General features: G+C 36.8%; 52 protein-coding genes (2 of these 52 cut by a window edge). 23 read left to right on the forward strand and 29 right to left on the reverse strand.

Annotated elements, in window-relative coordinates:
• The 6 genes from ABMA76_RS12925 to ABMA76_RS12950 all read right to left on the reverse strand — a co-directional run.
• On the reverse strand, window positions 1-664 hold the 5' portion of the coding sequence (locus ABMA76_RS12925) for an isopenicillin N synthase family dioxygenase (RefSeq protein ID WP_392911683.1). 293 nt of this gene lie to the left of the window's left edge; the window shows 664 of its 957 coding nt (coding positions 1-664); it begins with the start codon at window positions 662-664; its stop codon lies beyond the left edge, outside the window.
• 166 nt (window positions 665-830) lie between these two features.
• Complete coding sequence (locus ABMA76_RS12930) at window positions 831-1463, reverse strand: YggS family pyridoxal phosphate-dependent enzyme (protein ID WP_392911686.1); 633 nt, start codon at window positions 1461-1463, stop codon at window positions 831-833.
• Window positions 1460-1783: a hypothetical protein gene (locus tag ABMA76_RS12935; protein ID WP_392911688.1), complete on the reverse strand. Its 324-nt coding sequence runs from the start codon at window positions 1781-1783 to the stop codon at window positions 1460-1462. The genes ABMA76_RS12930 and ABMA76_RS12935 overlap by 4 nt, the downstream gene beginning before the upstream one ends.
• Window positions 1784-1790: 7 nt before the next feature.
• Complete coding sequence (locus ABMA76_RS12940) at window positions 1791-2222, reverse strand: type II toxin-antitoxin system RatA family toxin (RefSeq protein ID WP_392911690.1); 432 nt, start codon at window positions 2220-2222, stop codon at window positions 1791-1793.
• A gap of 29 nt (window positions 2223-2251) precedes the next feature.
• Window positions 2252-3205, reverse strand: a complete 954-nt coding sequence (gene glpX / locus ABMA76_RS12945) for a class II fructose-bisphosphatase (RefSeq protein WP_392911692.1) — start codon at window positions 3203-3205, stop codon at window positions 2252-2254.
• A 115-nt stretch (window positions 3206-3320) separates the two neighbouring features.
• Window positions 3321-4040, reverse strand: coding sequence for a PilZ domain-containing protein (locus tag ABMA76_RS12950; RefSeq protein ID WP_392911694.1), 720 nt, complete (start codon window positions 4038-4040; stop codon window positions 3321-3323).
• Between the two features lie 111 nt (window positions 4041-4151).
• Here ABMA76_RS12950 and pgsA point away from each other — a divergent pair, with 111 nt between their 5' ends.
• The 4 genes from pgsA to ABMA76_RS12970 all read left to right on the forward strand — a co-directional run bounded on the left by pgsA (window position 4152) and on the right by ABMA76_RS12970 (window position 7028).
• Window positions 4152-4805: a CDP-diacylglycerol--glycerol-3-phosphate 3-phosphatidyltransferase gene (gene pgsA / locus ABMA76_RS12955; protein ID WP_392911696.1), complete on the forward strand. Its 654-nt coding sequence runs from the start codon at window positions 4152-4154 to the stop codon at window positions 4803-4805.
• A gap of 13 nt (window positions 4806-4818) precedes the next feature.
• Window positions 4819-6012, forward strand: a complete 1194-nt coding sequence (gene serB / locus ABMA76_RS12960; RefSeq protein ID WP_392911698.1) for a phosphoserine phosphatase SerB — start codon at window positions 4819-4821, stop codon at window positions 6010-6012.
• An 81-nt stretch (window positions 6013-6093) separates the two neighbouring features.
• A complete protein-coding gene (gene panD, locus ABMA76_RS12965) occupies window positions 6094-6438 on the forward strand; it encodes an aspartate 1-decarboxylase (RefSeq protein WP_021267374.1) in 345 nt (114 codons plus the stop codon).
• Between the two features lie 29 nt (window positions 6439-6467).
• On the forward strand, window positions 6468-7028 hold the full coding sequence (locus ABMA76_RS12970; RefSeq protein WP_392911700.1) for a leucine-rich repeat domain-containing protein: 561 nt from the start codon (window positions 6468-6470) through the stop codon (window positions 7026-7028).
• Here the strand turns inward: ABMA76_RS12970 and ABMA76_RS12975 are convergent.
• Genes ABMA76_RS12975 through ABMA76_RS13000 form a run of 6 tightly spaced genes read right to left on the reverse strand, consistent with a single transcriptional unit; the run spans window position 7025 to window position 11175 of the window.
• On the reverse strand, window positions 7025-7384 hold the full coding sequence (locus ABMA76_RS12975) for a Crp/Fnr family transcriptional regulator (RefSeq protein WP_392911702.1): 360 nt from the start codon (window positions 7382-7384) through the stop codon (window positions 7025-7027). The genes ABMA76_RS12970 and ABMA76_RS12975 overlap by 4 nt on opposite strands.
• Before the next feature lie 16 nt (window positions 7385-7400).
• A complete protein-coding gene (locus ABMA76_RS12980; RefSeq protein ID WP_392911704.1) occupies window positions 7401-7748 on the reverse strand; it encodes a Crp/Fnr family transcriptional regulator in 348 nt (115 codons plus the stop codon).
• A gap of 15 nt (window positions 7749-7763) precedes the next feature.
• Window positions 7764-8720 (reverse strand): lipoate--protein ligase, encoded by a 957-nt coding sequence (locus ABMA76_RS12985; RefSeq protein ID WP_392911706.1) that lies wholly within the window; start codon window positions 8718-8720, stop codon window positions 7764-7766.
• Window positions 8721-8732: 12 nt separating this feature from the next.
• Entirely contained in the window at window positions 8733-9149 is a 417-nt protein-coding gene (locus ABMA76_RS12990; protein ID WP_392911708.1) for a hypothetical protein, read from the reverse strand.
• Between the two features lie 33 nt (window positions 9150-9182).
• Window positions 9183-10136 (reverse strand): HAD-IIIA family hydrolase, encoded by a 954-nt coding sequence (locus tag ABMA76_RS12995; RefSeq protein ID WP_392911710.1) that lies wholly within the window; start codon window positions 10134-10136, stop codon window positions 9183-9185.
• 1 nt (window position 10137) lies between these two features.
• Window positions 10138-11175 carry a hypothetical protein gene (locus ABMA76_RS13000; RefSeq protein WP_393061803.1) on the reverse strand — a complete coding sequence of 346 codons (1038 nt, stop codon included), beginning with the start codon at window positions 11173-11175 and terminating at the stop codon, window positions 10138-10140.
• Window positions 11176-11288: 113 nt separating this feature from the next.
• On the opposite strand from ABMA76_RS13000, the gene ABMA76_RS13005 reads away from it, so the two are divergent.
• From ABMA76_RS13005 to pyrF, 3 genes are read left to right on the forward strand one after another with little or no spacing between them, the layout of a single operon-like run.
• Entirely contained in the window at window positions 11289-12278 is a 990-nt protein-coding gene (locus ABMA76_RS13005; protein WP_392911715.1) for an aspartate carbamoyltransferase catalytic subunit, read from the forward strand.
• Window positions 12256-16704: a carbamoyl-phosphate synthase large subunit gene (gene carB / locus ABMA76_RS13010; RefSeq protein ID WP_392911717.1), complete on the forward strand. Its 4449-nt coding sequence runs from the start codon at window positions 12256-12258 to the stop codon at window positions 16702-16704. The genes ABMA76_RS13005 and carB overlap by 23 nt, the downstream gene beginning before the upstream one ends.
• Window positions 16697-17368: an orotidine-5'-phosphate decarboxylase gene (gene pyrF / locus ABMA76_RS13015; protein WP_392911719.1), complete on the forward strand. Its 672-nt coding sequence runs from the start codon at window positions 16697-16699 to the stop codon at window positions 17366-17368. Before carB ends, pyrF begins: the two co-directional genes overlap by 8 nt.
• 11 nt (window positions 17369-17379) lie before the next feature.
• Here pyrF and ABMA76_RS13020 read toward each other — a convergent pair whose 3' ends face one another.
• A complete protein-coding gene (locus ABMA76_RS13020) occupies window positions 17380-18678 on the reverse strand; it encodes an inosine/guanosine kinase (RefSeq protein ID WP_392911721.1) in 1299 nt (432 codons plus the stop codon).
• Between the two features lie 53 nt (window positions 18679-18731).
• Between ABMA76_RS13020 and ABMA76_RS13025 the strand changes: the two genes are divergently transcribed.
• Entirely contained in the window at window positions 18732-19577 is an 846-nt protein-coding gene (locus ABMA76_RS13025; protein ID WP_393061805.1) for a hypothetical protein, read from the forward strand.
• Between the two features lie 9 nt (window positions 19578-19586).
• On the opposite strand, the gene ABMA76_RS13030 is transcribed toward ABMA76_RS13025, so the two are convergent.
• Complete coding sequence (locus ABMA76_RS13030; protein WP_392911725.1) at window positions 19587-20048, reverse strand: hypothetical protein; 462 nt, start codon at window positions 20046-20048, stop codon at window positions 19587-19589.
• Window positions 20049-20166: 118 nt separating this feature from the next.
• Between ABMA76_RS13030 and ABMA76_RS13035 the strand changes: the two genes are divergently transcribed.
• Entirely contained in the window at window positions 20167-20973 is an 807-nt protein-coding gene (locus ABMA76_RS13035; protein ID WP_392911727.1) for a TIGR02147 family protein, read from the forward strand.
• On the opposite strand, the gene ABMA76_RS13040 is transcribed toward ABMA76_RS13035, so the two are convergent.
• From ABMA76_RS13040 to ABMA76_RS13050, 3 genes are all read right to left on the reverse strand, one after another.
• Window positions 20963-23803 carry a S8 family serine peptidase gene (locus ABMA76_RS13040; protein ID WP_393061807.1) on the reverse strand — a complete coding sequence of 947 codons (2841 nt, stop codon included), beginning with the start codon at window positions 23801-23803 and terminating at the stop codon, window positions 20963-20965. The genes ABMA76_RS13035 and ABMA76_RS13040 overlap by 11 nt on opposite strands.
• Complete coding sequence (locus tag ABMA76_RS13045; RefSeq protein WP_393061809.1) at window positions 23800-26895, reverse strand: hypothetical protein; 3096 nt, start codon at window positions 26893-26895, stop codon at window positions 23800-23802. Before ABMA76_RS13045 ends, ABMA76_RS13040 begins: the two co-directional genes overlap by 4 nt.
• A gap of 178 nt (window positions 26896-27073) precedes the next feature.
• A complete protein-coding gene (locus ABMA76_RS13050; protein ID WP_393061811.1) occupies window positions 27074-27919 on the reverse strand; it encodes a hypothetical protein in 846 nt (281 codons plus the stop codon).
• Between the two features lie 335 nt (window positions 27920-28254).
• Between ABMA76_RS13050 and ABMA76_RS13055 the strand changes: the two genes are divergently transcribed.
• Genes ABMA76_RS13055 through ABMA76_RS13090 form a run of 8 tightly spaced genes read left to right on the forward strand, consistent with a single transcriptional unit; the run spans window position 28255 to window position 36400 of the window.
• Window positions 28255-28914 carry a GbsR/MarR family transcriptional regulator gene (locus ABMA76_RS13055; protein WP_392911735.1) on the forward strand — a complete coding sequence of 220 codons (660 nt, stop codon included), beginning with the start codon at window positions 28255-28257 and terminating at the stop codon, window positions 28912-28914.
• The gene (locus ABMA76_RS13060) at window positions 28911-30155 is read left to right on the forward strand and encodes a beta-ketoacyl-[acyl-carrier-protein] synthase family protein (RefSeq protein ID WP_392911737.1); all 1245 of its coding nucleotides are present in this window, start codon (window positions 28911-28913) and stop codon (window positions 30153-30155) included. Before ABMA76_RS13055 ends, ABMA76_RS13060 begins: the two co-directional genes overlap by 4 nt.
• A 30-nt stretch (window positions 30156-30185) precedes the next feature.
• Window positions 30186-30431 carry an acyl carrier protein gene (locus tag ABMA76_RS13065; RefSeq protein ID WP_103217109.1) on the forward strand — a complete coding sequence of 82 codons (246 nt, stop codon included), beginning with the start codon at window positions 30186-30188 and terminating at the stop codon, window positions 30429-30431.
• 45 nt (window positions 30432-30476) lie between these two features.
• The gene (locus ABMA76_RS13070; RefSeq protein ID WP_392911739.1) at window positions 30477-31865 is read left to right on the forward strand and encodes a phytoene desaturase family protein; all 1389 of its coding nucleotides are present in this window, start codon (window positions 30477-30479) and stop codon (window positions 31863-31865) included.
• A 16-nt stretch (window positions 31866-31881) separates the two neighbouring features.
• Window positions 31882-32910 carry a 3-oxoacyl-ACP synthase III gene (locus ABMA76_RS13075; protein WP_392911741.1) on the forward strand — a complete coding sequence of 343 codons (1029 nt, stop codon included), beginning with the start codon at window positions 31882-31884 and terminating at the stop codon, window positions 32908-32910.
• Complete coding sequence (locus tag ABMA76_RS13080) at window positions 32910-33803, forward strand: alpha/beta fold hydrolase (RefSeq protein WP_392911743.1); 894 nt, start codon at window positions 32910-32912, stop codon at window positions 33801-33803. Before ABMA76_RS13075 ends, ABMA76_RS13080 begins: the two co-directional genes overlap by 1 nt.
• Window positions 33787-35418: a fatty acid CoA ligase family protein gene (locus ABMA76_RS13085; protein WP_392911745.1), complete on the forward strand. Its 1632-nt coding sequence runs from the start codon at window positions 33787-33789 to the stop codon at window positions 35416-35418. The genes ABMA76_RS13080 and ABMA76_RS13085 overlap by 17 nt, the downstream gene beginning before the upstream one ends.
• Window positions 35419-35422: 4 nt before the next feature.
• Entirely contained in the window at window positions 35423-36400 is a 978-nt protein-coding gene (locus tag ABMA76_RS13090) for an NAD-dependent epimerase/dehydratase family protein (RefSeq protein WP_392911747.1), read from the forward strand.
• On the opposite strand, the gene ABMA76_RS13095 is transcribed toward ABMA76_RS13090, so the two are convergent.
• Together ABMA76_RS13095 and ABMA76_RS13100 are read right to left on the reverse strand one after the other, a co-directional pair.
• Window positions 36377-37174, reverse strand: coding sequence for an undecaprenyl-diphosphate phosphatase (locus ABMA76_RS13095; RefSeq protein ID WP_392911749.1), 798 nt, complete (start codon window positions 37172-37174; stop codon window positions 36377-36379). The genes ABMA76_RS13090 and ABMA76_RS13095 overlap by 24 nt on opposite strands.
• Before the next feature lie 22 nt (window positions 37175-37196).
• Window positions 37197-38855, reverse strand: a complete 1659-nt coding sequence (locus ABMA76_RS13100; protein WP_393061813.1) for a hypothetical protein — start codon at window positions 38853-38855, stop codon at window positions 37197-37199.
• A 236-nt stretch (window positions 38856-39091) separates the two neighbouring features.
• Between ABMA76_RS13100 and ABMA76_RS13105 the strand changes: the two genes are divergently transcribed.
• The 3 genes from ABMA76_RS13105 to ABMA76_RS13115 are packed head-to-tail and all read left to right on the forward strand — an operon-like array spanning window position 39092 to window position 45200.
• On the forward strand, window positions 39092-42274 hold the full coding sequence (locus ABMA76_RS13105; protein ID WP_392989079.1) for a hypothetical protein: 3183 nt from the start codon (window positions 39092-39094) through the stop codon (window positions 42272-42274).
• 45 nt (window positions 42275-42319) lie between these two features.
• Window positions 42320-44668, forward strand: coding sequence for a hypothetical protein (locus tag ABMA76_RS13110; protein WP_393061815.1), 2349 nt, complete (start codon window positions 42320-42322; stop codon window positions 44666-44668).
• A 22-nt stretch (window positions 44669-44690) separates the two neighbouring features.
• Window positions 44691-45200 carry a hypothetical protein gene (locus ABMA76_RS13115; protein WP_392911758.1) on the forward strand — a complete coding sequence of 170 codons (510 nt, stop codon included), beginning with the start codon at window positions 44691-44693 and terminating at the stop codon, window positions 45198-45200.
• Here the strand turns inward: ABMA76_RS13115 and ABMA76_RS13120 are convergent.
• From ABMA76_RS13120 to ABMA76_RS13130, 3 genes are all read right to left on the reverse strand, one after another.
• Entirely contained in the window at window positions 45190-45657 is a 468-nt protein-coding gene (locus ABMA76_RS13120) for a hypothetical protein (RefSeq protein ID WP_392911760.1), read from the reverse strand. The two genes, ABMA76_RS13115 and ABMA76_RS13120, sit on opposite strands and share 11 nt — an antisense overlap.
• 49 nt (window positions 45658-45706) lie before the next feature.
• Window positions 45707-46009, reverse strand: coding sequence for a c-type cytochrome (locus ABMA76_RS13125; RefSeq protein WP_392911762.1), 303 nt, complete (start codon window positions 46007-46009; stop codon window positions 45707-45709).
• 78 nt (window positions 46010-46087) lie between these two features.
• Window positions 46088-46705, reverse strand: coding sequence for a hypothetical protein (locus tag ABMA76_RS13130; RefSeq protein ID WP_392911765.1), 618 nt, complete (start codon window positions 46703-46705; stop codon window positions 46088-46090).
• A gap of 77 nt (window positions 46706-46782) precedes the next feature.
• Between ABMA76_RS13130 and ABMA76_RS13135 the strand changes: the two genes are divergently transcribed.
• The 3 genes from ABMA76_RS13135 to ABMA76_RS13145 all read left to right on the forward strand — a co-directional run bounded on the left by ABMA76_RS13135 (window position 46783) and on the right by ABMA76_RS13145 (window position 50747).
• Window positions 46783-47487 (forward strand): heparan-alpha-glucosaminide N-acetyltransferase, encoded by a 705-nt coding sequence (locus ABMA76_RS13135; protein WP_392911767.1) that lies wholly within the window; start codon window positions 46783-46785, stop codon window positions 47485-47487.
• 84 nt (window positions 47488-47571) lie between these two features.
• Window positions 47572-49239: a cytochrome c biogenesis protein ResB gene (locus tag ABMA76_RS13140; RefSeq protein WP_392911770.1), complete on the forward strand. Its 1668-nt coding sequence runs from the start codon at window positions 47572-47574 to the stop codon at window positions 49237-49239.
• Window positions 49236-50747, forward strand: a complete 1512-nt coding sequence (locus tag ABMA76_RS13145; protein ID WP_392911772.1) for a cytochrome c biogenesis protein — start codon at window positions 49236-49238, stop codon at window positions 50745-50747. The genes ABMA76_RS13140 and ABMA76_RS13145 overlap by 4 nt, the downstream gene beginning before the upstream one ends.
• 30 nt (window positions 50748-50777) lie before the next feature.
• Here ABMA76_RS13145 and ABMA76_RS13150 read toward each other — a convergent pair whose 3' ends face one another.
• From ABMA76_RS13150 to ABMA76_RS13180, 7 genes are all read right to left on the reverse strand, one after another.
• Entirely contained in the window at window positions 50778-51998 is a 1221-nt protein-coding gene (locus ABMA76_RS13150) for a hypothetical protein (protein ID WP_392911774.1), read from the reverse strand.
• A gap of 111 nt (window positions 51999-52109) precedes the next feature.
• Entirely contained in the window at window positions 52110-53975 is a 1866-nt protein-coding gene (locus tag ABMA76_RS13155; RefSeq protein WP_392911775.1) for a hypothetical protein, read from the reverse strand.
• A 102-nt stretch (window positions 53976-54077) separates the two neighbouring features.
• Complete coding sequence (locus tag ABMA76_RS13160) at window positions 54078-54497, reverse strand: hypothetical protein (RefSeq protein ID WP_392911777.1); 420 nt, start codon at window positions 54495-54497, stop codon at window positions 54078-54080.
• A 65-nt stretch (window positions 54498-54562) separates the two neighbouring features.
• Window positions 54563-55657: a hypothetical protein gene (locus tag ABMA76_RS13165; RefSeq protein ID WP_393061817.1), complete on the reverse strand. Its 1095-nt coding sequence runs from the start codon at window positions 55655-55657 to the stop codon at window positions 54563-54565.
• A gap of 8 nt (window positions 55658-55665) precedes the next feature.
• Complete coding sequence (locus ABMA76_RS13170) at window positions 55666-56565, reverse strand: LysR family transcriptional regulator (RefSeq protein ID WP_392860459.1); 900 nt, start codon at window positions 56563-56565, stop codon at window positions 55666-55668.
• 85 nt (window positions 56566-56650) lie between these two features.
• Window positions 56651-57166, reverse strand: a complete 516-nt coding sequence (locus ABMA76_RS13175) for a hypothetical protein (protein WP_392911780.1) — start codon at window positions 57164-57166, stop codon at window positions 56651-56653.
• Window positions 57167-57297: 131 nt separating this feature from the next.
• Window positions 57298-57671, reverse strand: partial view of a hypothetical protein gene (locus tag ABMA76_RS13180; protein ID WP_393061819.1) — the 3' portion only. 37 nt of this gene lie beyond the right edge of the window; only the last 374 of its 411 coding nucleotides appear in the window; its start codon lies off the right edge, out of view; the stop codon is at window positions 57298-57300.

A 57671-nucleotide genomic window follows, 5' to 3' on the forward strand; every position in this document is an offset into this window, starting at 1 on the left:
CAAGAAGTTGAAGACCTGATGAAGTCGCACCGACTAGCATTGTAATAAGGTTAATATCTTCATGAGCACCAGCTCTGATTGAATTTGTTGTATCGTGACCAGTTGTTGGTGGATAATGAATTGTTCTTAGGATTGAATTACCATCATTTACCATCTCAGAAAAGAAGCCTTCTGGAACATCTAGACCTTTACCGATTGCCTCAAGAAGAATATTAGCTGTAGCATCCATTGATTCATATAGAGAAAGGAATTTCTCTTTGAAACCTGGAACTTCTGCCGGCCAAATATTTTCAGGGTAAACACCCTTGTATTGTGAAGTTGCAGCAAGTTCACGCCCTACGTGCCAGAATTCTTTTAAGTCTGGGTGCTTACTATCTTTTGCGTGCTCCATTCCAAACGGAGTGTAACCACGTTGGCCACCATTTTGGCCTTGGTAATTAAGCTTTGTTTCTACAGGTAGAGAAAAGAACTTTTTAACCATCTCATAGGCCTCATCAACTTTATTCTGATCAACCGTGTGGTTATCAAGAATAATAAAACCGTACTCTTTAAGGCCATACATTAATTCGTCCACAAATTTAATCTGCTCAGCAGTTGAGCCTTGTGTGTAAGAAGTTAGGCTTAGTTCTGGAACCTTTCTTTCATTATTATTTGCTGTACTCATAATGACTCTCCATTGTTCAAGTCGGTTTAAATAAGTTGATAAAAAATAATTACAGCTCGCATAAATTAAAGTCAATAATGCTAGTTATAAGCCTAAGCTAATATAGGATGTAATTACAAATAGATAGAGTATAGATTTTAGAAATTAGATAGTAAGGATACAATAATTATCCCTTAAAAATTGCACTTCCAACGCGAATGCAATCACTACCAAGCTCAAGGGCATCGTCCATATCGCCGCTCATGCCCATAGATAATTTTAAGTTCTTATCAATAGCATCACGTATATCAACTAATTTTTGAAAACTTTCACGAGGGGCAGGCCCTTGTGCCGCGGCCATGGTCATAAGGCCCACGACTCGAATATGACTTAGCTCTTTGGCCTCGCTAATGAAGTCTCTAACAGACTCAAGCTCCCAAAGCCCTCCCTTTTGCTCTTCACCACTTGTATTGACTTGAATATAGAAGTCACAGGCGCAACTAAGCTTTTCATTAAAAAGACGCATATGCTTTAAATTATCAAGGGACTGAACACTTTTAAGATTTGGAACTTTGCAAATCTTTGCAATCTTATTTGATTGAATATGCCCAATAAAGTGCCATCTAATATCATCGAGACCTAGCTCTAGGGCCTTTTGGGCCTTGGGCATAAGAGACTCAACTCGATTCTCACCAAAGTCGCGATGGCCCAAGTCATAGACTGTTTTTATATCTTCGAATTCACTATATTTTGTCACGGCCAAGAGCTTATTCTTGTCGCCTACTTGAGAGACTATTTTTTGATAATTTTCAGAGATCATTTTTCAGATTTATCTTCTTTCTTTTTGAAGCTTACAGTTATCTCATAATCTTCAAGGATTGATTCAACGATAGTCTTTGGATCAACATTCTTTAAGTAATTACGAAGTTCTTCACGGACAGAAACAACAAAGTCTTCCTTAGTTTTCTTAGCATTAGTCACGAGCCCAGAAACAATATCTTTAGGTAGTGGTAGATCATCTAAAACTTTCTTAACTGATTCCTCAGTCATAAAAGCTGCCCCAATACCAATTGAGACAACTTTCTTTATCGTATCACCTAAAATTCCATCTGATTTATCTGTTTTCTTAGACTCGCTCATGATTGACTCACAGACCCTTTGCACGCTCGTAGAAACTCTTCATCATTGATGGTAGAGAAGTTTCAGTTAACTTATTAACAATCATTTTCGATCCAGGAATAAATCCCTTCACTTCAATTTCTAAACTATAAGTTACCTCAGTTTTACCATCACCAAGATCCTTTAGATCCCAGCCACCATCATTTATTTTGAAAAGATCACCTTTTTTAAATGTCCAAGCAACCTTACTAGGTCTGCTCATTTTCATATCAAGGTGGTAATTTAATTTTTTAATCATATCAATTGAATATTCAACAACACCACTTTCATCAGTCATATCATGAACCTTGATATCATTAACACCTAAAACGAATTCTGGGTATGATTCAAAGTCAACAATAACGTCATATAGTTTATTAATATCAATATCAAAAACTTCAGTGCGGCTTGCCTTGGCCATAATCAACTTCCTTGTATTTAATCAAATATTTAGTAGCGCGGTTTTGTATCAAAACGATGTTCAGCAGTAATTCTTCTAATTGTTCCCGACTGACTTCTCATAACGATTGATTCCGTCACAGCTCCCCATGACTTGAATTTTACACCATTAAGAAAACTTCCATCAGTAACACCAGTTGCACAGAACATAACATTACCAGAAGCTAACTCGTCGATTGTATAGATCTTATTAATATCATCAATTCCCATTGTTTTAGCACGTGCGATTTCCTCGTCATTTCTTGGCTTAAGTCTTCCTTGAAAGTCTCCACCAATACAACGAAGAGCAGCTGCAGCGATAACACCTTCAGGAGCACCACCTATACCAAAAAGAATATCAATTCCACTATCTGGTTCAGAACAAGCAATTGCAGCTGAAACATCACCATCACCGATAAGTTGGATACGTGCACCCGCATCTCTTACCTGTCTAATTAATTCTTCGTGGCGTGGCCTATCTAAAATGACGGCCGTTAGATCTTGGATACGACACTTCTTAGCTTCAGCAAGTCTCTTTAAATTCTCTGCTGGAGTATCGTCAATATTGATTAGACCTTTTCCTTCAGGACCAACCGCAATTTTTTCCATATAAGTATCAGGAGCGTTTAGAAAGTTTCCTTTTTCAGCAATGGCCATAACAGCAATTGAGTTCCAACCACCGTTTGCACAAACTGTCGTTCCCTCAAGTGGATCAAGGGCAATATCAAGTTCAGGCCCATGACCAGAACCAACTTTTTCACCAATGTAGAGCATTGGAGCTTCATCGCGCTCACCTTCACCGATAACAACAGTAGCGTCGCAATCAACAGAATCAAGCATCGTTCTCATCGCATCGACTGCGGCCTGATCTGCGGCCTTTTCGTCACCACGTCCCATTAGCCTAGCTGAGCTAATAGCGGCCATTTCAGTTACTCTTACAAATTCCAAAGCGAGGTTTCTATTCATTATCAATCCTTTTAATTCAAAACATTTCGCTTTATTTTAAGGAGTTAAACTTCAATTGAAAAGCTTCGTTTTGAAATAAATAATTTAATCTAGCTAATATGTTATTCAGTAGAAATTAACCAATAACTTTTCGCGTTAGAAACTCAAGATCACTTTCAGAAATGAGATTCTTTGGAACGTTCGCTACTAATTCACGAGCAAAGTCTAAACGGTCTTGATCAACTGGAGTATCAATTAAGAACTCGAATTCTTCTTCATGAGTTAATGGCTTATCAGAGCTTCTTACATTGAGAACCTTCCCAGTTTGAATCCCTTCACCGTCAGTCCATTCAAGAATAGAATCCATCATAAGAATTTGGATTTTAGAAATTTCGCCATCTCTATGATGCCAAATAAAGATTTCAAATGGCCCATCACAACGAAGCCATGTCTTTAGGCCTCCTGGTAGCTCAAGTTGCTCATCGTATTCGTGAATTGGCCTAAGATTTTTCGACACATTTGCTATAGAAAGAAAATTTAATAAGGTTTTATCGAAGATATCATCTTTAATGAACTCAATACCAAGGTTGTCTTTTTCAACTCTTTTTACTTGGCATTTCACTTTTACTTTTTGGTCATACCAGTGGATCTCACCAGAGAAATTTTCATCCATCTGTGCTCCCATATCACCATCAGTTAGTGTCAGGCTCATTCCACCATATGAAATATCTCGAACTTGATAATTTTTTGAATTATCTTCTCTTTTAAAAACTAAGTAACTGAACGGAAAACGTGGAAATACGCGTTTTTCAATAGATTGGTGACCTGTCTTAATAAGATTGAGATGCTTTTTCATAACTCGAGTTATCCTTTTATTCGATTTAAGTAATTTATGTTAATTATTATAGACGTTTATGGGCCGAAGGTTTAAAGTTTAATAAATAGGAAAAATCTTCATTGAGTAAATATGTCAGAAAAAAATACGCAAAATACAGTCTCACAAAAAGAAATCCTCAGCGAATGGGAAATCGATAATCTACCAAACCGCCTCACTATTTTTCGTGTCGCACTTATTCCAGTTATATGTCTGACTCTTTACCTCTGTTTATTCGAAGAAAATATTTTTAAGGCCACAGTAAGAACACTTGGCTATATTGCAGCTTGGACTTTTGTGCTGGCCTCTGTAACAGATTTCTTTGATGGTTATATTGCCCGAAAAAGAAATATTGTTACTGTCTTTGGTTCATTCCTTGATCCAATCGCAGATAAATTCCTCGTTGTTTCATCCCTTATTCTTTTACAGGCCCTTGATCGCGTCAACGTGATTGTTGTCATTGTTCTTGTTTTACGTGAAATGTATATGACGGCACTACGTTTATTAGCGATGGAAAAAGGCCTAAAAGTGAGTGTTAACCAACTTGGTAAATGGAAGACAACATTTCAAATGATGGCCATTCCAATGCTAATGGCCTGGGATAAACCATTTGGCTTTTCTTTTCCTCTAGTGGGAACAATACTCATTTACCTTTCATTCGTCTTTTCTGTCTTCTCGGCCCTAGTTTATACCTTTGGCCTTTTTAAGAAAATTTCAGAGGTCCGAAAAGAGCGAAAAAAAAAGTAAAGGATTAATCATCATGGAAGATAGCTTAAAAGAAATCATAATTACTGTTTCAGGACAAGACCGCCCTGGTATTACTGCAAGTCTGATGAAGGTTATCAGTGACAATAAAACAGACATAACAGATATTAATCAGGCCATCACACATAATTTACTTTCACTTTCTTTTGTCATCAAAGTGGGAAAAGAGAAAAATGAAAATCAAAATGTTTTAAAAGAACTACTCTTTACTGCACACGAGATGGGGCTCAAGCTTGAGTATTCAATTATCGGTAAAGAGACAACCTACAAAACACCATATAATAGCTTTATTCTAAATTGCGTCGCACCTAAGAAGATCTCAGCAGACTTCATCTCAGATGTTGCCCAATGCTTGGCCATCAACGGAATAAATATTTATCGTATTGATAATGTATCCAAAGAAGGCTTTAACTCTCTTGAAGTTCTAACAGATGTTCCAGAGAAGGTCGCTTTAAATAAAATAAAATCTGATCTACTAAATATAAGTAATGATCATCATACAGATATTGCCTTTATTCGTGATGACGTTTTTAGAAGATCAAAGAGGCTGATTGTCTTTGATATGGACTCAACTCTTATTCAGGCCGAAGTTATTGACGAGCTTGCCAAGGTTCACGGCATAGGGGCCATGGTTTCAGAGATCACCGAAAGGGCCATGAATGGAGAAATCGACTTTAATCAATCTCTAATTGAAAGAGTCTCTCACCTTAAAGGTTTAAGTGAGAAAACTCTCCAAGATATTTCCTTGAAGCTTCCACTTACAGATGGAGTTGAAGACTTTATACGCACAGTAAAAAAATATGGTTATAAGGTTGCCGTCATCTCAGGTGGCTTCACATACTTTGCTAATCATCTAAAAGAAAAATTAGATCTAGACTACGCCTTTGCTAACGAATTAGAAATTGAAGGTGGAGAACTTACTGGTCGCGTAAAGGGTACCATTATCAACGCAGACCAGAAGGCGGTTCTCGTTAACTTAATTGCACAGCAAGAAAATATCTCTCTTGAACAAGTTGTTGCCATTGGAGACGGTGCAAATGATCTGCCAATGCTAGCACAGGCCGGACTAGGTATCGCTTTCCACGCTAAAGACATCGTGCGCAAAAATGCCCAAAATCACATGAGTCATGGGCCAATGACATCAATCTTGTACTTTTTAGGCATACCAGGACCTGAATCAAAACAATAAGTATTGTCAAAAGTAGTGAACGAGTTAACAAAAGCTTAATTTTTCATTGGCGGGCCAAGACTAATTTGATAAAAAGCTCTTATGCGTGAAATGTTACAATCAAAAATTCACAAGGCCGTGGTTACACAGGCCGACCTAAACTATATCGGCTCGATCACGATTGATGAAGAGCTATTAGAACTAGTGGACTTATGGCCAGGACAAAAGGTTCTCATCGTCTCTAATACAAATGGAGCACGACTTGAAACTTATGTTATCAAAGGTGAGCGTGGTTCAGGAGAGATCTGCCTAAATGGAGCAGCGGCCCACCTTATCAACGTAGGTCACGAAGTTATTATTATCGGCTTTCAAATGACTGATCAAAAAGATATCAGGCCAAAACAAATCTTAGTCGATAAGAATAATAAGTTTATTCAATACCTCTAAATTTTTAAAGCTTATGCTACAATAGTGGCATGTTGATCAAGCTAAGTAAAAAGCAGGATATTTTCGATGCCAGCAAGGATATTGCTAAATATTCTAAACTAGAAACACTTGAAATCTCTGCTAAGCACACATGTCATATAAAAGTCGACTGCAGTGAGCTCACTGCTTTAAAGAAGCTCTATATTTATGCTGATGGGATACATGGACAGTGCCTCCTAACTCTTAAAAATGCTCAAGATCTTGTCGTTTTAAAGCTTAAAGGTCTAAGTGATCTTCACGAAATGGCAGCAAGTGATCTTCAAAAATTAAAGATTCTCCAACTAGCAAATTGTAACCTTAACACAGTTCCAAGTTGGTGTTGTGAACAAAGCAGTCTCGAATCTCTTGAGTTACAAAATAACCAATTAGAAACTCTCCCAAATGAGTTTGAGTGGCTTACATCCCTTAAGCGTCTAAATATCGATAATAATCAATTCCAAGAAGTTCCTCGAGTCTTAGCAAATCTAGAGAGTCTTCACCATCTATCGTGTGATCATAATATGATTTCAGATGAGAATCTCTATAATTTTAGAAAATTAAAAAATAGCTAAACTTCTGGTCTAATTCGACTAGAGGCCTTACGAATGCGATCGATTAAAGTTTCTAGTAGATTTCGAAACCATTTAGGCTGCTTACATAGATACGTTTCGAATTTCACCGAAGGAATAACAATAAGTTTAGAATTTGTCAGGGCCTTAATCGTAGCACAGCGAGGGCCACCATCAAAGAAGCTCATCTCTCCAACTAACTCTCCAGGAAAGATCGTTCCTATCTTAACTTCCTGATCGTTTCTTACTTTAAAGACACCAAGAGTTCCCTCTTCCAGGATATAAACTTCAGTACTATCATCCCCTTCGCGAATAAGATACTGATCAGCATTAATGAATAAATTTGTTGGACCGCTCATCTTTAAAACCTCTTCATTATACTTTTATTTTTTCATTAGTCGATCGAAGCCTATCGGCCAGAGTCTTCATCATACTCTGCAACCACTTGGGCCTTGATTCAATGAACTCATTAAACTTCTGAGCATCAAAAATTTCAAGTTCACAATCCGTAATGGCCTTCACGGTAGCACAACGCTCTCTCTTATCAAGAAAGCTTACTTCACCTACAAACTCACCACTATAGATCGTTCCAATTTGCTTATCTTTACCATCTATTTTCTTAAACACAGCAAGGGTCCCCTCTTTCAAGAGATACATACAATTGCTGTCTTCGCCTTCGTTGATAATGGCCTCTCCGGGAATAATATGAATTGTTTCTCTCATTTGAGCTCCGAGTGTTTAAACAAAGAGAATACGATGACATTGCTCGACAAATTCACTCTGCTGTTCAGTCAACTTAAGATCGTGTCTATTTAAATAATAATCCTTGTCGACAATTAGATCAATCAAAGAAGGATTTTCTGGCCCACAGGCGATGATTTTAGCATACTTGGCAGTAACCAAGTGTTGCCCGCATTTGAAAGAGAATTTAGGTGTTGCCCCATATATCCACTCCCAACTCATATTAGCTTGAATCTTCTCCATTAAAGATTCAGTAGAGCAAATCTCCTGTTCCGTTAACTCAAAGGATTCACTCTTAGAATTATAACTTACTTCAAAGGAGTGCTTAATAGAGTCGACAATTAAAGTTTCCGTAACTTCAGCACTAACTTCTTTTAAGTTTATCACTTTTGAAGGAACAGACTTTACACCCATTGCAGCTTCAGCAGTGAGCTTTGAACGAAGCAGCTCATTTAATTGGTTTAGATTAGCATCAATAAGGAGCGTGCCATGATGAAGGGCACTGTGCTTCGTTTCTTTAAAAGCACAACCAGAGATCTTATAATCAACATCATGATGGAGGAGTCTAAGGTCATGTCGCTGATTCTCAAAAGCATTAATCCCTAAAGACTTAAGTCCATCAACTATAATGGATGCATTCTTGGATTTATCATAAGAAGACTTTGGACTAATAAATGAGTAATTCATATTCCCAAGATCGTGATAAACACATCCGCCACCACTTTGCCTTCTAACCAGATTAATCCCTAGCTCTCTGATCTTCTTTACCTGACACTCTAGCCATGGGTTTTGAAACTTTCCCATAACAATACTTGGAGCGCTCTTCCAGAGAATGAGAATTTGCTCCTGACTATTTTCTAATTGATGCTTACGAAAGAGATAATCTTCAAAAGCCAAATTAACATAAGGGTTTGTTGAGTGAATATAGTAGAATTTAATTGAATGAGAGTTCATGAGTTGAATTTATCATTCCTCACTTAATCGCTGAGTAACACTAGAGTCAATCTCACTTACATCAAACTCCTTAAGAGCACGCGTTGATTTTCGACAGAGCTTAAGCTTCTCGTGTAGCCCTTTAGTTTGATCAGGAAAGGACTCATCTTGAAGTTCAATTTCTTCAATCGTTTGCTCTAATGGTGCACAACCATTTTTTAAGATAACAAAAGAAAGGTATTTTGATATAGGAAGCTCTTTCACATTAGTTCGAGAACTTATATTAGAGATATATTCTCTACTTTGCTCTCTAAGAGAATCTAACTGACGAGATAGCTCTAGTTCAGAACTCAAAAGAGGACGAGCAAAAGTATTAGAAGTAAAAAATGTTATAAAAAGGGCAAAAATTAAAGTTAATTTCACTAGGCCCATCGAGTCTATTGCTTTCATATGTAATTCCTTTTACATAGCTGCTATTTTGACTCAATTTGTCTTATTTGGCAACGACTTAGCAAATTTTAATACTTCTTCAAAATTAGACGCCAAATACTTCACGCCATCGAGTGGATAGCGATTCTTAAGATGAATCGTTTCAAGAAGAGGAAAATTAAGTTGATCACTAATTTTATCCCCTACCATATATGATTTTTTTAGATCGATAGCGAAATCAAAACATGCCTCTAGAAGCATACCAGGATGGGGCTTTCTTAAAAGAGAGTGATACTTATACTGGCCAACACCTTTAGTGAACTCAAACGGAGCGATATAGAAAGCATCGATTAAATGATGAAGTGATTCATTTAAAGCTGCATTAAATTTTTGGACATCAGTGTATTCAAACATCCCCTTTGAAACACCTGACTGATTAGTGAGAACGACTTTAAGTCTTTTCTTATTATAGTCATCTAAGAGAAATTCATAAGCACCAGCGACGAGCTCTAACTCAGAAGTCTTATGAACATACGAGTGATCAATATTTAAAACACCATCGCGATCTAAAAATAAGGCTTCTTTATAATCATCTACGCTAAAGTAGCGATTCAGAACAGGCATAACTTCTTTCGTAAAATTAGGCATACCTACCGGATCGATTTGATCAATATAAAAGACTCCACCTGCACTATAGTAATCTGCACATACAGAAATATCTCTTACTTCTGGAAAATACTTCTCACATGCTTCGAGCTCATCTCCATTGAGGTTTAACTTAGACAAATAATAGTATTCACAATTACCATTTTTTGGCATCTGATAGAGATTAAATAAGTCTGGCTTCACACTACTTTTAGTTGTAATTAAAAGAACTGTTTTCCCATCATTTAAGAATCCTCTCAATTGAGAGTCCCCTTCAAACTCATGAATTTCAAAGTTACTAGTGCCGCCAAAGCATTTTTTTATTTCTTCAAGATCTCTTTGGCATAGAACGATATCAAACATATTAATCCTTTTTGTAATCAAATTTCATCGAACAATTAATCTTATACGATGGGGCCGTGAATTTATTCATAGGCTTTACACGAATCTGTAACTTATCTTTTTCAATTTCAATATTAAAAGATGAAATCTCTGGGTTGAGCTCACAAATTGAAATATTAGCGGCCTGAGCATAATTGACAACATGACAAAAATCTAACTTATATGTGTTGTGTTTATAAAAACATATACCCTGAACAACATCTTTATTTCCAAGGCCCATTAGTGGCAATAAGGAAGAAATAAATTTATCCTTATCTTTTTCAAGTAGTCCCGTAAATATATTGTGATAGTGCTTAATAAGACTTCGATAAAGCTCAAATAAATCCTCACGGTCCGCACCTACTAATTCGCCTGGTAATTGAGTCATTTCCCACTGTGAATCAAAGCGGCCACAGTATTCTAAATCATAGCGTTCGTAGAGTTTCTTATTAAAATGAGAAAACTCTTGATCAATATACTCATTTAAAGTGTGCTGAGTGAAATCAATATCAGAATAAGATTTAAAGTACTTTTGCAAAATACTCTTGGCCCCGGCCGACTTTGTTGTAATATTGGCCCCGCTCTTAACCAGTTTTAAACTGATAGGAATAATACGTGCTTCACCATTATAGAGAACCTGTGCGACAATATCCGCTTCATGCAATTGAGACTTAATAAGGTGGTCACTCAATTTTCCTACAACTGTAATATTCGTGATACTTCCCTTAATATTTTCATTAATCGAGCTGGCCATTTCCCTAGCAAGCTTCGGCAACTCACCCAAAAGAGTACGAGCATGAAGCCTTAACCAACTTTCATATTCACGCATCATTTTCAAAAGTTCACGATCAATATTCTTAAGATAATTAGCTTCAATCTTGTTTAAAACAGAAATCTCTTTAGCAACGAGAAATTCAAAGAGATTCCCTTTGATCTCATTTTTCAAAGCTTCAAGTTGGGTGCGATTATGAATTTCTTTGAAATTATTAATGAATTGATTCTTGCCTGAGCTTTTAGACACTTAATTTCCTTAACTCGATACCACATAAAAAAATATCATTTTTTTTGTGGCCAAGTGAGTTTCTCTTTATTATTCTTTCTTCAATAAATGTATCTCAACACTACTGGAATGTCATGATTGGATTTCCATCTATTCTGGAAGGAATAGAAGATTTAAACCGCGAGCAAGTTGAGCAACTCCTCCACCGCGCCCAGGAACTTAAATTAGGTTCCCCGGCCAGACTTCCCCTTAAAAGAAAAATATCAGTCGCAACATCTTTTCTTGAGAACTCTACTAGAACAAAATTATCATTTGAAATGGCCATCAAAAAGCTTGAAGGGATCCATATCAATTTTGACGCCGAGAAATCATCGCTAAAGAAAGGTGAATCACTGGAGCAGACACTACTAACTCTCTTCTATCAAGGAATAGATATATGTATTGTACGCACGACAGAGACAAGACTACTGGAACAATTTAAGAACTACCCACCGATTAAAATTATTAACGGTGGTGACGGGACTAATCAACACCCGACACAGGCACTCTTGGACTTATTTACTCTCAAAGAATATTTCAAAGGTGAGCTGGCCGGAAAAAAAATCTGTATCGTTGGTGACTGCACACATTCAAGAGTTACTCATTCACTGATGGATCTCTTACCACTATTTGGAATGGAAATTACTCTGTGTGGGCCAAAAGAGTTTATGCCTTCTCACTTACCTTCAAATCATCTCATCAAATTGAGTGATGACCTCGAAGAAACATTAAAAAACTCAGATGCGATTTATCTATTAAGAATTCAAAATGAACGACATGAGGAAAGCTTTGATATGTCGACATATAATCAGCAATGGGGAATAAATGTTGAGCGCCTTTTAAGTGTTGGAAAAGTCGCTCCAATCTTCCATCCAGGACCTGCCAATATTGGAATTGAAGTAGACAGCGAAATAGTTAATTCAGATCTTTGGATGGCCCATAAACAAGTAGAAAACTCAATTTATATTCGCATGGCAATAATCGAGGCCATGATAACTAATGGCGACACTAAAATCGGTGCTCGCTATAATAAAATCTCTGCACTAAAAGGACTGACGGAAAATGACGAAAGCAAATTTAGATAGGCATACATTCCTATCTCAATCTCAAGAATTACTCTTTCAAAAATCTCTTAAAACGACTCCTATTTTCCTTCATTTTCCAGATCAAACAATTTTCAAAGCCTATATAAATCTCCAGCCAAACGATCCTCGTCTACAAAATGGTATATTTGGAGAAGCGGCCTTTACGACAGGAATGACAGGTTATCAAGAAACGGCCACGGATCCATCATTTCTCGGCCAACATATTATCTACACAACCGCCCATGTTGGGAATTATGATTTTAACGAAGAAGTTTCTCAAGGCCTAAACTCAAACAAACCATACGCAGCAAGTTTAATCGCAAGAAATTTCTCATATAATAGATTCCTAGAAAATTGTGAGCTCCCCCTGATTAGTGATGTGGACACAAGAGCACTTACGAAGTACCTATCTTGTAAATCCAAGGATCATCGTTGCCTCATTACAACATCAGAACATGCACCAGACTTTTCCAAGCAAGAACTTCAATGTAATGATCTTTCAAAAGTGTCATCTAAGGAAAAGAAAATTATCACTAGTGGAGAAAATCCAATCGTTGTCATCGACTACGGAATCAAAAAGGCCATTGTTGATTACTTAAAAAATTTAGGACACCCACTTGTGGTTGTACCACATAATACGCCAGCACATGAAGTTGAGGATTATAGACCAAGGATGGTCTTTTTATCAAATGGGCCAGGAGATCCAAAGCTCTATACACAAGAGATCAAAACTATAAAAGAGTTGCTAAAAACAGAAATTCCAATTCGCGGAATTTGTCTTGGCCACCAACTAATTGGCCTGGCATGTGAAATGGAAACGATCAAGCTTCCTTTTGGACAACGAGGGGCCAACCACCCAGTCTATTCACACTATAACCAAGACCTACTTATCACAAGTCAAAACCATGGCTACGCTATTGAAAAAGAATCATTTGAGAAGAAAAGACTAGAGAATGAATTTGGATTAAAATTATTTTGTGAATATACTTCCCTATTTGACCGTTCACTCGAGGGACTAAGAAGTTATGACTCCCGAATTAGAAGTGTTCAATTTCACCCAGAGTCAAATCCTGGCCCAAAAGATGCTGCAGTCTTTTTTAGCGAAATCAGAGACTTTCTAAAAAATGGTGCGAAAGAAATTTTAGTTGAAGAAATTAAGGAGCTTCCAAAATATCACGAAGGAAAACTAAGCTCTCCATATAAGAAAATCCTACTAATTGGATCCGGCCCCATAAAAATTGGCCAAGCATCAGAGTTTGACTACAGTGGAACACAGGCCCTTAAGTCACTAAGAGAGCTAGGCTTTGAAGTTGTTCTTCTAAACTCAAATCCTGCCACTATCATGACTGATAAAGATATGAGTCACCGTACTTATATTGAACCAATCACAAAAGAGACGATTAAAAAAATCATCGCAAAAGAAAAAGTAGATGCCGTTCTTTCCACGATGGGAGGGCAAACAGCACTAAATATGTGTATTGATCTAGAAAAAGAAAACTTCCTAAAAGATAACGGTGTTGCACTCTTAGGTGCAAATATTGACACAATCGAGAAAACAGAAGATCGCGAACTCTTTGCAAAGGAACTCGATAAATTGGGTTACAAATCAGGAAAGAGGTTTAGTGCCAAAAGCTTTGAACACGCATTAGAGCTAGCTGATAATCAAGTAAAATTTCCGCTTATTATTAGACGAGACTTTGCACTGGGTGGAAAAGGCGCGGCCCTTGTTCACAACCTTGAAGAGCTCGCCAAAACCCTGTCTTCAAGTGACATTAAATTCCCAATAACAATGGAAAAGTCACTCCTAGGCTGGAAAGAGCTAGAACTCGAAGTTATGGTTGATAAAAATCGTTGCGGAGTTGTGATCTGTTCAATCGAGAATGTCGACCCATGTGGAATTCATACCGGAGACTCAATCACAGTTGCACCTGCGCAAACAATCTCAGACCATTGCTACCAACAACTAAGAACAATGTCTCTTAATATTGCAAAACACATGAATGTCGTGGCCGGAGGGGCCAATGTGCAATTTGCCGTAAACCCAAAAGATGAGAATGATATTGTTGTCATTGAGATGAACCCTCGTGTATCTCGCTCCTCGGCCCTAGCTTCCAAGGCCACAGGCTACCCTATTGCTAAAATATCTGCAGGACTTGCCGTTGGCCTAACACTCTTTGAAATTCTAAATGATATCACACGTATCTCACCGGTGGCATTTGAACCGACACTCGATTATGTGGCAATCAAAATACCAATTTTCCCATTTAATAAATTTCCTTCTAGCTCTCAAATTTTAGGCCCACAAATGCGCTCTGTCGGTGAAGTCCTCGCCCTAGGAGGAAGCTTCAACGAAGCCTTTATGAAAGCACTAAGAGCAACTGAACAAGGACTCGAGATACCAAGTTTAGAGCAACTCAAGACAACTCCTTATCCTATTACTGAAGATTACTTACTTGAGAGACTTAAGAATCAAAGAGAGCTATCTCTTCTAACTGTTCTAGAGGCATTAAGATTTGGTATTACTCCACAAAAGATTCACGAAGTTAGTGCCATTACACCATGGTTCATTGACCAAATGGTTTGCTTTCTAGACAAGGAATTAAAACTAAAACAAGATACGCAAATCTTAGATAATAACGAAGAACTTTATGAGTTTAAAAAGCAAGGTTTCTCAGATAAGTACCTTGCCCTTCTATCAGGGCAAAGCCAAGAACAAATTCTAGACAAGAGAATCACATCAGGAATTAGGCCTGTTTTTAAGGCCGTAGACACATGCTCAGGTGAGTTCAACGCCCTTACTCCATACTTCTACTCAACTTATACACAGTTTAATGATGTCCAAAGAATCGAGGAAGAAAGCTGTGCCATCTTTGGCTCAGGACCAAACCGCATAGGTCAAGGAATTGAATTTGACTATTCATGTGTAAAAAGCGCAATGGAATTAAAAGAGCAAAGAATTAAATCGATTCTTCTTAACTCAAATCCAGAAACAGTCTCAACCGACTATGACAGTTCAGACAGACTTTATTTAACACCACTTTTTTCTGAAGACCTTTACGAGATTCTTGCTTTTGAGAATCCAAATCATGTCATCACGTCTTTTAGTGGCCAAACTGGAATAAATATCCGTGCCCACTTAGAAGCACCTTTTAGAACAAAACACCAAGAGTTTAACTTCCTAGGTCCAAGCCTAGAACTATTAGACAGTGTTGAAGATCGTAAGAGATTTGATCTTTTGACCAAAGAAATTGATCTTGCTCATACAACATCAAAGGAAGTTAGAGGCTATAAGAATCTTATCAATACCATTACAGAAATTGGCTATCCAGTGATTATCAGGCCAAGTTACGTTATTGGTGGAGAGAGTATGTTTATCTTTGAAGGGCCTGCAGATCTAGAAAACCTTCCCGAAGAAACTCTTAAATCACTTCATGAAAATACAATCGCATTTCAAGTTGAAAATTATATTTCTAATGCACTTGAATATGATGTGGATCTTATTCGTGATAAAGATGGAAATACAGTTTTCACGATTTGTGAGCATATTGAATATGCAGGCGTTCACTCAGGGGATTCAGGGATGATTTCGCCTCCGGTAAAGGCACGTCCAGAGATCGTTGAAAAAATGAGAAAACTTGCAACAGATATGGCCAACACAATGAAAATAACGGGACCAATTAATTTTCAATTTGCGCTTAAAAATGACGAAATCTACTGCATAGAAGCCAACCCAAGAGGTTCAAGAACAATTCCATTCCTATCAAAGGCCTATGACGTCAACCTTGCGGCCATTGCAACGAAGGCCTTACTTGGTAAAGAAATAGAAAACCATCACAATTTTGAAAGTGATTATAAAATCATTAAACAATCGACTTTCCCATTTGATCGCTTTGTTCAAGACTCAATTATTCTTGGCCCTAAAATGAGGTCAACTGGTGAAACACTTGGTATCGACAAGAACCCTGACCTTGCTATGATTAAGTCATATCTTGGAAACTACCCAGACCTTCTTACTAAGAAATCTGTTCTCATTTCATTAGCGAGAAAAGATGATGAGCAACTCATTCAAAATATTAAACAGCTAGACTCTTTAGGCTTTAAGTTCTTTGCCACAAAAGGTACCTACAATTTTCTAAATAAAGAATGTGCGATAAAGGCCACTCTCGTGGACAAGCTGGCCGATGATGCTTCTAATATTGGCATGCTTGAGGCCATTAAAAATGACGATCTGGCCATGGTTCTAAATACACCACTAAATCAAGGACGATCTCAATCCGATGGTGAATTCATCCGAAATACGGCAATCCAGTACGCGGTTCCTTGTTTCACAAGAATTGAAAATATCAATGCCGTCTGTAAAGCGATCATCGCGGCCAACTCAACACAGTCAACACCAGTAAGTCTACAGGAGATGACAAATGGATAAAACATTTGTTGCCCTTGACGGTATGAATAGACAGGAGGTTTTCGACCTCTTGTCAGCTTATCCACAAATTAAAAATGTAAAAGTAGGCCTAGAATTATATCTGCGTTATGGACAAGATTTTGTAAAAGAACTAACACAAAAATTTGAAGTTCAAATATTTTTAGACCTTAAACTACATGACATTCCAACAACTGTAGCAAAGGCCTGTGCGGCACTTGAAGGTCTAAATATTCGCTTTCTTACAGTTCATGCAACCGGCGGAAGAAAGATGTTAGATTTTGCACAAGAGAGTATTTCCAAAATCATCCCCAATTGTGAAATACTAGCAGTAACGATTCTTACCTCACACTCAGAAGATGAAATACCAAATATCTGGGGACGCTCTCATAAAGAGGCATTAAAAAGCTTATTGAGCGAAGTTGCTGCCTCAAGTGTTAGAGGAATAGTCTGTTCAGGACTTGATTTAGAGATTGTTAAAGATTTTGAAGGTAATACTCTAAGTTTTACCAAAGTAACACCTGGGATTAGACTTGATAATAATCACGATGATCAAGTAAGGGTCATGACACCTGATGCGGCCATGAAAGCGGGTGCAAATTATCTAGTTGTAGGAAGACCTATTACTAAGAACCCAGAGGTTTTACGAGAAAACCTCTTTCCTTAGAAAAAATATACTTACATTTCCCAATAACTTTCTTCTAGACTTTGCTCCTTAACCGGAAGGTTATGAGAGAGTCTAGGAGATTTCTGTTTTAGAACTTCATAACTGGTGCGATTTGCATATTTACATAGTTGGTGAATTGAAGAATACGTTAAATACTTACCATCGTGCTTAATCGAATGAGGTAGCAGTTTTTGATGATAAACATTTGCCGCTATATCATGCAAGATTGCAGAAAGCGCTGCATCCCCTGCACCATTTGTATTTTCAATATTCTCAGGTCCACCCATAAATGGATTAATATGAGAATATATCTTAACCGGTCTACTACAATCGGCTTTTAACTGAGAGCGTGAGTATTCAAGTTTATTATAATTTTCAATCGACTTAGAGTGAAGTTTATCTTTTGTTTCACGGGCCTTTGTTTCACACGCCCAAGAAGCAATATAGAGACCCCTTTCCCCATCTGTAATCAAAGCTAAATCAGTATGGTCTAAAATCGACTCTCCGATTAATAACGGGTCATCAATACCAAGTAATGCCTGGGCCTCATCACGATTCATTGCTAAGACATTTACATTTTCTCTGATAAAGTTTTTGAAAAAATCTTTATCACTTTCGATGAGAGAGCTTGTCCCAAGAGCAAAAACAACTGGTATTTCATTTTCTTTGGCAATACTTACGGCCTTAAGAGTTGCTTTATATAAAGGAGCATTACGATCCCTTAAAAGAAAGGCCGTCACGAGTAAGGCGCTTGAGTTTTTAATAAGATCATCAGGAATAAACTCTTCTGTAAGCTGATTCATGATCCCCTTTCCAATAGCAAAGGTTCTCTCCTTGTCAGGAGTAATCAAACACATTGCTCTGGCCATCTGACCTGCACATGGCTGAAGATAGCTAAAATCTACTTTAGAAGAAGTGCTGCAGATATATTTAAAGGCATAGTCTCCAACCTTTATTGTTTCGCAAATTGTTCCAAGTGCAAAAGACTGATCATCTGACAACACCGAGTAATTATGTAAAGTATTTCCAACCGCGCCACCAGCATATTGACCAAGAATTCGGCCTTCTTCATATGAGCGTTGATAAAGGTCTTCAACATCCTTATCAGATAGTACATAAGACTCACCGGCCTTAAGGTTAAACTCTTCTAATAATTCAAATGAAGCATCAATTTCAATATCAACAAGAAGCTGATCGATACCAACGATATAAACATTCTCTTTGCGGTTAAAATCTGTCTCAAAAGAAAGTCGACCCTTGGCACTTACTGGGAAGTAATGCTTTGATCTTCTCTTACCTGGAAATCTCATAAATAATCCTAAACTAATGTAGTCAAAAATTCTATTTTGATTATAATAGATATATGAAAAAACTTTTAGTGTTAATTTTTTCTCTTACTCAATTAAGTACTCTCGCCTATCGTTATGCCGTGACAAAATCACGTCAAACAATTGTCTACGCTGACGTTAATCTTTCGGCCCCAATTGGCTACATTCGCAGTGGGAGAAAAATCAAAGTTGGAGACAATGACCTAAAACAAGGGACGATTGTACCACTAGTTGTCTCAGGAAAGATTGCTTATGTTAGGACTAATGATATAAGTTACTCAGTTTCGGGAACAAAACTCGAGCATGTTCCTGAAGTTACAGACCACGACGTTAATACAATATTCAAGGATGACGCCCAAAGACTAAAAGAAAATAGTTTTATCTCTCTTGATTACGCAAGACTTGAGGCCGGTACAGAATGGGACGACTTTCAGGCGAAATATGCGAATAAAACCTCTCCTGCATTTAATCGATTTAATCTAGCAATTGAGTATCGAGATCCTAAACATCGTCATGGCTTTAAGATAACACTAGGCTACCTAACTGCATCGGCGACCTACAGTAGCATCAATAGTGTTCTTGGGGAGCTTCAATATCAGTTTCGTTTTATTAATCGCAATAGCTTTGTTGCAGAAGGATTTGCAGGCATAATTCTAACAGGTGACTTTGAGCAAGAAAACTTTGGCGAAAAGGCAACTGGAATGGCCTATGGATATAATATTGGTGGGCGTATTCGATTTGCGCCATATTCAAAGATTGGCTTTTATGGCCAGGCAGGACTTTCAACTCTCTACACAAGTTCAATGGATAAATTAGTTACAGAAACAGTTTCTTCAATTGGTGGTGTGACAATTGGCGCCGGGATAAGCTTTCGCCTCTAGCTCATTGAGCTAGAAGCATTTAATTGAGTTATTCTCACCATTCTCATTTTTGTAGCTTACAAAAATCTTATCTAAGTGTTCATCATATTCAACTTTAACGAGATAATTATCAAATACTCCAGAAAACATGAAGCGACTTTTCATCGAAACAAATACAGATAAGTAAATTACATTCTCATTAGGACTCTCTAGCTCAGCTTGATTAAGAGAGTAAATATTAAATTTTAACTCATCGGCCTCAACAGAGAGAGCGGCCTTTTGCCCATCTAAACAAACTTTTTTGTAGTCTCGCTTGATGGTATCCATCACGATCTCTTCAATCTGCTCTGCTCCCCAGCCAGTTTTTGCACCCCAGCCAGTCTTAAAATCAATTTCAATATGATTTTCTTTATACGAATATGGCCTCTCACTAGAAATTAGTGCGAAAGTATTAAATGAGATAATAATTGATAGTAAAATTGATTTAAGCATTTCTTTCCCTCATGTATGATGGGGTATTTATCCTATACCACGGCATTTTCATCAAGTAAGTGTGTAATATATTTAGGTACTTACTAAATAATTTTCTCTATCTGTCGATATGTAAACTATGGAAATTAGGGGTATAGACCTATTTAGTTATATTGATTATCGTCAGTACTTAGAAGATATCTATCTAGGCCGTAAAGCTGTCGATAAAAAGTATACATTTGGCCGCTGGGCCAAAGAACTTGGGATCTCAAGTGTCTCAGGGCTCACTATGATTATCAAAGGACAAAGACATCCTGGGCCTCAGATCACGGCCATGTTAATTAAGAACCTTGAGCTAAATAAGAAAGAAGCAGAATTTTTCCAGACCTTAGTTGATGCTAAGAAAAACTCAAAGGGTGACGAGGAAACCTTTAAGGCCATTGTTGAAAAGCGCACTTCAGATGTGACAAGGGCCGATCGCCAAGTTGAATTCAAATGGGAGATGGCACTATTAAGAGAGATGTTAAAATGGAGCGACTTCAAGACCGCTAAAGACCTAAATACGAAGAAAATGATCTACAAGGGACAAGAAGACTACTCACACATTTTAAAACAAATGAAGAGTGCAAAGATCATTAATATTGAAAATTCAAAAATATATTTAAATAAAGAATACACTCCACAGTACAAGCTTGATATGTCACAATTTCTACCTCTTCATAAAGAGATTTGTGATCTATCTGCCGATAGCTACTATCTACCAAAAGAGCAAAGGGTTTTAGAGCACTTTCTTATTAATGTAAAAAGATCCGATCTTCCTGAAGCAAAAAAGAAGATAATGAAGTTCATTGATGAGTTCACAGAAGAATTTGACTGTGAAAGCGGAAGCAGTGAAGAGCATCAGATCTTTACCTTATCGACACTCTTCTTTCCATTTACTGCTTAATCATTGTATTAGAAATCATTATGCTAGAAAATTTTCCAGGGCCCATACAGTGCAGCCTTACTTGCATCTGCTTTTCAATCTGTGTGTGACCGATTAGTGCACATTGAGAAGGAATGGCATAGTTATATTTAAGCTTTGTGCTAAGCTTATCCTCGTCACTTGTAATTAAGCGAATATTGTCACCAAAAAGTCTCTGCATATCTGTATAGATTGCACCTTTAGAAGCACTCAATTGTCCCATCTGAAAAATCTGAGAGAAGTTTCCACCAGGAAAACTCGATTCTCGATTAATAGCAGTCTTAGAAGTACTGATGATTTTTTTCCCATCAGTTACCACAAGATGAATATGATAACGTCCTTCGATATAAATAGAATAATTCTGCTCTTCCTTGTAGACGGCCAAAATTGATGCAAGAGGATCGTTCCAATCGCTTTCAAACCTTAATGTTCGCCCACCACTAGAAAGCTTAAATGAAAGCTTATTTAGCTCTTGCTGGCGTGTAATCAAATACTCATTTATAAAATCACCATCTACAGTCGAGCGAACTGTCGAAATATTTGACTGATGAATTTGAAGAGATCTCCCCTTTTTTACAATTTTAAAATTATTAATATCATCAAAGATAATCTCGTAATATTCATTAAAGCTTACTTCACCAAGAGCATAGACAATTCTAACTTGCCCATTATTTTGAGACGCTTTATCTTGTTCAAGAAATGAAACAAATTGTAATTTTTTAAAGAAAGGAAGATCAAGCATTTCTCTTATTTTTGTATCAAATAGATATGATTCTAACGTTCTAATTTGTAGTTTCACCTTATCATCTTCAAGGGATGGCAATAGATAATAAGGCCTCTTTTTTTGTATATTATTTAAAAAGTCGATTGGATCTGTATTATTATCAACTTGTGGCAACTCAAATACCTTACTCACAAGTGGTACTAAGACTTTACCGATTTTACTAGTTTGCGCTTTTATAAAGTTGAAGTATGGACGCCCTCGATTAAAGTCAAGTCCGCCAAACTGAGTTGCATTCAAGCTCCATCGAGAGTACTCTCCAAAAAGAGGCCTTCCACGTGAATCAAAAGATTCAAGAATATACTCTCGATTATTAGAAGAAGTACCGTAGACAAGAATATCAAGCTTTCCATCAATATTCATATCCACTTTCATGACACTTATAACTTTAATGTCTTGTGAGAATTTTATTTGAAATGGTTCAAAGCTTTGTCTCTCTTCAGATAAGTAGAAAATACTTTTTAAAGATCTATTATTTAAAACAAAGTAGTCTTGCGTACTTTTATTAGCATCAAATTCAATAACCTTTTGTAACTGAGAACTTTTAATATTTGGTGCAATTCTTAAAAGAGCACCTGCAGCGATTTTTGAGACCTGCTTTTTTAATGAAATCGGTAGAGGCACAAAGAACTGAGCATCAAATGACTTATCAGATATTAGAGCTTCATCTTTTAGAAGAGTCAACTTAAGCCTCTGCCATGTATCAATATCAAGACTTAATAATTTTGCATTTATTTGAACTCGGTTTAAACCTTCTTTTAACGATATTTGCTGGCATCTCTTTTCACCGTAAATCACTTTAGAGCTCAGACAAATACTTGCATCTTCGACTGGATATTCAGAGTAGATATCAAAATCGAGACTGGCACCAAAGCTATCATCTCCTAATTTATCAATTGTGATACTATCCACGTCTTTTGTTAAAATGACCGGAGCTAGAGATTTATTAGAACTACCGCTAAATGAATCAATAAACATTTGATAATCAGCAATAAGGAGATCTGAATCAGCAAGAGTCCTTGAATAAGACTTTAATCTTGCTAAAAAATTATAGCTATTAAGACTGAGGTCTTTAACCTTGGCAGCAGCTGCAAGCGCAGTTATATGTGCAATAGAAAAAGATGTTCCTGTTTTAATATCATAATTGCCCACTCGTAGAACCGTTGATTCTATATTTGAAGGAATTGTGCCAACAAGTTTTTCACCTGGTGCATAGATATCAACCGTTTGACCGTAATTAGATGAAGATACTTTTTGACCTTGAATATCAATTCCACCAACACAGACAACACCATTATAATTACAAGGAAAGATATTTCTTCGTTTGTTATTATTACCGGCCGAAGCAACAACAATAACATTTTTCTTTAGAGCATAATCAATTGCACTAACAACCTGAGGTGTCTCAATAACCTTTGGGATCCCTAAAGATAGATTTAAAACTTGGGCGCCGTTATTTACGGCAAAAGCGATGGCCTTTGCCAAGTAGCTTGAAACAACTTTTCCTTCATGAGTAAAACCTCTAAAATTTGTGATGGCCTTAACTGGCATGATTTCGATATTTTCAGGAAGTAATCCATCAATACCAACACCATCTTTTTTGGCCGCCAAAATTCCTGCAACAAATGTACCATGACCAATCTCATCTGAAACATTCCCATTTCCATCAAGAACATTATAGCCACGACATGGTAGGGCCTTTTTCTGTTCTTCAGTTTTACCAATACAACCTGGGTAGTACCAAATATTATCTTTAATTTCAGGGTGATTCACATCCACACCAGTATCAATAACAGCAACAATAACCTTGCTAGTGCCAAATTGATCGAGTTGATTCTTAGTGAAATAATTAATATCCACACCCTTAACACCATCAATACTTTTAAAACCTAGCTCTGATGACTTTCTGATATAAGACTGACCTGTGTTTTTGATATTCCACTGCCTGTGCGATAAATCGATACCAAAGCTATTTTGAGTAATAATAGAGCATATAAGAATAGAAAGAGCTGAGACTTTATTAAAAATCATTTTAGAGTCTCCCTATACCAAAGGCCTAGTACTTCGGCCTTAATCATTCCAAGAACTTTAACAAGCTTATTAATTGGTCCGCCAAAATTTCTCGAGTTTATTTTTCCGTAAGAATTACCTACAATTGGCTTCATCATTAACTCACTTCCGACACGGTAACCTGATAATTGTGATTCAATATAAATATTATCTTCACCAAAAAAGTCTAGCAGAGTCTTTGCATCAACATACTTTGCAAAGTAATGTCCTACGTGGGCCAAGCACTTAAGGCCTTTTTCAGTTTTATTCTTATTAAGATACTTGTTACACCAGTAAAGCTTACTTCTTATTGGATCGAGGTCTCCGCAACGAAGTCTTTCTGATATCGTACGTCCAGTATTATCGTTATCGCGGCCACCACGTCTGAAACATCTTCTGATCTTCATTTTACTTGAGATTTTATCAAGTTCTTTTGAAGTAATTGAAAGAATCTTCTTTACTGATTTATCAAAGAAATGAATCTTACTTTCCAATCGTACGAAGTGCATATCTCCAGCATCATTTGCATCTGAAGGTGTATAAAAATCGAGATTGAAGGCCTCATTCTCTTTCTTAAGATACTTCTTAATTGTCTTTTCCTTCATGATGGCCTTCTCATGAGTCTTTCGATAATGCATATACAATTCATTCATATTATCGAGAGTGGCCTTTGCGTTAATATCGCTTAGCTTCGATTCAAACTTTGTCTCATATGTCGTTGCAGCACCAAAAAGCTCCTTCCCAGGGTTTTTGTAGTAGTGCTTTGCTTCTTCAATCATAGGAATGTAGCTCTTATCAAAGCTCAAATCCAAGTTGTTAATAAACTTCTTTAAATTATAAGATGCCACATTCTTTAAAAATTTACCGACAGCAATTCCGTCCATCTCTCCAAAAGTCGAAGAGATCAATTTGATATTGACTTGATTCTTTATTTTCACAAAGAGTTCTGTGATAGATTTAAAGGTACGTGAAACGAAAAATAATAAGTTTAGATTAAAAGTCTTATCTTTTGAATTATTATAAACTTGAATATCTTCCGGCCCCATGGCCTCATTAGAGCGATCTCTTAAGATTGATAGAAATTTTGCCGCATTTTGTGAAAATACTAAATCATCTTGTTCTGGATCCATATTGATTTCATAGAACTTTAAATCAAGTTTCGATTTAATCGATGCTGCTTCACTCATAATTATTGGAATCAAATATGAGATTCCTCCACGAGCTCTAACTTCATTTACATTGGCCTCATCATAGTAAACTTGGAATTTATACTTTGATTTTCGGGTAATATGAATTCTTGAAAGTTCTTTATACTTAGTACTTATTGAACCATAACCATTGGCCACACCAAATAAAGGTGCATTTAACGAAAGAGTTACATCTGGAACAACAGATGTTGAAATAATTATCGATTCTCCAATTCCAAAGTTTTGAGAAATTTCATTATAGATTGAGTGAAGATCGTCTCTTCTTGTTTCACTATCAAGATCTGAAATATTGATTGATTCTTTTAATTTCTCTTCGATATTACGTAGTGTCTTACCTACTAACATATTCTTATATGGAGTTTTAATCGCCTCTCTAAGATCTTGCAGAGGCCTTACATGAGTATAGCTTGTATTGATTCCAATATTTGGAAATAATGATCCACCAGTTGTTTGTGAAATAAACCTTTCAAGCCCAATAAAAAGTCCTAAATTTGTTGTAAAACCGATAGTGTCCGCAAGTTGCACAAAATTATCTGTTCCAAGGCTTTGACCTACGACAACATCACGGCCAAAGATAATATTTCCTCTAACAACAGGTGACTTCCAAGAAGAAAATGGAAGAGGTGGAAACTCTCCATGCTCAGCGAAGTAATCGAGAGCAAAGTCCTTATTGGCCAGAAAGTCTTCTTGTAACCACTTAACCTTGGCCTTAGATAAGTCAAAAGCACTTAAACCTTCACTAATTTTTCCCGTTATCCATTTAAAGGTACTGCTTTGCGCCTCTGAAAAAAGGAAAGCAGGAATATCGTCCATTGGTGACTTACTTGCCCCAAAGCTGAACTGGCCAGCATAACCTTCAAAATTGTGTGGAATAAGAAAACCATCTTCGACAAGAGGATCTTCGATATCTTTCTTATACTCAATAAGAGGTGAATTAATTTTTAATGTCGAAATTAGATTATTTCTTCGACCGATAATCTTTTCGATTAAAAGCTTTTCAACAACTTTTGGATAGTGAGATTCTCTAACTATTTGTGTGATATCATGGCGGTTAAGATTTCCAATCAATCTTGCGATCCACTTAACATCATCATAGGTAGCACTGAAATCCGTAGAGCTTGGATATTCAAAAAGTAGATGATCATTTTTAATCTTTAAAAAGTTGAATGAGAACTTATTAATCGACTCTTCTAAATTTAGAAGTGAATAAACAACAATTAAACTTCTAAGTGTACGAAGATCCTTAGTATCATTGATTGATGTTAGAGCAACATCATAAAAGTCATCTTCTTTAGGGTGTCTTACAAAGATGTCTTTTAAAATGAGGTAATCACTACCCTCTTCAACAAGCCAATTTTTGTAAGAAGCTCCCAGCTTAATAACGAGCTCTACATCTTTAAAATAGTCTTTTTGTTTTTCGTCTTTAAAGTTGATTCTAATATTCTTAAGGTATTTAGAAGTCGGAATAATATAGCCTAAGCTTCTAAGCATATTCTTTCGAAGAAGAATTGTATGAAGTGTTTTTGAAAGGTGTACTTGAAAATTACCTTCACTATTTTGAGCGTTAAATCTTAGGACTCCAGCAGGAGAGCTAATTACTCCAGAGAAGCTAAGTGAATCTGAGTCTCCGATTGGTAAAAGTGCATCGTCTTTATAACGTGAAAAATTATTGGCCCCATTCCATAAATTCGATAGAACTGGAGAAAGCAATGAGAGATCAACTCCCTCTGCTTGTAGTTCATAGGCCTGTTCTGAATCAATGGGGCCATATTCTATACTATATAGATCAGCGGCCGGCAGAGACTCACCATTTATGGCGACAAGCCCATCAGCGCCATAGGCCTTGGCCGTTAAGAGCGAGATCACTAAAATCAATATACTTAAATTTAAAATTTTCATTACGCTCTAAAGTAACAATATTTGGCGCTAGAGTTTGATCTTTTGAAAGATCTACAAGTGCTGTTTAATCGCTGTACAAGTTCAAAATAAAAGGGCCCATTCAGGCCCTCTTAAATGTGTGGTATTTGGATATAATTTCAATAGCTTATAATTCAATTGAAAGAAGTTCTGGAAGAATAACGTCCTCGATATTTTGAGTCGTTGTTCCAAGGTGTCCAGCGACATCATCAATAACTTGCTCACGAGCACCTAGATCGTTCTTAGCTGCCATAAATTCTTCAATCGATTTACCAGTGAAGTGCTTGATATTATTTGCAATCGCCTGTTGATCTTGCTCAAGAAGCTCACCATCTTTGGCATTTTCAAGCATTTTCTTAATTTCTTTTTCCATTGTTACAAGTGAAAGTGCCTTGTCAGCAGGAAGTTTGAAGGCCTGAGAATATAGAGATGCTTTGTTGAACATTTGAAGCTCTTCATCATTTGCTGCCATTAGGCCAGTATCCATTGTCTCTTCTTCATCCTCATAGTAGTAACCAGTGTCAAAGCCTTGGAATACAGGATCACCAAAAACATCTGAGCCAACGTAGTCAACGATTTCATAATCGTCGCCCCAACCGTCACCGATAATCCCTAAGTCCCATGCATCATCTGATTGAACATCACGAAATTCGTCAGCAAGACCTTGATTATTTGAGTAATAGTCCCAATAAGCAAGAGTTCTAAGGTAAGTAATATCAACTGCAACGAATTCATTATATTTAGCATCGAAGTAAACAAAGAAGTCTTCTCTAAGAGAATCATACTGATCCTTCTCAAGAGTGTTTAGGTCATAATAGTAAGGATCAACACTATTTAATGCCGATACAAATCCTTGTGCTGTCACGTATGGAGATGTGTATCTTCCGTAAGTAGACGATGAACCAGAGCCTCCGCTTCCACCGCAAGAAACAAGTAACGTACCAAGTGCTGCAACCGCTAATAATTTTTTCATTTATACTCTCCCTCAAAAAAATTGAAACCTCTGCTATTCAGCAAGGCCAGTCATTTATAAAATCTTCGTGATTTTAAAATTAGAATAATGAAACTAGTTCAAGATTCATGCCAACTTTTTTCTCACAAACTTGATACATTTAGTACCATATTGGCCCTAAAGTGGAATTTTTACTGGTGCTTTAAGAAACTGTTAGAAAAACTGGTTTCAACATGCACCTTGCACTGTGACATTTAATGCGATGCTCTCTAAATATGCTTTAGGATCCTTTTAAGATTGACCACTTAGACAATATTACTTATATTTTATTTTTAAAATATAAAGGTTATTTCACGATGAAAGAAGCTATGGATATGGACATTGAAATTGTTGAAAAGAGACTACTTGAGTATCTTCCTCATTATGAGGCCTTCTTTTCTAAAGTTGGTTTTAAGCGCATCGAGGGGGCCATTTTTGGCGTTCTTGTCTACTCTTCAAGGCCACTTGCTTCAGATGAAATCGAAAAAATTCTTGGTCTATCTCAACCCGCAGTTTCTAGCGCTTTAAAAACTCTAGCTACATATAAGATGGTGATCTCACATGATCATCCAGAAATTAAACGCATGAAAATTCATGAGGCCAATGATGATGCCATCAATATCGTCTCAAATATTGTAAAGAAGCGCGAACTTGAGATAATTGAAGAGTTTGAAAATATCACCGCTGAATCTCTAAAACTTGTCCATGATGAAAAAAGAAAGAAGCGCTTAACAAATATCCTAACAACAACTCGCTTTGCCAGGTCTCTTAGCGAATTTATTATCTCAATCAGCAAAGAACTCGATAACCCTTATATGGCCATTGAGAAATTCCCGATGGTGACGAAAGTCTTAAAGAACTCTCTTACAGATATCAGTCAAATCAAATCAGGGATTACATCAGGGTTAAAGAACTCTTTCTTAAATATCGTATCAAAAATAGAAAATGAAAAACATAATAATGGAGTCAATGAATGAACTTATCACGTGTTGTAATCACGGGTGTAGGTCTAACTGCACCAAATGGAAATAGCTTAAAAGAATTCCGCTCAGCACTTTTAGAGCAGAAGTCAGGAATCACTTATGAAGATGTACGCTTTATGGGACAAATCCCTGTTGGTAAATGTGACTTTGACGAAAGAAAGCATCAGAAAGGCAAAATGAGAAAACGCGGAACACGTGTTGGTGGAATCTCTGTTTACTGCTCAAAAGAGGCATTAGAAGATGCTGGACTAGATATTAATACAATGGATAAGTCTCGTATCGGGATTTATCTAGGAATTACAGAACATGGCCCAGTTGAAACAGAAGAAGAATTATTCCAATTTTATAAGAATAATGATGAGAAGCCAGAGCTATGGACTCACCACCATAACCCAAGAACAGTTGCCAACGCACCTGCCGGAGAAGTTTCTTTAAATCTAGGAATTACTGGACCACATTATACAATTGGTGCAGCATGTGCCGCTGGTAATATGGGAGTTATTCAAGCTGTTCAAATGCTTCAACTTGGTGAAGTCGACCTTGCCCTTGCTGGAGGTGTTTCAGAATCATCAAACTCATTTGGAAATCACGTTTCTTTTAAAGCACAAGGGGCACTAGCAGACTATCCAGAAGATCAAACTCGTGCTTCTCGTCCATTAGATAATAACAGAAATGGAATTGTTATCTCAGAAGGTGGATGTGTATATACATTAGAAAGACTTGAAGACGCTCTTGCTCGTGGTGCAAAGATTTACGGGGAAATCGCTGGTTATCATACAAATAGTGATGCAACAGATTTCGTTCTTCCAAACCCTGAGCGCCAAATGGAGTGTGTCCACAAGGCCATCGCCAAAGCAGGTATTACAATTAGCGATATCGATATTGTAAACCTACACGCTACAGGTACAAAAATGGGAGATATCCAAGAAGTTGCGGGTATTAAAGAAGCCTTCAAAGATTCACCAGAAGTCGCTGTTAATTGTACGAAAGGTTTAATCGGTCATGCCATGGGAGCGGCCGGAGCACTTGAGCTTGCAGGAAACCTTCCAAGTTTTGAAGATGGGCTAGTTCATCCATGTCATAAAATTGATGAAATCGATCCAGAGTGTGCAATGGATCAGCTAGTTCTTGAAGCACCATTAAAGAAAGACGTTAAATATATCCTTAACAACTCATTTGGGATGTTAGGTATTAATTCAACATTAATCATAAAGAAATACGAAGCTAAGGCTTAATTAAAATTAAAAGTATTACAGGAGAAGAAAATGACACCAGAACAAGTAAGACAAATCGTAGTTGATATTATTGCAGACATCGCAGTTGATGATGATGTTACATCTATTGATGATGCAACTCCTCTAAGAGATCAACTTGACCTAGATTCAATGGACTTTCTTGATATCGTTATGGAGCTTAAGAAACAACACTCAATTGAAGTACCTCAAGAAGATTACCCTGAGCTAGCATCGATGAATTCTTGTGTTGCTTACCTAACACCAAAATTCCAGTAAGTTTAATAAAGGCCACTTAGGTGGCCTTATTTCAAAAGAAATAATATGACACAAAAATATGACGTAATTGTAATAGGCGCAGGAATGAGTGGACTTGCTGCAAGTATTCGACTTGCAATGTTTGGCAAGAAAGTTGTCTGCCTTGAGAAGCACTCAATTTCTGGAGGCCTTAATTCTTATTACAGACGTGGAAAGAGGAATTTCGACGTTGGCCTTCACGCCCTAACAAACTTTGCCCAAAGAGGAGAACGCGGAAAGCCTCTAACGAAACTTCTTAAGCAATTAAGAATACCGTGGGCCGAGCTAGACCTAATTGAACAAAAACAATCAAAGATCATTTTTCCAGAAACAAGTCTGACTTTTACGAATGACTTTGCAGTTTTAACACAAGAAATTGCTGATAAATTTCCTGCATCAATTGATGAGTTTAATCAATTTGTTGCCTATATTAGAGACTTCAATGAGGTCGCCTTAAATAATGAAACTTATATGGCAAAAGATGTTGCCAGAAAATATATAAAGAATGAAAAACTTATCTCCATGATCTTCGCTCCCCTTCTAATTTACGGATCGGCCTGGGAAGACGACATGGACTTTTCTCAATTTGTTATCATGTTTAAGAGTATCTATCTGGAAGGCTTTGCTAGACCAGATGGTGGAGTTAGAAAGATCATTAACCTCTTACTTGAGAAATATGAAAAGCTTGGTGGAGAGCTTCGCTTTCGCGCAGGCGTTTCTTCAATCAATACAAGCTCAGACAAAGTGACAAGTGTTACACTTGAAAATGGAGAACTTCTTGAGTGTGACAAGGTCATCTCAAGCATGGGACATCCTGAAACAATGGCCATAACAGAAGGTCAAACATCGAAAAAAATCGCTGTCGGGCCAATGACTTTTTGTGAAACAATCCTCTGCCTTAATGAGCGTCCTAAAGACTTTGATATGAACGATACAATTCTTTTTTACAACGAAAGAGAAGATTATCAGTACCGAGGACCAAGTGACTTTATAGACAATAAAAGTGCCGTTATCTGCTTCCCAAATAATTTTGCAAGCGATGATAGTGATGAAGGCGTAATTCGTCTTACCTACATGGCAAATTATGAGAAGTGGAAAGAGTTGGTAAGCACTGATCGCAAGGCCTACCTGGCCATGAAGAACGAAGTCTATGAACAATCACTTCAAACACTTAAAACACTTTATCCAAATTCATCTCTTGATGTGAAATTTAAAGATGTCTTCACGCCACATACAATTGAGCGCTACACTGGCCATCTTCGTGGATGTGTATATGGCTCAACAAACAAGTTAAGAGATGGAAGAACTCCAGTAGAGGGCCTTTACTTATGTGGAACAGACCAAGGATTCTTAGGAATTATTGGCTCTATGTTAAGTGGAATATCCATGGCAAACCTACATGGACTAATGGAATAAAAAGGAAAAGATTCGAATGGAATATAATAATGTCGTTATCGAAGACTATGCCTATATAGAACCTCCAGAAGTTCTAACAAGTGACAAACTAGAAGAACTTCTTGAGCCAATATATACTAGACTCAAACTCCCTCATGGAAGACTTGAGCTTATGACAGGAATAAAATCGCGAGGTTTTTGGCCAAACTCAACTAGGCCAAGCTCTATTGCGACTGAAACTGGAAATATTCTCTTAGACAAGCTTTCAAAAAAAGGAATTAAAAAATCAGATGTAAATCTTCTGATTAGCTCAAGTGTTTGCCGTGACTTCCTAGAGCCTTCAACGGCTTCAGTTATTCATGCAAATCTTGAAATGCCAAGTGAATGTATGCTCTTTGATATTTCAAATGCATGTCTTGGAATGGTTAGCGCATGGGAGATTGTTGCTAATATGATTGAAACTGGTGCCATCAAACGTGCCATAATTGTTTCAGGTGAAAATAGTGCTCCTCTACTGGAGAACACAATTAAGACATTGAATGAAGACCAAAGTATTACGAGAAAGTCTGTAAAGAAATTCTTTGCAAATCTCACTATTGGTTCTGCTGGTGTAGCATACTGCCTTGCTCACAAAAGTGAGGCACCAAACGCACCACAAATCACTTCAATTACGAATCGTAGTGATTCAAAAGCAAATAAGCTATGCCAAGGTGACGGCAATCCAGAGTCACTTGTCATGGAAACTGACTCTGAAGAACTATTAAAATATGGAAAGGCCCTAGCAAAGAAAACTTTTGATGATTCAAAACTTGATCCTAAAGAGATCGATATTGTTATTGGCCACCAAGTAGGTAAGGCCCATAAAGAAGTTGTCCTTGGAAAACTAGGTCTTAATAGGCATGAAACCTTTGATACATTTGACACTCTCGGAAACACTGGCTCTGCGGCCCTTCCAATTACATTAGCAAAAATGAGTGATGTTCAAGGGATTGAAAAAGGTAAAAAAATCGCCCTAGTGGGTATAGGTTCAGGGCTTTCATGCTCTGTCCTAGGAGTAACTTGGTAATGAATATGACAGTAAATACATGGCAACATGAATACCCTTTTAGAAATAACTTTCTTGAAATTGACGGAAAGAAATATCACTATTTAGACGAAGGAAATCCAGAAGGTGAAGTTATTATCATGCTTCATGGTAATCCAACGTGGTCATTCTACTATCGTAATATTGTAAAAGAATTACAACAAGACTATCGCTGTATCGTTCCAGATCATTTCGGTTGTGGACTTTCTGACAAACCTCAGGACTATGAGTACACATTAGAAAATCATATTAACAATGTCCTTATGCTTATCGACCAATTAGAGATTAAGAAATTCAAGCTTCTTGTTCACGACTGGGGAGGAGCTATTGGAATGGGTGTAGCGACAAGTCGTCCAGAGTGCGTAACAGGAGTTATCCTTCTTAATACTGCAGCCTTTAAATCTCTTGATATTCCAAAGCGTATCGCACTTTGCAAGCTTCCAATTATTGGTGAGCCAATGGTAAGGGCCTTTAATGCCTTTGCTTGGCCTGCTACATTTATGACAACAACAAGGCCACTAGAAAAGCATATTAAGGAAGGCTACCTTCACCCGTATAATAATTATGCTAACCGAATTGCTACAGCTCGCTTTGTTAAAGATATTCCTTTATCAAGTAGTCACCCAACTTATGCGAGACTGTCTCAAATTGAAGAAAATCTTAAAAATGTAACATGCCCTAAGATGTTTCTTTGGGGAGCACAGGATTTTTGCTTCAACATGAAGTTTTTAAAACGCTGGAAAGACTTCTATCCACCAGAAAGTGCTGAAACGAAGTATATCGTGTATCAAGATGCTGGCCACTACGTTATTGAAGATGAAAAAGAAAATTGTCTAAAGGAAATAAAAGGTTTCTTAAATGAATATCGCGCATAGGATTGAAAACTGGGCACAGAAAACACCAGATAAGGTTTGTATAAAGTTTCCAAGGAAAACAGGTAGCGGCTATCATTATGATGAACTTACTTTTAAAGAGTTTAATGACCTAAGCTCACACTACAGCGCTGCTTTGAATCTAGAAGGGATCCAAAAAGGAGATAAAGTTCTTCTCTTTGTTAGGCCGTCATTTGATTTCCCGGCCCTTACCTTTGCTCTATTTAAAATTGGTGCAATTCCTATCTTAATTGATCCGGGAATGGGATTAAAAAATCTTTTCAAAGCAATTAAAGACGCAAGGCCTGATTACTTAATTGCTGTTAATATTGTTCATATTCTTAGAATGTTTAAAAAGGACAGCTTTAAAACAATTAAGAAGTTCTTCACAACAGAAAGTAAGATCTTTCCTCACTTAACAACAATCAAGTCACTAAAGGAAAGAGATCAACTTAATTTTGAAACACAAAAAGTAGAAGGTAATGAGCTTGCGGCCATCCTCTTTACTTCAGGAGGAACAGGACGACCTAAGGGTGTCGAATACACTCATGAGATCTTTAATCGACAAACAGATGTGTTACAAGAGTTGTTTAACTTAACACCTGAAGATGTCGATGTACCAGGTTTCCCACTCTTTTCTTTTTTTACAATGTCCATGGGGATGACTAGTGTGATTCCTGATATGAATCCTAGTAAACCTGCAAAGTGTAACCCAGAAGCACTTGTTAAAAATATCAATGACAATGGTGCCACATTTATTGCTGGCTCACCTGCTATTTGGGAACGCGTTGGAGACTATCTAGAAAAAACCAATCAGACTCTTAAAAGCGTAAAGCATATTGTAATGTTTGGCGCTCCTGTTAGAAATGAAGTTCATGAGAAACTAATAGCACGCCTCGAAAGAGAAGATGCCGATACATATACGCCATATGGGGCAACAGAGTGTTTACCAGTTAGTTGTTTTAATGGACGAGAAGTCTTAACGAACACTCAATTTGAAACGGCCCAAGGTGGTGGTACTTGCATTGGTCAAGCTTGTCCAGGAGTTGAGATTAGAATTATTAAGGATGTCGATGGCGTGATCAAAGACATTAAAGATACAAAGCAACTTGCTACTGGTATGGTCGGTGAGATCATCGTTCGTTCAAAAACTGCAACTGCTGCCTACCATGAGCTTCCTGATAAAACGAGAGAAGCTAAAATTTATGATGGTGACACTTTTTGGCATCGTATGGGTGATCTTGGAAAAATCGATGCCAATGGACGAGTTTGGTTCTTTGGTCGAAAGGACCATCAGGTTAAGGCCCATGCAACAACATATTACCCTATTTCAACAGAGGCCATTTTTAACAAGCACCCCCAAGTTAATAAATCTGCTCTAATTTGGATCCTAAGAAATAACCGTGTCCGTCCAGCGCTAACGATTGAGCCAACAGGCAGAGTTATGAATAAGTCGAGGCTTAAGCAAGAGCTAAAAATTATGGCCAATAAATACAGTCACACTAAAGATATCGATGAGATTTTTATTTGCTCTAAATTTCCAGTCGATATTAGGCATAATATTAAAATTGATCGTAAGGCCCTGGCACAAATGGCCCAACAAGGAAAGCTTAGGTAATAACATGAAAATTCTCGTCACTGGTGTAACAGGCTTTCTTGGCCATCATATTGCGAAAGATCTTTTGAGCGAGGGCCATGAGGTCATCAATTTCTCAAGACGTCACACAAGTGAAGTCGAAGAGCTTGGAATAAGAACACATCAAGGTGACTTAACAAATTTTCAAGATATCAAAGATGCTCTTACAGGTATTGATGCTGTTTTTCATGTTGCTGGCAAAGTTGGAATGTGGGGAAGAAAAGAGGATTTTGAGAGAATCAATATTGACGGGACAAGAAACCTTCTAAAAGCAATAAAGGAAGCTGGCGTCAAATACCTCGTTTATACAAGTACACCTAGTGTTGTCTTTGGAAAAGAAGAGATAAAAAATGGTGATGAGTCCCTTGCTTACCCAGAAGTCTATTTAAATGAGTATGCCAGAACAAAATCTGTTGCAGAAAGGCTTGTCCTAGAAGCAAATTCGACGAATCTTTTAACAACTGCAATTAGGCCACACCTCATTTACGGCGAAAGGGATAAGAATATCATCCCTACCCTGGTAGAAAGAGCAAAGAGTGGCCGTTTAAAAATTATAGGAAAAGGCAATAATCTAGTGGACATCAACTATGTTGAAAATGCTTCATTAGCACACGTTATGGCGCTCAAGGAACTTATAGCAGAAGCGAAGAATCAAGGAAAGGCCTACTTTATCGGTCAAGAACGACCAGTGAATCTATGGCACTTTATTAATGAAATTCTAATGGCAAAGGGTGTTGCACCATTAACAAAGAAAGTTTCATTAAAGCTAGTTTATCATATTGGAGCAATTTGTGAGTTCATTTACAAATTAATTGGCAAGTATGAGGGACAACCTGCCATGACACGATTTGTGGCCTTACAAATGGGAACCTCACATTATTTTAAGCACCACAACGCACTAAAAGACTTTGGCTACTCTCCTAAAATTTCAATTGAAGAATCAATTGAGAAGATAAAAAACTAAAGCACTTAAAACTAGCCGATATATTAAAAAGTATCCAAATTGGATACGCTTAATTAGCTTCATAAAGAAGTGAATTGTAGCAAGTCCAACAACAAATGAAACAATAACGCCCACTACACAACTTAGCATATCAAATTGTGCTCCCTGAGGGTTCCCCATAAGGTTATATGTTTTTAACAAGAAGGCAGCAAAGATTAATGGTAGTGAAAGTAGAAAAGAGAAAGAAGAAGCGTCTTCTTTTGATAGCCCTAAAAACCTCGCAGCTGTAATCGTAATTCCAGAGCGCGAAACTCCTGGAAAAATAGCAAGAACTTGAGAGAGACCTATCACAATTGAAGAAGAGGCCCTAAAGCCTTCCATATTCTTATTTGTTTTTCCAATTCGGTCTGAGATAAAGAGGAGAATACCAAAAAAGGCCAAGTTAAAGGCAATAAAGACTTCGTTACGTCCATAGTTTTCGGCAGTTGATTTTAGAATCAGTGCAAAGAATCCTGTAAAGAATGTTGCAATTAGAAAGTTTTTCGTGAAGTTATCACAGCTCTTACCGGGAATAAGAAAGAGCACAGCATTTTTCACAATTCTTTTCACATCATTAAAGAAATAAATCCCTACGGCCAATGCCGTACCAACGTGCATGGCAAGATCAAAGAAAATTCCAGGATCTTTAAAATCATAGATAAAAGGTAGAAGTGCGAGATGCCCAGAGCTAGAAACAGGTAAAAACTCTGTTAGACCTTGAATTATTCCATAGACGACTGCCATCCATAATGTCATCTCTCAACTTCCTTTGTTGCTTTTAACGCTTGCGTTGGCGCTTACTCTTTTTAGTGCGTGTCCCCTTTCTTGGAGACTTCTCTAATGCCTTCTTCACATTGACTTGTGAAAGCAATTTAATATCTTTTAATTTTAGAGCAAGAAGGATGTCATTAAAACCTTTAATTGTGGCCTTCGAATAAGAATTTTTGTTTTTGTCCATGGCCAATTGAAAAACAAGACTAAAACGCTGTAAGGCCGAACGAACACTAGAAATATAATCTTCATTATTTGACTCTAGTGCCCTTTTTGCATCCATCTTATAGTATTCAACAAGGTAATTTTCGAGTCCTCTTGTGTAGTCGCGAGTAAATTTAATATCTGTTTTATTTGAAATAAGGTCAAAACCAGCAAGTGGATTAAAGATCCCATCCTTTACCCAAGTCTGTAGTCGTTCATTTACCTTTTCTCCCCATCTCGCTTTAAAGAAAAGTGTATTTGCGAAAGCTGTTTGGGCCTTATCATTATCAAGATTTCGGTCCCAAATGCTCTTATATACAACAGGCTTTAAAAGGGAGAGGCTAAAGAAAGTTTCACGGTAAATAATATTTTCACCTGAATAGTCTTTCTTCCTTATGAGAATATTTTCACCGCTTTTAATAAAGTCGATATAGTTATCATTGGTAATTTCAAGTAATTTCTCTAGTTCAATTTTAAGCTGTAGATAAGGTAGAAATTGAAAATGCCCTTTTAAAATGAGCCTAGGAATACTCTTATAATTGACGAGAAATGCATTTGAGATCAGTTCAAAAAGCTCAAGACTTGCTCTACTACTTAGGTAGTAAAGATCATCATCTCCCCTTTTTGACAATTCTAGCACCTTACTCAACTCAGGATAATATAGATCAAAAAGAAATAAGTTATCACGAGCGACCTTTACAAGTGAATAAAGATCAAAGCGTGATGAAATTTTAAAGATACCCTTATTTTTAAGTTTCGTATCCCAAATCGATATTAATGGACGATAGATCGTTTTTGAATCGACCTTTCTAATTTCAAAACTAGGCCTTATGGTAAATCTTGAATTATCTAAATTGGTAAAACTTGAAAAACCTAGACTTGTGGAACCGATTTCGGAGAACGATTCAAAATCAGTAATCTCTCCTTCCACAAAAGTCTTTAGACCAAAATCCACAAATTGGTTACTAAATAATTGCTGCTTATACATGAGGGCACTAAATGGCGTGAGCCCAATCGAGACAACACAAATTATTGTAGCAACTAAGTAAGATAATACTTTTGATTTATAAATAATTCTCGAGGCCGTAAGCTTCACACTTATTGGTGACTCCACCCCTCTTGCAAATATATCCAAAATGAGTCGCACTGGTAATAAGATCAAGCGCATGATGGCACCTAATCTTTTTTGTATGGCCGAGCCCGCTGCAAGTCTAACACCACAAACATATTGACCGAGTGTAATACTAAAGAATAGTGAGCAATAGAATACATAGAGAAAGTATGTAATCAAGTAGACATAGAGATGCTGAATTGAAGCGCCAAGATTTTTAATATTAAAAATTGCATTTGTGATAGATAAAATAAACTCACTACCTAAGAGCCCATAGCTTATAAATAAGCAAAGACATAAATCGATAATGGTAGCAGTAATTCTTAGGTAGCGATTTGTATAAAATGTCATAGATAATTCAACCAACGGCCACTATTTTTGGCACTCAAATTTTAAATATTCTCAATTATAGAAGTATTTTAACACCATGAAATCTCATGTTCCATTACATAAAATCAGCGACTTATTTGCACCCTTGTGTATTTATTTAACCAATTTATTAGGTCAAGCATCAATTCATTAATAAAATAAAGAAAATTACTAAAATGTCGATAAGTATAAAGCATTGAATTGACAGGGGAAGTAAAGTGAAAAGATTAACGAAGGCCAAAGAGCAAAATAACTTAAGAAAGAAAGGAACAGGTTCCTCTTTCAAAAAAGTTAAAGTCAGCGTAATGGCGTTAACACTTATTCACTCATCTATTCCGATGAGCGCATTCGCTTTTAAGAAAAATGGTGAGTCTTGGGCAGAGTTCACGGCCGGCTCAGGAATGAAAACTGTTATTGGTGGGCTAAACATGATTGGGGATATTTCTCAACAAATGTACAACCAAGGACGCCTATCAAACACTGAGATCCAAGCACTTCAGGCCTTCAATAAGTCAAAGGCCGATGCTCAACAAAAGCTTCAATCAAGAAGAATGCACCCTGCTTTTAACTGCCCTCTTGCTCCAGAGCCAATTCTTGCACCAAATGGAGCCTGTAGTATTGGTGGGAATCTTAAGATCCCTGAGCAAGCACTAGAATTTGGACAAAATATTTTAAATGAATACACAAGCTTTCTGAAACCAAGAAATACTCCACCATATGTTGGTTCTCAATGTATTGAGGATGGAATGAAGAGTATTCAAGATAACTTTGCTTCAATGACTTCTCAGTATGATCGCATGATTGAGCAATTCGAAGCAGAACTTAAGAAAGTAGCAGAGATTCAAAAGAAAAATAGAATTAAGATCAAAGAAGTTCACGCTCTACTTAACGGTGGTGGAAATAATGTAAGCCAGGACTTCATTAATACTGACTTTAATAAAATTATGCCAGCTTCATGTGTGGAAGCATATGATGTGAATAAAATCATTAAGAAGCAAGGTGGGCTTGTTGGCCTAAAAGATAGAATGAGCAGTGATGACCGTAAGGCAAAACGCTTTAGAGGAAGCTCTCTTATCACAATGAGAAATCAAATTGAATCTGATAAGAAAAAAGTTGCTCAAAGACTTGCGACAGGTGGTTACGATGAAGCACTAAGAGAAGACCTTTTTAAAGGAACTCAATTTGCGAACCTATTTTCATCAGCAAGAACTTTTGCAGCTCAAAATACAACAGCGAAACTTAAGAAAGTGCAAACAATGCTTTCAAGTCTTGGAGTAAGTGATGCAGACCTTCCAAAATTTGATGATCCAAGCTTCTTAATAAAAGTTGATCGCCTAGCTTCAAAATCAGAAGATTCATACAAAGAGAAATTCATTATCGATTGTATGACTGGAAAAAATGCTGCTGCCTACTCGACTCCAATTAACCAAGCAGTTAACTCATTTGATAACGTAAAACTTGGAAATCAAGGTGACACTCTTTCATCATTTAAAAGAGCTGCATCTAATGCATTCTCTGATCCAACATCTCTATCTTCTCTAGACAGTGTTGCGAACTCATTTAACAACAATGATATTAGAATCACAGTTTCTAACAGCAGTGGAAATAGTGTGACAAAATCAGCTAAGGAATACTATAGCGATATCAAGAATGAATGTGTTGCTATCTACAATGGTGACCTAAAACCAGCTGGTGATGTGGCAAATCTTGAAACATACCGTGCAGAAGCAAAAGCTCTAAAAGCTGAAGCTAAAAAACTTCAGTCTCTAACAAAGAGAACACTTGCTTCAGAGGGTGACGGAAGTATCATGGCGGAAATTGATGAGCTAATTTACAATTGTAATGGAAATGCAGTTGAACTTAGCAAGTGTGGGCCAGATGTATATGAAACATCAAGCAAATCATTTTGTGTAACTCAAGCAGCAGCTTGTTCAGACAATGTAAATACATGTGCTACTTTTACAGAAACATTAGTTAATGCAAAGACAGCAGAACTTAAGCAAAAAGCAGATACTTACAACGCTCAAATGCAACAGTATGAAAACAAAGCAAAGGCCTTAATGGCACAAATGCAAGCTCATATGAAACAAGTTTCTGATCACGCATATAAGAATATGTTCCCTAACCTAACACCAGAAATGGCAAGAGCATATGGTATCCCAGCTTCTTCTGGTCTTACTTTTGGTAAACTTCAAGACCTTGATCAACCAATGGATGAAGCTGAAACAAAAGGTATCTTACTAGAAAAAGATCCTGAAGCCTTTATGCGTGACCTACTAGCAGGAATGAATGGTAATAGTGCAAGCATGAGAGCTGATCTTAACAAATGGTTTGAGAATCAGAACACTCACCTAGCTTCACAAGTTGAAAAGATTAACCAAAGCCTTCAAGAAGAAAGAGGGAAATGGCAAGAATTCGTTTCAAATTGTGCAACAGCTATTAATGACAGAAACCAAGCGGCACAAAAAGCAGCGAAAGAAGGTGCAGAAAAAGCCGCAGAAGCATCACAACAACAAGTTGAGTTCTGCTACAAACTAAAAGGACTACAGGACTCAAGTCCAGGCCCTGGTTGTACAGGAGACAATAATGCAAGTGACCTATACTCAGATGCAACAGAAATTGCTTCCATCCTTCAAGCACAATCAGGAGGACAGTCACCTCTTCAAATGGCAATGAATGGTGGTTCTTCAAGTACTCTAATTTTTGAACAGATTTCTGAGTATAAGAAACTATGTGCAAGTGCATCGGCAGAAGGAAGTATTCCTTCTGATGGTGAATCAAAAGACTCATCAAACAGTGGAAAATCTCTTGCTCAACTTCAAAGTGCTTGCTCTAACAGTGGGCAAAATGATGAGCAGCTGATCACTTCTCTAACAACGAAACTTACAGACAACCTTTCAGAGGAAGGAAGTAAGTACAAAGAAGATATTGAAAACTTCATTAACAATGACACTCAGATTGGAGATGATGCACTTAAGGCGATCTCTGATAAGAATATCATTATCGCTCAGCAAATTAAGTCTCTTAAAAACAGAGCAGCTGAGATTAGTGGAGACTATGATGGAAAAGGTCTTTGTAAGATGCTTTCATCAGGGCGTGACCAATATGTTGGTAAGCTATGTGATGCAAAAGCTGATACAGCAAAAGAAGAGTGTATCACTAGAGAAAGAAAAGATTTTGAAAAAGATAAGCTAGTTGCTTTAGGAGTTGCTTACGAGGCGAAAATTATTACTCAAATTAGCTCTCCAGGACTTCAAAGTGAGTGGAACCGTATTGGTGAGAAGTATAGTGGAACAGCTTGTGCGGCCATTAATGGATCTCAATATGGACAAAAAGGATTTATTCCAGGGCTTATTGAAAAGATCGATCGTGACCTAGCGTCAGATGGAATGATTCAGTAACTCGATAGAATAGAATATATTTATTCAAGGGCATGGGAGGCCTAATTGAAATTTGCGGTACGTATAGTTAAAAATAAAAAAGAACTACTTCATACACTAGGGACTTTAGGGTGTATCAGTATCCTTGCAACTTCATGTGTGGTCGATCAAGCCTCTTCATCACGAGAAGGCTCAGGTGGTTCGGCCCTAAGCAATACTCAAGATACTGTATCAGCAAATTATGGACGTGTCTTAACAGCAAATCCCCTCGTTCTTAGCGATTACACTGCTGACGAGAATACAGACCTCTCAACTCTCATTACTCGCTCACCTGTTTATATTACAAGTAATGAGTATTTAACAAAATCTTGTTCACTGATTGGTGACTGTCTAGAAGTGACAGAAGATGCCGGTGTTTCAGCATTTCAAAATGAATCAAGAAAGTGGGCCTTCCCTGTTACAACAACAGAGTTTTTACAAATCAATGCTTTTTATCATACGGCAAAAGTTATCGATACATACCTAGGTGATGTTACAACATATGTCTTTGATCGCCTTAATCAGGTCTCATACGACACAGCTGTGCCAACAAATACAGATTTACACAAGGCCTATTGGAATGCTTCAAATAAGGCAAAGCTTGTCGTTCATGCAGATGCAAGTCTAAGAAAGAATGCCAGTTTTGATCCAAGTAACTTCCTAATCAAATTAGGTTATATTCCTGGCTATCAAAATATCAAAATGGCCCAAGATCCTTCTGTTATTTATCACGAATTTGGCCATGCTATTGTTGATCGTCTAATGAACCATAGAAACAGGGCCTTTAATGCAGCATTTTGTTTAAATACACAAAATCCGATTTGCCTTGAAGAGTCAGCCCTTGGTTACTTTGGCCATGATGAAGCCTACTCGATTAATGAAGGTATTGCCGATTACTTCTCTTACTTCACTAATGACAGAGAACATATGGGAGAATGGGGATTAGGAAAATTTGCAAATGCTTCACGCCCTATCTCAGAAGACGATTCAATGCATATCGCAGGGATCTCAACTGATGAAGACTCAAGACTCAGTTATCCAGAATACCTTGGTTACGATGTTTATAGTAAAGAAGCTCGTGTTGACGATATCCACGTTGATGGACAAATCATTAGTCACCTTCTTGTTGCTTTAACAAAAGAACTTAGTAATCGTTGTACAGGAAATATTGGTGATGCCAAGAAGCTTGTCTTCTACGCACTTGTCGAGTCACTAGGCGAACTTGGTGACCTTTCAGCACAGGCAAAAGATGGACTAACAGGTCAGATCAACCTAGATCAAGACTATGCGAAAGAATGGCTTAAATCGGTAAACCCAATTAACTTCAGACGCTTTTCTCAATCACTGGCCAGAAATGTCTACAATATCACGAATAGCCAGTACAACCTTTGTACATACCAAAACTTTTCTAAGGACAACTTAGAGCAATTATTTGATTCATACGGATTACTACTTTTTAGAACTTATAATAATAACTTCAACTCTATTTCAACGACGAATATCACAGTTAATCCACTTAATCGTAAGAAAACAGAGCTTATTAATAAAAACCTTCTTGTAAAAGACACACGTTCTTCATACTCATCATTAAGTGTATTTGATATCCGCTCGTCAGTTTATCAAACAATTCAAAATCAAATGGATGTGGGAGAAGTAACAACAGTCGATGCCAGATATAACAATGGAAACGGTAAGGTTTCACCAGGAGAGATCGTAGGTCTATTTGTTAGTGTCTATAACAATTCAAGCTCTATCATGGCAGGAACAAGAGTGCTAGCATCAGACTGGGCCCACATGCAAGACGGTGTACCTTGTTCAAATTTAAGTGATGGATACCCTTCTATTTCACAAGGCGGTAAGACTTGTGATCCATTAACTGAGACAAATTATAATGACACAGGAAGAATCATGCCTGTATGTATGCTTACATATAATGACGGTACAAGCACAAAGCTCCTTAATCAACATGAGTTCTTAAAGAGAATGAAGTCCGATATTGGGCTCCTCGAAAAAGACTGTCTAGGTCAAGGTGAAGACCGCACTCAAGATGACTTAAATAATTGTTTCGTAAAGGCCATCCCAAGCACGAATGTTCAAAACATTCCATTCATGGCCCCTAAGTCTAATTGGCAAGAAACAATGCAAGCTGAACAAGGAACTCCTCTATTTACAGACTCAAATATTATGTTCTTTGAGATCAATAAGAATATCCCTCTAGGAACAGAAGTATCATGTCGTCTACGTATGACATTTGCAAATTGTGAAGATTGTTACCACGATCTAACGAGTACCAATTATGATGACTTTAAAGACTTTGAGTTTGCAGGTGAAGAACCATTTAGCATTTTAAATATTAACTTTACGATTGAACAATAAGTTCAATAAAAAGAAGGCATAGATGAAAAAGTTTTTACTATTTTGTAGTATCTCTTTAGCAGCACTTTTTATTATTTCTTCATACCAGAATGAAGGAAAATCAAATTCTAAAGAATACTCTTCCACAGGTAGTAACAACCAAAAGCGCTATAAAGCACGAAAGCACCATCATGGACACAAACAACACTCTCGAAAGATTGCCTCTGTTCCAACAGCAGATTTCCCTAAAGATGGCTCTGCTCCAAATGACTCCTTAGCAGATGTCACAAAAGAGCTAACGAAAGAAGATATCGCTGTTATTAATAAGGTGAAAAAGAACCTACCAATTCTTACGAATAGTGAATTTGAAATTGTAAAAAGACTTAAGATTACAGATAAGAGCATTTATATCGTCAATCGAGACGTGAACGGTATGCCGCAATCATTTACGGCAATTATTGATAATAAAACGGGAAGAATTGAAAAGAGTTGGGGAAAGACTCGCTACGAGTCTCCCCTAAGCACCAGACATTACCCAGCAACTACTTACTAACTTGCTTGATCCACTCTGTTGTGTGACCGTTATTTCCAAGACGACGTACCGTCTTCTCATAACCATGGCTTTCATTTAGTGAATATTGTCTGAAGTTATCAATTGAACAAAAGTGTACAATCTCTTTCACATCAAATTCTTTGGCAGCTTGTTCAAAGAAGTCCATAATTCGATGAGAAAAACCACTTCCACTATGTTGCATCTTAATTGATGTATTCTTGCAAAGAAGCTTATCACCTTCTTTCTTAACGAAAGCAGCAGCGATAATCTCGTCAGATAATTTTACTGAATAAAGTTGCCAACCATCTGACAACTCTTTCTTAATATCATCTAATGTCCATTTAAAATCTGGACTATCAGAGAATGCCTCAACGTTATAATCGTAAACGTCTTTTACTTTCTTTTGAGATGTAACTGACTCAAAACTTAGTTCGCCTAATTGAATGGCCTTTACCATGATTCCTTCCTAGTAAATAATATTGTAAAAAACTGAGATCTTTCTACAATTATAGCGTAGAGATATAAGCAGCAAGATCCTTAAAGTCTGAATCGTTCAGACCTTTAATAAATGGTAACATATCTGGGTTCTTTCTTTCACCAGTTTTAAATTGAACAAGTGATGAGTAAATATACCAGTCGTATTGTCCCGCAATACGAGGAGCGTTCATCGACTTCTTTCCTTCTCCATTATCACCGTGACATGAAATACAACGTGAGTATAGAGTCTTACCTTTGGCCGCGCTTTGAGCGTGAACAGTATTCATTGAAAAAATACCTAGTGTGATAAGTGCAAGGGCCGTTAACTTCATTCTAGTTCCTCTTTTATAAAATCTATTTTTTGTTAATTTTCTTTACCGTATAGCTATCTAATATTAACTGCTTATACATCACTGCGCAACTAATTTTATACGCTGAGATTGAAAGCTAAAGTTCATATACTTAGCAATACAATCATAGATCATCTCTTTTAAGCTATCGGCCTGTAGCTGACGCAGCCCACCAAATACTAGGCCATCATCAACGCAAACCTCATTTTCTTCGATGCTAAATAATTGAATTTGACCTAAGTTATAACTCTCCAGAGTCGCATTCACATTTTCAATAAGTGAGACCATTTTCACAAGACGCTCTTTTAGCGCCAAATTTTCCCAATTAAGAACTTCTATTTTATTATTCATCAGTGCATTTTCAAAAAATTCTTTTTGAATTTCTTGCAAGATCGTTTCAAACCACTTTTTTAAATCTAAAACTCCTGGCCAACTATGTTGGGCAGTACTATCTCTTAGGAAACTTTCCGCTTCTCTGAATGTCATAACAAATAAGGCACTAGGCCCAACTTTTTTTACAATCGTCAAGGCACTATAAATAAGGGCCTTCTTTCTTAGCGCATCTTCTTCATTTGCCATAAAGCTTTCATCAAAGAAGCTTGCTGAAATATATTGAGAATATTGTGCAGTATCGAGATCACGAAGAAGCTCTTGTGCTTTATTTGATATAGTCATCATCCACCTTTTATAGGAATCAAAATAACAGCTTTGAATACTTTTGACCATAAATTAAGAGATTATGCTATCATTTAGAAATGACACAAGATTCGCAAACAGTAAAAAAAAGATATCATCTAATCGACCTCACGAGAGGCATAGCAGTCATTTTAATGATTATCTTTCATTTCACATATGATCTTGATGTCTTTGGATTTGTGGATGTTGAATTCTTTAGGCCAGGGTTTTGGTACTACCTCCCGCGCCTTATAGTAACTCTTTTTATGTTCTCAGTAGGTGTATCAATATGCATGGCCCATCCTGGAAAGATTCACCCACGTCCATATCTAATTCGCCAAGCAAAAATTGGTATTGCGGCCATTATCATTAGTGTCTCAACATATTTTATGTTTCCAAAAAATTGGATCTACTTTGGAACACTACATTGTATCTTCTTCACAACATTACTAATCACGCCCTTAAGAAAAAGACCATGGCCCAGCGCAATATTGGCCATTCTCATTCTAGTACTTGAAATGACCCCATACGCCATACCATTTCCAGAGATGAGTCACGCGTCGCTAGACTTTATCGCAGTCTTTCCATGGGCCGCTATTTCAATGCTAGGAATAGCCTTCTTTCATCTTGGCTGGCATAAGATTGATTACCCACAGTGGCGTCTTATACGATTTACACAGTTCTTAGGGAAGCATTCATTTCTTATCTATGTTACTCACCAACTATTTCTCTACTCAATTGTTTATATTGCGTACAAGATCATAAAAGGTGCGCCACTTTTGTAAGGTTTTTGAAAACTTTTTGAAATCCATAGCCTCTCTTTACCAACTATGCTATTTAATTTAGCAAAGGAAAAAGGCTAAAAAGCAATGGTAAGTAACAAGTTCAATTACAAGTACTTTGAGCGTTCAATTGGCTCAATGAAATTCGCAGTTTTTATAATTTCACTATTCTCACTTGCAATGATTGTAGGAACATTCGTTGAAAGTTATTACGGAACAGACTTCGTAGGAAGGCTTATCTATAAGACTTGGTGGTTTATGGCCATTCAATTCTTTATGGGACTAAGTATTCTTTTTGCAGCACTTATAAGGCTCCCGTTAAAGAAAAGGCTCTACGGTTTCTACACAATTCACACAGGCCTTATCATTATAGGGATTGGTTCATTTGTCACATATATTGCTGGAATAGATGGAACCATCCACCTGCAGCCAATGACTCCAACAAGACAGGTTGTACTTAACGAAGATGTTATTGAGATCACGCGTCCAGATGAAAATACTAGAGCAGTTCTGCCTCTTCCTTATAGTGCATTTGATAGTAGTATTGACGTCACTTACAAAGAAATTGAAATTAAAGAATATATTCCATTTGCTGATAAAGTTATGCAGTGGCTCCCGGCCAAAGATAGTGTTAATGATTCAGATAATATGCACTCTTCAAGCTATATCATTTCAAATGATAACGTGGCCCAAGACTTCACTTTAAGCCTTCACCCTGAAGCATTTGATTTTCAAGCTTCTCTTAGCATGGGACTTTTAAGTATTACTTACCTACCTAAAACTCTTGCCCCATGTTTTTCAACACCTAGTGATAGTGGCCTAATTCTTTGGGATTCAAGAACTTCACAGTGTTACACAGCAGAAGAGAAAAATATTAAGGTTGAAGAGACGGCAACTAATAAACGATTCTTTGTTATTAAAGACGGTGAGAATGTATATTCATTTCTCCCTGACTTAAGCCCTTGGGCGCTTGACCAAAATCTAAAGCCTGCAATGAATGCACCAATCAGAGTATTCTCTAAGAATCTTTTCAAAGAAAAGCCAAACCTATTTCTATTTGGAGACTCGGCTTCTTTCTTTGATAAAGATGCTGACAAATGGATTAGCCAGAATTTTGATAACCAAGGTCTAATGTCACTTCCTTGGATGGGCTTCACTCTAAAATTAGTTCGCAACGAAAAAAACCTTGTACCAACAATGGTACCAGAGTCAACTTTACCAATTCAACAAAATGGTGGACTAGTTAAAGGTATGACAAGAGCAGCTAAAATTCAGGTAAGAGATAAAGAGTATTGGTTAACAGATGATAAGCCAGTTTCCGTACTTATTGATGGTGTAAAGACAAATGTCTACTTAACAAAAAGATCGTTTCTTCTACCATTTGAGTTCACACTTACTCGTTTCAAAATGGATAAAGACCCCGGAACGAATCGCCCAGCAAGTTATGAGAGTTTTGTAAATTTATTCACAGATGGTGCTACAACTCCATATCATGTCTATATGAATAACCCTCTTAAGTATGATGGCTTCACTTTTTATCAGGCTTCATACTCTCAAGATCCTGAAACAGGACAATATAGTTCAACCCTATCAGTAAACCTAGATCAAGGTCGCTGGATTAAATACCTAGGCTCAATCCTACTCGTCTTAGGTTCTCTATGGCACTACTACCTAAACTACCGCCCTAAGAGAAAGACAAAGGACCTATTAGGTCTTGAAGTAGCAGATAGTGACCAATTAGGAGACAAGAAATGATTAAGATTCTACTAAGTCTACTTATCGCAACAAGTACACTTGCTAACGTTAATTTTTGTAATGACGAATTAGGAAAACTTCCTATTCTTCAAGACGGGCGTATTAAACCGCTTACAGTACATGCAAAGGAAGTAATTCATCACCTGACAGGAAAGTACAAGGCCAAAGGTCATTCATCAGTAGGTACTTTTTGTCTTCTTAGCTCAAAGGCCTTTGGCCTAGAAGCACCTTTTAAACTAGAAACAAAGATTGAGCACAAGAATACAAAAGCTCTTCTTGGTGGAAAAAGCTCAATGGCACTTGATGACTTAATTGATGAGAACGTCACAATTAGAATGGCCTATCAGAAAGAAAAGGTTGAGTCAGGTTATAAGAAAGAGCTAAATAAGCTTCTTAATAAAATTGCTCTTTATCAAGACATCATCAATGGAAGTAACTGGCAGTTACCAGTTAAAATGGGTAATGAAATTTCTTGGGAGCCAGTTACAAGCTTTTTAACAAAAGAGAAAGTCGATGCACTTGCACAAATTTCTTCAACACCTTTTAAAGATGTATTTGCTAAGGCAAAGAAAGACTACATCGAAGTAAGTGGAGATAAGTACCTAACAGAATTCTTATTCGACAAGTTACAACTGACGAAGATTGCCTTTGCTTTAACTCTAATTGGACTAGCAGCACTGGTTCTTTTTAAGAAGTTTGGCGTCGCACTTGCTCTTTCAGCACTAACAATTATCGTACAAACAGTTTATATCACTTTAAGAGTCTATATTTCAGGACGTGCACCAATTACAAATATGTATGAAACTGTTATCTTCTCTGGATACGGTGCTCTTCTTCTTTCAATGATTATTGGACACTTTAAGAAGGAAAAGACATATCTCTACATGGGACTTGCATACAACCTATGTACTCTTATGATGATTACATTTGCGACAAATATGGTTTCACCATCAATTAGTCCTCTTGTTCCAGTACTAAGAGATAACTTCTGGCTAAGTACTCACGTAACGACAATCATTATGTCTTACGGTGCCCTGGCCCTAAGCTGGATTTTAGCAAATACAATTCTATTCAAAAGAGCGTTTACAGACTTCAAAGTAGAAGATGAGACATATTACAATGATCTAATCTACACAACTCTTAAATACGGTATCATCATGCTAGCAGCAGGAATTATCCTTGGTGGTGTTTGGGCCGATTATTCTTGGGGAAGATTCTGGGGTTGGGATCCGAAAGAGACGTGGTCACTAATTGTTCTATGTATCTATATGGCAATCCTTCACGGAAAGTATACAAATTGGATCACGAATAAGAGCTTTTCGGTACTAGTAGCAGGAGCCTTTATGAGTGTTATGATGGCATGGTTTGGGGTTAACTACATCCTTGCAACAGGACTTCACTCTTACGGATTCTCTCAAGGTGGAGCATACTTCTTAGGAACATTCTTTGCGGTTCAAACGATCTTCCTAATCTTAACAGTTATAAAATCAAATCATAAAGCAGCATAAAAAAAGGGCCTTCTAAGAGGCCCTTTTTACTTACATAAATGGATTGATATATTGAGATCTAATTTCTCTAAGCATATAATCGTCATCATTCATTTCGAAGTATCCGATTAAGGCCCCTTCAGTAATCTGTTGTTGCTTGTAATAAGACTTAATGAAGCCATTAACATTATCCTTAATAATTGAAGGAAGTGGAACAAAGCTTAAACCTAAGCTTGCTAACGTCAGAACACTTCTAAGTCTCTTGACACGATTTGGACGGTCATAAGAGTATGCGATGGCAGGCGACTTATCAAAAGTGTGATTACCATCAAATAGGTTAACAATCACTCTCTCACCATCAAGAGTTACTTCTTGAAAACCGTAGTTGATTCGATCCCCAATTTCTGAATACTTTGACTTATAAGATCTAAAACGATTTGTTGCCGTTCTAAATTTTGAGTAGAAACTTGCTGTACCGTATCTTGGCCAGTTTAGCTTAGCACTATTCGATTCCCAAAATGCAATCCAATCAATTCTTGACTCATAAATTGAAGAATAGACAAGATCCACTTCTTCTTTTGTTAGGCCAAGATCCACAGGAGCTGCAAACTCAAGATAGTGTAAAAGTAGGTTTTGGTGATAGAAACGTCTTGTTCTAAATAACTTCTCAGTTTCTGTAATAACATAAAAAGCTGTATTTAAAGCAGGAACTGTTGATAAACGTTTACGAGCTTGATTTAATGCCCAATTTACGACTTTATAAGTAACATTTTTGCGGTAGAAAAATGTTGCATTATCTGGCTTTGCAATAATAGTTGGGTCAATATAATAGAAAGTATCCTTAATCTTTGAACCAAACTCTTCAATTAAGTTATTAAACTCTTTATCAGCAAAAATAGCGTTAAAATCAACACCTTCAAATGCACGCATTGAAGTCACCACTCTTTTAACATTCTTCTGTGTTTGAAAATCATTACCTAAAAAATTATGACCTGTTTCAAATAGTCCCTCGACCTCAGCTTCGTAATTTCCAGTAAGTCCACTTTGTGACATCAAGGCCTGTTCATTTAAAATTGAGTTTTTAATATACTCAACATAGTCCTTGAACTTGAATTTTGTACGTATAGTACGATCTCTTACGGCAATAAGTTTTCCAGAATCATCTCTTTCAAAAGAAAATCTGTTATTAAATTTTTCATTTATTCGATCTGGGTTTGCAGCAAGAACATTGCTCGACACTAATAGCATCAATGCTAGCATTAGATTTCTCATTATCTTCCTCCATGAAAATATCCTTTCATTTTAATGGCAGTTGGAAAATAAATCACAAGATGTAAGAAAAGAAGAGAATGTTTAGCAGTTTAATTGAACAAGTTACTCAGATTACTGACCTGACTTTTTCGTGATAGCAGCATCAAGATCATTTAAAAGATCCATATTCTCAGGGGCGGTATTCTTAAGCTTTTCTTCTTCAAGGGCCTGGGCCTGTGCTTCTGCCTCAGCAGCAGCTTCCTCTTCAGATAAAGCAGCAACTCTTTGCTCTTCTAAGAATCTTTCATTGGCCTCTTTCATTACCTGGGCCTCTTTTTCACGAATCTCTTTCTTATGCTGAGTATAAATATCATTCACAAATTGGCGAAGGCGCATTTTCTCCTTTTCACCAATGGCATGAATTAGCCCTTGATACTTATAAGTATTGCCTTCTTTTTTATATATATTCCCTTCTTGAGGAATGATCTTTACTGCAAAATTAAAAGGATGAGTTAAGTAGTAATTCCCTAGTACAAGTTCTTCATCTAAAGAAAAGAAACAAGTCGATTCAGAAATTTCTACTAATTTAGCACCCCTAATAATTAAAGCATGACTTAGTGGTGACTTCTTACTAACAAAGTATTTTGGAGGGTTAAAGTAGCTTTTATTAAGTTTTGCATACTTAATAGGATCTTTCTTTCTTAAAGCAGCAATCTTCGTATTTAATTCTTGCTCTTCTTTCGTTAGGCGCTTTTCTTCTAATTGGTGCACCATTTGAGAAAGTACATTCATCCCTATCATTGTCGGATTCACAAGAGCGAATTGATAGTTAAACCTCTCCTGAAACTCTTTAGAAGTATATCTGTCACAATTGATAACGATAAAGTAAGGACTATTATCCCCTAGTTTTTTTATATTGCTTACTGCATTCTTTAAAATTTCATCTTGCTTTTGATGAAATTCTTCAACACTTTTTGCGATATTGGCCATCTGATCGACATCATGATTTTCTTTTGCCTCATCAAGCTCGCCTTCCTCACTAATAAACTCAGGGTAACAGTAAACAACAATGTCCGGATTTAGTCGTGATATATATGTGTAATCTTCATCAAAGTTTTCATTAATTCTAAAAACAAAGTCATATGAATCAATGAGTTTTTCATTAGTTTTAAAATAATGCATTTGAGGATCAACCATAAATAGCTTAGTGCGCTTTTGTGATCCATAAGAAGAATTATCATTAACCCAATGTTTTAGGGTCTTTCCAATTTTTAGCTTTCTATTTAACTCATTCTCATTTAAGTCTTCTACATTTAAACTAAAACTGCCATCCTCGCGCTTAGCTGGATCAACAAAGAGATACTCTAGCTCTGACCACCCGTTAGCACCATAGTAGATATTATCAAGGCCATGCTTGCGAGCAACAAAGTAATTTGTGTCCATTTGCTTCTTATCAAGGGCATGCTCGACTTCAACAATCCTACCTTCTTCAAGCTTATTATTACATTCAATATGCATTGAACTTAAGCCATAGAAACCAACACGAGCAATTTCTTTAAGCTTAATTGCGGCCTCTAATTTTGCAAGTGCAAACTCAGCAGAAACAGCATCTGCAGGAAAGCGTTGCTTATAAGGATGATAAACCACATCATGAATTTCAATCCCTTTAACAAAAACAAAATCAAAATGAACTGAAATCAACTTTTTCACATCTTTTAAACTACTTACGATTGCAACGACTGGTGTATTTCTAAAGAAATGAATTCTTTTTAAAACCATTCCTAAGTTATGGCCATGAACTTCATCTTCTTTAATGTCGATATAGATAATCGACGGAGCTAATTCAAAGAGATCAAAAATACATTCATTGATATTATTTGCATCGTAAGAAATCTGATGAAAACTTTTTTCTTCAGTTGGATACGTTTTGATATATACTTTTTGTAGGTCATCCCAATAACCAAGGTCCTTACCGAGATAAGCAATCTTCTTTGACACAATTTGTCTCCATTCAATTGATCTTATCTATATAATATCATGATTTAAAAAAGGAATACACAACATATTGGATTTACAGGGCTTTTAAGTTTGACACAAAAACTAAACATCAAAGTCATCATAATATTGACCATGATACTCGTCATTTTCCTTGGTAAAGAATCTTCTGACAAAATATTGGCCAACTCTAATTGTAGAAATGAATCCAAAGTTTTCAAGTTTAAGAATTGCTTGGTGGATTTCTTCGAGTGAAATTTGAAGCTTTTCAACTATTTCAGACATCGACATTAGTTGAGAGATACCATGTTCACGATATGGATTTGCTTTCGTCCATACACGACGATAAAGATACATCAAGATAACAATTTCAACTCTTGTTAAGCGATAATTAACAAGAATCTCATCAAAAAAGATATCAGGTATATCTGAGAACGTAGGAGTAGGATAAGAGTTCGCATCGATCTTACTTGAATCAACTTCTCTCTTTTTATGAGTTGCAATTATTGAATGTATGTCAACCATAATTCCTCCAAGAAGGATTTTCCTTCTTACATTATGGCATGAAATTTGGGTAGAAATCTAGTGCGTTATTTATTTAGGAGTTTTTTACCTAGCTCTTTTTCGGCCAAGGCCTTAATCGCCTTATTCCTAGAGACCTTAGAACGATGTTCAGCTAATTCATTTCTTATCTTTGTGAACAAGTCATAGTTTTTCAGTCGACTATCGTCCTCGAGACGACTAATCGAATTGATTAATTCAATTCGTAATTCGATACAATCTTTTTCAATAAGAGCATTCCTAGCATTTATAAAATTTAGAATCTTCTTATATTGGTTTTTTTTAATAGCAAAAAAAGAATAAAGTTCTTCACTAAAGCCAGCATTATTATAAAGAACAACTTCTTCAATTGAATTCATATCACTAATGAGATAATTTTCATCAAGTAGCACTATTTCACTTAAGGCCTGTGGTAGCTTGATATGATGGCGCTTTACAAGAGAGACAAATGTTTCTACAAATAGCTGACAGTCCTTACACTTTGAAGATTCATACTTTAGGTAATGAAGAGAAATTTTTCGCAGATCAAACTTATTAAAATTTTGATCTTCATTTATTTCAAAGCCTGTATTGATACTAAAGCGAATCGTTCTAAGAAGCCTTACGGGATCGTTAAAGAAGTCCTTATTGATATAATTAATTTTTTTATTTTCTATATCTTTTAGGCCCCCAAAAGGATCAATGATATCAATTTCGATCCTATCATCAACTACACTGAACTGTGCACCGATAGCATTAATTCTTATATCTCTTCGCTTGAATGACTGCTCGTAAGATAAGAAGCTTGAAAACTTAGGTGTAAAATTCTTATGGCCTATATCATCATTAAATTCTTCTAAACGTGCAGAAGAAAACTCAATTTCGGCTTCCCCAAGATTAATACGAAAGACTCCCATCCCAATATACTTGGCCTCAGGGAAGTTCTTTGTTAGATAATTAATCCATTCTTCACCTTCGTATTTTTGAAGATGTCTGATTTCAAAATCAAAGTCTGTCGATTTTTTTCTTAGATACCAATCTCTAACATTACCTCCAACGAGGCATAGTCTAAAACCTTTCTCCCAACCCTTTCTAATAAAAAGTTGAATTGAGTTAGGAATATTTGAAAGGTCATATTTCTTCATGATGTGATTTAAAGAAATGGATTGGCCTCTTTAGTAAGCATTTCAATGGTCTTTCTAATGCGAACTAGCTCTGTCGATTCCTTGTGGTAGACAATGTAGAAACGGTCATTAGAAACTTCAAACGCCTTTCCTAGAGTTTCAATTTCATCGCTATAGTACCAACGCTTTAGTACATGATTTGGAACAACTGCAATACCAAGCCCGCTCTTTACGGCCTGTAGCATATTTCCATGAGAGTTAATTGAGTAACGAACATTTACCTTCTTAGGCTTCTTACCATACTTTGCCACACACCAATTGTAGTAAAGACGATCACCTTGCTCGAAAAGTACCGTAGGCATCTTAGTTAACTCATCTAGAGATGTTTGTTCTGTAATATTAAAAGGGTTACCCTTTGGATAAACGAGAGTTACCGCCTCTTCACTTAGAAGAAGTTTTTCACCGGCCTTAGGCAGTGCACCTTCAGGGAGTACAAGAAAGTCGATCTTATTTTCTTCAAAACTCTTAATTAGATCTTCTTGAAAGCCTAGAGAAATATGAATTGAAAGGTCTTTTTCATTCTCAGCAAAAGTTAAGAGTTCATTAGCAAGCCAAGACTTCCCAACGCCAGTAAGAGTACCGATGCGTATCTTCCCCTTCATCTCATCCTTATTATCTTTGATTTGGACAAGAGTCTCATCCATATCGTTTAGAAAATTTGTAGCAAGCTCATAAAGCTTTTCACCTTCTTGAGTTAGAACAACCTTCTTGCCAGTCCTCTTAAAGGCCTTAACACCTATTTTTGTCTCTAAGTTCTTAACTGATTGCGAGATGGCAGATTGAGTTACATTTAAGTCCTCAGCTGCACGAGAGAAGCTTTCTGCACGGGCCACGGCCACGAGTGTTTGTAATTGGCTTGTTTCTAACATAATTTTAACCTTATCTTAAGTATAAGTTATAACTTATACCAAAAATGAACATTTGTAAATAACAACTCTGTCAAATAATTGTAAATTAGAAGAAAAACGTTACTCCAAAGGAATGGTTAGTAATAACTGGAGTAAGCAGGTTCATGAAAGATATTTGAAAGTCTTTATCTTTGTAAAGACTAAAGTTTACTTCTGCACCAATGATTGGAACAAAGTAGAAGTCACCAATATTTGCAAAGTACGCTCCTTCACTAAAATCAAAACCATTTTCATCAAAATGATAGAAGCCTGCTGTACCATTAATCTCAACATACTTATTGCGATAAAAGTTATAACTTTGGGTTACACCCCAAATGGGCTCACAGTACGAATTCTCCCCTACGAGTAGTCCAGTGGACCAGTCATAAGCATAGTTAAATCGTACTGAGTGCAATTCATTGTAAATGACTCCGCTTCCCTCTGATAACTCATTACAAAGAGGCCTAGCATTTGGACCTGTAGGCTTTTGTATATGTGGCGTAATCCCTCCATAAATATATGTAAGGTTTATTGCCTGTGCATTTGCGGCCATCAAGAATAGAGCGATTATAAGTTTCTTCACATGAATAGATGAAGCAATGATAGTGCCAATTTTTTTAAGGGTATTCAAAGACTTAGGCCGTCTAAAAAGTGAACAGATTTAACAGATCAGTTTAAAATTTGGTCACTTTTAGTCGGCCACAATAGAAAGATTTATTTTTTTGAAATTTCAATTATCGCAGTAGCAAGTGTTCTCTTATGCTTTCTCGTGTCTTCTAGAGTTAACCGAAGAGTTTCTCCACGCTCAACCATTTCAAGTTGTGCTGGATTTAGCGCGTAAGTGCCAAAGACAGAATCTTTTGTAAAACGCTCCTTACCAAGCTCTAGACGAATAACACGATTTCCATATCCTTTATCAATTTCAATATTATTTAAGTCACGCCCCTCTAAAGTGATCTCATCACCAGTTACAAGCTCTTCACTTACATCACCATGTTCAGTAATAAAGTCAGGCAGTATATAAACGATACTTTCATTTCCAATGTGTTCAGGGCTATAGGCATCTATGGCAACTCGTACATAGAAGT

Origin of the sequence: Halobacteriovorax sp. ZH5_bin.2 (assembly GCF_043196375.1) — a bacterium.
Classification (GTDB): domain Bacteria; phylum Bdellovibrionota; class Bacteriovoracia; order Bacteriovoracales; family Bacteriovoracaceae; genus Halobacteriovorax_A.

Excerpts from the sequence above, each read along its gene's own strand:
- ABMA76_RS13130 (WP_392911765.1), bottom strand. The coding sequence starts at position 46,705 with ATGATGACTATATCAAATAAAGCACAAGAGCTTCTTCGTGATCTCGAT.
- ABMA76_RS13120 (WP_392911760.1), bottom strand. The coding sequence starts at position 45,657 with ATGGTAAAGGCCATTCAATTAGGCGAACTAAGTTTTGAGTCAGTTACA.
- ABMA76_RS12975 (WP_392911702.1), bottom strand. The coding sequence starts at position 7,384 with ATGAGCGGTCCAACAAATTTATTCATTAATGCTGATCAGTATCTTATT.
- ABMA76_RS12995 (WP_392911710.1), bottom strand. The coding sequence starts at position 10,136 with ATGTTTGATATCGTTCTATGCCAAAGAGATCTTGAAGAAATAAAAAAA.
- ABMA76_RS12950 (WP_392911694.1), bottom strand. The coding sequence starts at position 4,040 with ATGAAAAAGCATCTCAATCTTATTAAGACAGGTCACCAATCTATTGAA.
- ABMA76_RS13055 (WP_392911735.1), top strand. The coding sequence starts at position 28,255 with ATGAAAGAAGCTATGGATATGGACATTGAAATTGTTGAAAAGAGACTA.
- ABMA76_RS12980 (WP_392911704.1), bottom strand. The coding sequence starts at position 7,748 with ATGAGAGAAACAATTCATATTATTCCCGGAGAGGCCATTATCAACGAA.
- serB (WP_392911698.1), top strand. The coding sequence starts at position 4,819 with ATGGAAGATAGCTTAAAAGAAATCATAATTACTGTTTCAGGACAAGAC.
- ABMA76_RS13050 (WP_393061811.1), bottom strand. The coding sequence starts at position 27,919 with ATGAAAAAATTATTAGCGGTTGCAGCACTTGGTACGTTACTTGTTTCT.
- ABMA76_RS13135 (WP_392911767.1), top strand. The coding sequence starts at position 46,783 with ATGACACAAGATTCGCAAACAGTAAAAAAAAGATATCATCTAATCGAC.
- ABMA76_RS13140 (WP_392911770.1), top strand. The coding sequence starts at position 47,572 with ATGGTAAGTAACAAGTTCAATTACAAGTACTTTGAGCGTTCAATTGGC.
- ABMA76_RS13100 (WP_393061813.1), bottom strand. The coding sequence starts at position 38,855 with ATGACATTTTATACAAATCGCTACCTAAGAATTACTGCTACCATTATC.
- ABMA76_RS13065 (WP_103217109.1), top strand. The coding sequence starts at position 30,186 with ATGACACCAGAACAAGTAAGACAAATCGTAGTTGATATTATTGCAGAC.
- carB (WP_392911717.1), top strand. The coding sequence starts at position 12,256 with ATGACGAAAGCAAATTTAGATAGGCATACATTCCTATCTCAATCTCAA.
- panD (WP_021267374.1), top strand. The coding sequence starts at position 6,094 with ATGCGTGAAATGTTACAATCAAAAATTCACAAGGCCGTGGTTACACAG.
- glpX (WP_392911692.1), bottom strand. The coding sequence starts at position 3,205 with ATGAATAGAAACCTCGCTTTGGAATTTGTAAGAGTAACTGAAATGGCC.
- ABMA76_RS13020 (WP_392911721.1), bottom strand. The coding sequence starts at position 18,678 with ATGAGATTTCCAGGTAAGAGAAGATCAAAGCATTACTTCCCAGTAAGT.
- ABMA76_RS12935 (WP_392911688.1), bottom strand. The coding sequence starts at position 1,783 with ATGAGCGAGTCTAAGAAAACAGATAAATCAGATGGAATTTTAGGTGAT.
- ABMA76_RS13035 (WP_392911727.1), top strand. The coding sequence starts at position 20,167 with ATGGAAATTAGGGGTATAGACCTATTTAGTTATATTGATTATCGTCAG.
- ABMA76_RS13125 (WP_392911762.1), bottom strand. The coding sequence starts at position 46,009 with ATGAAGTTAACGGCCCTTGCACTTATCACACTAGGTATTTTTTCAATG.
- ABMA76_RS13030 (WP_392911725.1), bottom strand. The coding sequence starts at position 20,048 with ATGCTTAAATCAATTTTACTATCAATTATTATCTCATTTAATACTTTC.
- pgsA (WP_392911696.1), top strand. The coding sequence starts at position 4,152 with ATGTCAGAAAAAAATACGCAAAATACAGTCTCACAAAAAGAAATCCTC.
- ABMA76_RS12940 (WP_392911690.1), bottom strand. The coding sequence starts at position 2,222 with ATGGCCAAGGCAAGCCGCACTGAAGTTTTTGATATTGATATTAATAAA.
- ABMA76_RS12990 (WP_392911708.1), bottom strand. The coding sequence starts at position 9,149 with ATGAAAGCAATAGACTCGATGGGCCTAGTGAAATTAACTTTAATTTTT.
- ABMA76_RS13165 (WP_393061817.1), bottom strand. The coding sequence starts at position 55,657 with ATGAAGAAATATGACCTTTCAAATATTCCTAACTCAATTCAACTTTTT.
- ABMA76_RS13160 (WP_392911777.1), bottom strand. The coding sequence starts at position 54,497 with ATGGTTGACATACATTCAATAATTGCAACTCATAAAAAGAGAGAAGTT.
- ABMA76_RS13095 (WP_392911749.1), bottom strand. The coding sequence starts at position 37,174 with ATGACATTATGGATGGCAGTCGTCTATGGAATAATTCAAGGTCTAACA.
- ABMA76_RS13145 (WP_392911772.1), top strand. The coding sequence starts at position 49,236 with ATGATTAAGATTCTACTAAGTCTACTTATCGCAACAAGTACACTTGCT.
- pyrF (WP_392911719.1), top strand. The coding sequence starts at position 16,697 with ATGGATAAAACATTTGTTGCCCTTGACGGTATGAATAGACAGGAGGTT.
- ABMA76_RS13080 (WP_392911743.1), top strand. The coding sequence starts at position 32,910 with ATGAATATGACAGTAAATACATGGCAACATGAATACCCTTTTAGAAAT.
- ABMA76_RS13085 (WP_392911745.1), top strand. The coding sequence starts at position 33,787 with ATGAATATCGCGCATAGGATTGAAAACTGGGCACAGAAAACACCAGAT.
- ABMA76_RS13090 (WP_392911747.1), top strand. The coding sequence starts at position 35,423 with ATGAAAATTCTCGTCACTGGTGTAACAGGCTTTCTTGGCCATCATATT.
- ABMA76_RS13070 (WP_392911739.1), top strand. The coding sequence starts at position 30,477 with ATGACACAAAAATATGACGTAATTGTAATAGGCGCAGGAATGAGTGGA.
- ABMA76_RS12930 (WP_392911686.1), bottom strand. The coding sequence starts at position 1,463 with ATGATCTCTGAAAATTATCAAAAAATAGTCTCTCAAGTAGGCGACAAG.
- ABMA76_RS13115 (WP_392911758.1), top strand. The coding sequence starts at position 44,691 with ATGAAAAAGTTTTTACTATTTTGTAGTATCTCTTTAGCAGCACTTTTT.
- ABMA76_RS13170 (WP_392860459.1), bottom strand. The coding sequence starts at position 56,565 with ATGTTAGAAACAAGCCAATTACAAACACTCGTGGCCGTGGCCCGTGCA.
- ABMA76_RS12985 (WP_392911706.1), bottom strand. The coding sequence starts at position 8,720 with ATGAACTCTCATTCAATTAAATTCTACTATATTCACTCAACAAACCCT.
- ABMA76_RS13075 (WP_392911741.1), top strand. The coding sequence starts at position 31,882 with ATGGAATATAATAATGTCGTTATCGAAGACTATGCCTATATAGAACCT.
- ABMA76_RS13005 (WP_392911715.1), top strand. The coding sequence starts at position 11,289 with ATGATTGGATTTCCATCTATTCTGGAAGGAATAGAAGATTTAAACCGC.
- ABMA76_RS13040 (WP_393061807.1), bottom strand. The coding sequence starts at position 23,803 with ATGATTTTTAATAAAGTCTCAGCTCTTTCTATTCTTATATGCTCTATT.
- ABMA76_RS13150 (WP_392911774.1), bottom strand. The coding sequence starts at position 51,998 with ATGAGAAATCTAATGCTAGCATTGATGCTATTAGTGTCGAGCAATGTT.
- ABMA76_RS12970 (WP_392911700.1), top strand. The coding sequence starts at position 6,468 with ATGTTGATCAAGCTAAGTAAAAAGCAGGATATTTTCGATGCCAGCAAG.
- ABMA76_RS13025 (WP_393061805.1), top strand. The coding sequence starts at position 18,732 with ATGAAAAAACTTTTAGTGTTAATTTTTTCTCTTACTCAATTAAGTACT.
- ABMA76_RS13060 (WP_392911737.1), top strand. The coding sequence starts at position 28,911 with ATGAACTTATCACGTGTTGTAATCACGGGTGTAGGTCTAACTGCACCA.